This window comes from uncultured Acetobacterium sp., assembly GCF_927416815.1.
Taxonomy (GTDB): Bacteria; Bacillota; Clostridia; order Eubacteriales; family Eubacteriaceae; genus Acetobacterium.
The window spans coordinates 1-40,921 of sequence record NZ_CAKMJU010000029.1 but is presented as its reverse complement, the minus strand read 5'-3'; the positions used below and the strand labels follow the sequence as shown (position 1 = coordinate 40,921).

At 42.8% G+C, this 40,921-nt stretch carries 36 protein-coding genes and 1 pseudogene; 27 read left to right on the top strand and 10 right to left on the bottom strand.

Annotated features, from left to right (window positions below):
- Window positions 1-380 precede the first annotated feature (380 nt).
- The 9 genes from QZ998_RS05395 (at window position 381) to QZ998_RS05355 (ending at window position 5,581) form a co-directional block, all read left to right on the top strand.
- Complete coding sequence (locus QZ998_RS05395) at window positions 381-1,748, top strand: AMP-binding protein (RefSeq protein WP_296558678.1); 1,368 nt, start codon at window positions 381-383, stop codon at window positions 1,746-1,748.
- Between the two features lie 158 nt (window positions 1,749-1,906).
- Window positions 1,907-2,086, top strand: a complete 180-nt coding sequence (locus QZ998_RS05390; protein ID WP_296558677.1) for a hypothetical protein — start codon at window positions 1,907-1,909, stop codon at window positions 2,084-2,086.
- Window positions 2,087-2,089: 3 nt separating this feature from the next.
- Window positions 2,090-2,479: an FAD-dependent oxidoreductase gene (locus QZ998_RS05385; RefSeq protein WP_296558675.1), complete on the top strand. Its 390-nt coding sequence runs from the start codon at window positions 2,090-2,092 to the stop codon at window positions 2,477-2,479.
- Window positions 2,480-2,693: 214 nt separating this feature from the next.
- Window positions 2,694-2,951, top strand: a complete 258-nt coding sequence (locus QZ998_RS05380) for a hypothetical protein (protein ID WP_296558673.1) — start codon at window positions 2,694-2,696, stop codon at window positions 2,949-2,951.
- A gap of 35 nt (window positions 2,952-2,986) precedes the next feature.
- Entirely contained in the window at window positions 2,987-3,430 is a 444-nt protein-coding gene (locus QZ998_RS05375; RefSeq protein WP_296558671.1) for a hypothetical protein, read from the top strand.
- Entirely contained in the window at window positions 3,396-3,572 is a 177-nt protein-coding gene (locus tag QZ998_RS05370) for a hypothetical protein (protein WP_296558669.1), read from the top strand. Before QZ998_RS05375 ends, QZ998_RS05370 begins: the two co-directional genes overlap by 35 nt.
- The gene (locus tag QZ998_RS05365; protein WP_296558667.1) at window positions 3,565-3,759 is read left to right on the top strand and encodes a hypothetical protein; all 195 of its coding nucleotides are present in this window, start codon (window positions 3,565-3,567) and stop codon (window positions 3,757-3,759) included. The genes QZ998_RS05370 and QZ998_RS05365 overlap by 8 nt, the downstream gene beginning before the upstream one ends.
- A 112-nt stretch (window positions 3,760-3,871) precedes the next feature.
- On the top strand, window positions 3,872-4,507 hold the full coding sequence (locus tag QZ998_RS05360) for a TetR/AcrR family transcriptional regulator (protein WP_296558666.1): 636 nt from the start codon (window positions 3,872-3,874) through the stop codon (window positions 4,505-4,507).
- Window positions 4,508-5,581: a radical SAM/SPASM domain-containing protein gene (locus QZ998_RS05355; RefSeq protein ID WP_296558665.1), complete on the top strand. Its 1,074-nt coding sequence runs from the start codon at window positions 4,508-4,510 to the stop codon at window positions 5,579-5,581.
- A 125-nt stretch (window positions 5,582-5,706) separates the two neighbouring features.
- On the opposite strand, the gene QZ998_RS05350 is transcribed toward QZ998_RS05355, so the two are convergent.
- Window positions 5,707-6,387 (bottom strand): P-II family nitrogen regulator, encoded by a 681-nt coding sequence (locus QZ998_RS05350; protein ID WP_296558663.1) that lies wholly within the window; start codon window positions 6,385-6,387, stop codon window positions 5,707-5,709.
- Window positions 6,374-7,867 (bottom strand): DUF1538 domain-containing protein, encoded by a 1,494-nt coding sequence (locus QZ998_RS05345; protein ID WP_296558679.1) that lies wholly within the window; start codon window positions 7,865-7,867, stop codon window positions 6,374-6,376. The genes QZ998_RS05350 and QZ998_RS05345 overlap by 14 nt, the downstream gene beginning before the upstream one ends.
- Before the next feature lie 283 nt (window positions 7,868-8,150).
- Between QZ998_RS05345 and QZ998_RS05340 the strand changes: the two genes are divergently transcribed.
- From QZ998_RS05340 to QZ998_RS05330, 3 genes are all read left to right on the top strand, one after another.
- On the top strand, window positions 8,151-9,497 hold the full coding sequence (locus QZ998_RS05340) for a diguanylate cyclase (protein ID WP_296558661.1): 1,347 nt from the start codon (window positions 8,151-8,153) through the stop codon (window positions 9,495-9,497).
- 108 nt (window positions 9,498-9,605) lie between these two features.
- Window positions 9,606-9,947, top strand: a complete 342-nt coding sequence (locus QZ998_RS05335; RefSeq protein ID WP_296558659.1) for a zinc ribbon domain-containing protein YjdM — start codon at window positions 9,606-9,608, stop codon at window positions 9,945-9,947.
- 54 nt (window positions 9,948-10,001) lie between these two features.
- Entirely contained in the window at window positions 10,002-11,153 is a 1,152-nt protein-coding gene (locus QZ998_RS05330; protein ID WP_296558657.1) for an aldo/keto reductase, read from the top strand.
- Window positions 11,154-11,389: 236 nt separating this feature from the next.
- On the opposite strand, the gene QZ998_RS05325 is transcribed toward QZ998_RS05330, so the two are convergent.
- Window positions 11,390-11,815: a hypothetical protein gene (locus QZ998_RS05325; protein WP_296558655.1), complete on the bottom strand. Its 426-nt coding sequence runs from the start codon at window positions 11,813-11,815 to the stop codon at window positions 11,390-11,392.
- A gap of 484 nt (window positions 11,816-12,299) precedes the next feature.
- On the opposite strand from QZ998_RS05325, the gene QZ998_RS05320 reads away from it, so the two are divergent.
- The 11 genes and pseudogenes from QZ998_RS05320 (at window position 12,300) to QZ998_RS05270 (ending at window position 28,106) form a co-directional block, all read left to right on the top strand.
- Complete coding sequence (locus QZ998_RS05320) at window positions 12,300-13,202, top strand: AraC family transcriptional regulator (RefSeq protein ID WP_296558653.1); 903 nt, start codon at window positions 12,300-12,302, stop codon at window positions 13,200-13,202.
- Window positions 13,203-13,495: 293 nt separating this feature from the next.
- Window positions 13,496-15,223: an MATE family efflux transporter gene (locus QZ998_RS05315; RefSeq protein WP_296558651.1), complete on the top strand. Its 1,728-nt coding sequence runs from the start codon at window positions 13,496-13,498 to the stop codon at window positions 15,221-15,223.
- A gap of 14 nt (window positions 15,224-15,237) precedes the next feature.
- Window positions 15,238-16,860: a SpoIIE family protein phosphatase gene (locus QZ998_RS05310; protein WP_296558650.1), complete on the top strand. Its 1,623-nt coding sequence runs from the start codon at window positions 15,238-15,240 to the stop codon at window positions 16,858-16,860.
- Window positions 16,861-16,864: 4 nt separating this feature from the next.
- Window positions 16,865-17,419, top strand: a complete 555-nt coding sequence (locus QZ998_RS05305; RefSeq protein ID WP_296558648.1) for a GNAT family N-acetyltransferase — start codon at window positions 16,865-16,867, stop codon at window positions 17,417-17,419.
- The gene (locus QZ998_RS05300; RefSeq protein WP_296558647.1) at window positions 17,416-18,012 is read left to right on the top strand and encodes a GNAT family N-acetyltransferase; all 597 of its coding nucleotides are present in this window, start codon (window positions 17,416-17,418) and stop codon (window positions 18,010-18,012) included. The genes QZ998_RS05305 and QZ998_RS05300 overlap by 4 nt, the downstream gene beginning before the upstream one ends.
- A gap of 1 nt (window position 18,013) precedes the next feature.
- A complete protein-coding gene (locus tag QZ998_RS05295; protein ID WP_296558646.1) occupies window positions 18,014-18,424 on the top strand; it encodes an ATP-binding protein in 411 nt (136 codons plus the stop codon).
- A gap of 41 nt (window positions 18,425-18,465) precedes the next feature.
- Window positions 18,466-20,838, top strand: coding sequence for an ABC transporter permease subunit (locus QZ998_RS05290; RefSeq protein WP_296558645.1), 2,373 nt, complete (start codon window positions 18,466-18,468; stop codon window positions 20,836-20,838).
- Window positions 20,835-21,551: pseudogene (locus QZ998_RS05285) on the top strand (amino acid ABC transporter ATP-binding protein); the annotation flags it as partial. The gene QZ998_RS05290 and the pseudogene QZ998_RS05285, both read left to right, overlap by 4 nt.
- Before the next feature lie 394 nt (window positions 21,552-21,945).
- Complete coding sequence (locus tag QZ998_RS05280; RefSeq protein WP_296558643.1) at window positions 21,946-26,034, top strand: PEP/pyruvate-binding domain-containing protein; 4,089 nt, start codon at window positions 21,946-21,948, stop codon at window positions 26,032-26,034.
- A 110-nt stretch (window positions 26,035-26,144) separates the two neighbouring features.
- Window positions 26,145-26,969, top strand: coding sequence for an exodeoxyribonuclease III (locus QZ998_RS05275; RefSeq protein ID WP_296558642.1), 825 nt, complete (start codon window positions 26,145-26,147; stop codon window positions 26,967-26,969).
- A gap of 258 nt (window positions 26,970-27,227) precedes the next feature.
- Window positions 27,228-28,106, top strand: a complete 879-nt coding sequence (locus tag QZ998_RS05270) for a PmeII family type II restriction endonuclease (RefSeq protein WP_296558640.1) — start codon at window positions 27,228-27,230, stop codon at window positions 28,104-28,106.
- Here QZ998_RS05270 and dcm read toward each other — a convergent pair.
- Window positions 28,103-29,401, bottom strand: coding sequence for a DNA (cytosine-5-)-methyltransferase (gene dcm / locus QZ998_RS05265; RefSeq protein ID WP_296558638.1), 1,299 nt, complete (start codon window positions 29,399-29,401; stop codon window positions 28,103-28,105). The genes QZ998_RS05270 and dcm overlap by 4 nt on opposite strands.
- 258 nt (window positions 29,402-29,659) lie before the next feature.
- Here dcm and QZ998_RS05260 point away from each other — a divergent pair, with 258 nt between their 5' ends.
- On the top strand, window positions 29,660-30,262 hold the full coding sequence (locus QZ998_RS05260; RefSeq protein WP_296558636.1) for a helix-turn-helix domain-containing protein: 603 nt from the start codon (window positions 29,660-29,662) through the stop codon (window positions 30,260-30,262).
- Between the two features lie 105 nt (window positions 30,263-30,367).
- On the top strand, window positions 30,368-31,030 hold the full coding sequence (locus tag QZ998_RS05255) for a chloramphenicol acetyltransferase (RefSeq protein ID WP_296558635.1): 663 nt from the start codon (window positions 30,368-30,370) through the stop codon (window positions 31,028-31,030).
- Window positions 31,031-31,183: 153 nt separating this feature from the next.
- Here QZ998_RS05255 and QZ998_RS05250 read toward each other — a convergent pair whose 3' ends face one another.
- From QZ998_RS05250 to QZ998_RS05230, 5 genes are all read right to left on the bottom strand, one after another.
- Complete coding sequence (locus tag QZ998_RS05250; RefSeq protein WP_296558634.1) at window positions 31,184-31,561, bottom strand: hypothetical protein; 378 nt, start codon at window positions 31,559-31,561, stop codon at window positions 31,184-31,186.
- Between the two features lie 138 nt (window positions 31,562-31,699).
- A complete protein-coding gene (locus tag QZ998_RS05245) occupies window positions 31,700-32,413 on the bottom strand; it encodes a 4Fe-4S dicluster domain-containing protein (protein WP_296558633.1) in 714 nt (237 codons plus the stop codon).
- Window positions 32,410-33,678, bottom strand: a complete 1,269-nt coding sequence (locus QZ998_RS05240; protein ID WP_296558631.1) for a GGDEF domain-containing phosphodiesterase — start codon at window positions 33,676-33,678, stop codon at window positions 32,410-32,412. Before QZ998_RS05240 ends, QZ998_RS05245 begins: the two co-directional genes overlap by 4 nt.
- A 29-nt stretch (window positions 33,679-33,707) precedes the next feature.
- On the bottom strand, window positions 33,708-34,907 hold the full coding sequence (locus QZ998_RS05235; protein ID WP_296558629.1) for an alpha/beta hydrolase: 1,200 nt from the start codon (window positions 34,905-34,907) through the stop codon (window positions 33,708-33,710).
- A gap of 139 nt (window positions 34,908-35,046) precedes the next feature.
- Window positions 35,047-35,247, bottom strand: a complete 201-nt coding sequence (locus QZ998_RS05230) for a hypothetical protein (protein ID WP_296558627.1) — start codon at window positions 35,245-35,247, stop codon at window positions 35,047-35,049.
- 227 nt (window positions 35,248-35,474) lie between these two features.
- Between QZ998_RS05230 and QZ998_RS05225 the strand changes: the two genes are divergently transcribed.
- A complete protein-coding gene (locus QZ998_RS05225) occupies window positions 35,475-38,216 on the top strand; it encodes an HAD-IC family P-type ATPase (RefSeq protein ID WP_296558626.1) in 2,742 nt (913 codons plus the stop codon).
- A 112-nt stretch (window positions 38,217-38,328) separates the two neighbouring features.
- Here the strand turns inward: QZ998_RS05225 and QZ998_RS05220 are convergent, their stop codons facing one another.
- Window positions 38,329-38,913 (bottom strand): TIGR00730 family Rossman fold protein, encoded by a 585-nt coding sequence (locus QZ998_RS05220; RefSeq protein WP_296558624.1) that lies wholly within the window; start codon window positions 38,911-38,913, stop codon window positions 38,329-38,331.
- A gap of 337 nt (window positions 38,914-39,250) precedes the next feature.
- Here QZ998_RS05220 and QZ998_RS05215 point away from each other — a divergent pair, with 337 nt between their 5' ends.
- Window positions 39,251-40,546 carry an MFS transporter gene (locus tag QZ998_RS05215; protein WP_296558622.1) on the top strand — a complete coding sequence of 432 codons (1,296 nt, stop codon included), beginning with the start codon at window positions 39,251-39,253 and terminating at the stop codon, window positions 40,544-40,546.
- Window positions 40,547-40,921: the final 375 nt, after the last annotated feature.

The window sequence follows — 40,921 nt, the reverse complement described above, 5'->3', positions numbered from 1 at the left end:
TTGGAAAACGACAGAAAATAAGGATACCGCATCGGTGAAAACAGGCTGATGACCGGCAAGATTGCCAAAAGTGAAACAGCCAGGGTTATCCACTGCCTGGGTGATCTGTTGGCGCATGTGGCCGCCTGGTGGTATCGAGGTATGCAGTTAATCGCCGTCTATCAGCGAGAGCCGGGTTTCCAGCCTCCCTCCGTTGATGGTGAATGTGGATGTGCGGTTCGCTGGTGTTGCCGGAGTTGCCACAAGCACCGATCACTTGTCCTTCGCTAATCATTCTATAATGATATTTAGCCTTAGGATATCTCAATTAACAATAAAAAATAAATATGTTTAGACCCGTAAAGTAATGGTTCTAAACATATTATACGAGGAGTATCAGTATGAAAAAAATCAGCTTAATGAAGGCGATCTGGCTTTGTTATCGCGATAAAAAAATGAGCGATTCTGAAAAAACCAGAGTCAGAGCAGAGCGGCTTAACCGTCTGGTGGCACATGTCAAGCAGAACAGCCCTTACTATCGCGAGCACTATCAAAACATTGGCGAGAATTTTAATCTGAGCGATTTGCCGCCAACAAACAAAGTCGATCTGATGGCGCATTTTGATGACTGGATAACTACAAATGATATCACCTTAAATGAAATAGAAACTTTTATGATGGATTTGGACAACATCGGTCGAAAAATCAAGGGGAAGTATCTGGTGTTTACCACCAGCGGTTCTACGGGCAATCCCTTAGTAGCACTATGCGACCAATCCACCAATAATGTTATGGCTGGAATCAACATGATGCGAAGCTTTGCCAGAAAAGCAGATTTTATGTCCTTTCTGAAAGGGGGCGGAAAAGCCATGGGGGTTTTTGCAACCGGTGGTTTTTATTTGGGAAATAGTTCGGTCCGGGCCCGCTTATTATCGATGCCCTGGAAAAAAAGACAGTTCGGTGTGACCAGTGCCCTTTATCCAATTGCCCGGATCGTCGATGACCTAAATGCTTTTAAACCGACGATGCTGGGGGGCTATCCGACTATTCTCGAGCTGCTTATTGATGAACAGAAAAGTGGGCGGCTTAAGATTACTCCGGTAATCATTATGACCGGTGGCGAATACCTGAGCGATCAGCTTAGAGACGCCCTGGAAGCGGCCTTTGGGTGCCCGGTTCAAACATCTTATGCCTGTACTGAAGGCGGCACCATTGCCTGTGAATGTCCGGAAAAGCATTTTCATATCAATGATGATTGGATCATTGTTGAGCCGGTTGACCATCAGAATCAGCCAGTGCCGGATGGGGTGCAGTCGGATAAGATCCTGATTACCAACCTTTATAATTATACCCAGCCATTCATCCGCTACGAGGTCACTGACCGGGTGGTCATGCATCATGAACCTTGCCCCTGCAACAATCCGTCACCCTGGTTGACCCTTGAGGGACGGACGGATGATATTTTGACCTTTTATGAAAATGGAAAGATCATCAAAATTCCGCCGCTGGCGATTTACGCAACGCTCAAAGAAATCCATGGGATACTCCGGTTTCAACTGATTGCCCATGGACAGAATAGTCTTGAGTTGAGAATCGCCCCCAATATCGGCGACGATCCACAAAACTTATTTGAAGTGGCACAGAAAAACCTATCGGCCTTTCTGGCCAATCATGGGGTGACGACTGCCCATATCTTTTTTTCTGATTTGACACCGATGCAGCATCCGCAAAGTGGAAAATTTAAGCATATTATTAATAAAACTGAGTGATTTTGGAGACTCAATCCTTGCATGATTAGCTGATGCAGATATCCAGATCAAAATAAAGATCCTATAAAAAATTCAAATACAATTTGACAGGAAGTTTAAGGAAAAGTGATGACAAAACGCGATACCAGAGAAATAATATTAGAGGAAGCACTGAATCTGTGGGAACGATTCATTTGAATGCTGAAGTAACGGCAGAAATGCTGGATGCTGAGCAACTTGATGCCCTGATTTTGGCGGGGGGAGCCGATCCTCTGATTCCAAATCTTCCCGGGGCCGATTTACCCCATGTTCATTGGGCACCTGATGGTGAAATGGGATGTGTTACTGTGGGAGAATAGATAGTGATCATTGGTGGTGGTGCGATTGGGATTGAATCGGCCATTGAACTGACTGAAAAAGGAAAGCAGGTAACGGTACTTGAAATGGCGCCAGATCTGTCTAACTTCTTTATGACCGCCAGTGGTACGATGCAGGACCTATTGGAAAAGATAGAAACGCTAAAGATTTCAGTAATCACCAGCGCAAAACTCAAGTCCATTGATGAGCAGACTGTTTACTACGACGATTTAACCACCGGAGTTGAGCATACCCTGTCTGTGGACACGGTGTTACTGGCGGTTGGAATAGTTCCAAGACATCAGTTGGTTGATGAATTGCGTCAAAGTGCGCGCCAACTGAAGTTTTTGTGGTTGGAGATGCGATTGAAGTTGGTAATATTGCTGAAGCTGTAAATAGTGCGTTTAAAACAGCGGTTCATCTATAAATTGGCGCTGTCTATTCGAGAGCGTAAAAAACCTGAATCGCTTAGATACAGATGAGGTGTAAAAAACAAGTTTTTATAAGCATAGTCCAGATCGTAATGACAGGCAAAATTAAGTTTGAGGTTTTCGGTTTTTTGGAAATGCTCAATGAGAGACGCCGTGTTAACTTGTAGGAGGAACAATAATGAGTAAATTTATGGAAGTGGCAGCAAATCGGGATTATTCAAAGTCATGGCAGGCACCAGGGAGTTTCCCCTGGATTTTTCAACAGCCTAAACCACCCATTGAGAATCGGGTGATCGGTGTCAGGGAGAATTATATTGGCTGTGCCAAAGGTGAGCAGCCCTATTGGATGCCAGCTTATTTTTATGAATCCAATATTGTCTGGCCGGACGCGATGGAAGATCACCCGGTGCCTGAGGTCGATGGCTATGATTGGTGAGGTGTCAATTGGATAATGGTTGATTCAGCGGGTGAATGATTACTAAGCCAGATACCCGAGCCATTTTAGATTTTTCGTGTTGGAAGGAAGATCTGAACTGGCCGGATTTATCCCTGGTGGATTTTAAAACCGATGGGCAGAAGATCCAGAAAATGTTGGACTCAGAACGACCCCATGTCTATGAATGTGTGGAAGGCATTTTTGAGCGGCTCCACGAAATGCTTCCCTTTGAAGAAAGCCGGATGGCTTTTTATGAAGAACCGGAGTTACTGGAAGAATTTTTTCAGAAAATGGCTGATTACAAGATTGAATCGACACAAAAGATCATTGATTATTATGGTAGAATCGATGGGGTTCTTTATCATGACGACTGGGGTACCCAGCGATCTGTTTTTTTCCAACGAGATGTTTCGGGAACAGATCATGCCAGCCACCAAACGATTTATGGACTATCTAAAGAAAAAGGTTGCCTTTATTGAACTCCATTCCTGCGGCAAGAATATTCAATATGTGCCGATGATGCTGGAAATGGGAATTGATATGTGGACTCCCCAGCTATTTATTAATGAACCGGATTATCTTCATTCCGCCTATGGAAAAGTAATGACTTTTGATGATTGAGCCTCAATGGAAAGAAGATAAAATACGTCGAGCGGTTCGGGAATTTGTCGATCATTTTGGCGAAAATGGTCGGGTTATGTGCTGGATCATGACCGAAAATTTTAATCAGGATCAGGAAGACATTGCCAGAGATGAGCTATATCGTTATTCGCTAACCTATTACAATCAGCGCTTTGGCCGAAATTAATAGCGAAAAAAATAATTTTTAAAACCTGACTTAACAGGCTAGCGTTCATTAGCTATAATAAAGCTAATGAACGCTAGCTTTTATTTTTTCGGAAGAAGTTTAAGGAGAAGTGATGACAAAACGCAATACCAGAGAAATAATATTAGAGGAAGCACTGAATCTGTTTTCGGTAAAAGGTTATCAGAGTGTGACGGTTAAAGAAATCGCCCATGCAGTGGGAATCAAGGACAGCTCACTGTATAAGCATTTTGCCAGTAAGCAGGCAATTTATGACACCTTACTTACGTGGATGAATAAAAAATTTGAAGAAACCGTAACCTTTTACCGGTTACCCCAGGGAGATATGGAAAGTGTCGCCCGGGAATATGGCCGCAATGATCTGGTCTGGCTTAAAAAAGCCTGTGAGGCCGTTTTTCTTTTTTTTCTAAAAGATCCGCAGGCATCAAAGTTTCGCAGGATGTTGACCATTGAGCAATACAATAATAAGGATACCGCTAATACCTTGCGTAGTTGGTTTTTCAATGATGCCTTTCAGTTTCAGACCGATTTATTTTCTGAGATGATCAAGCAGGGAAGTTACAAAGAGGGGCCAGCGGAAATTATGGCATTGCAGTTTTACGCACCATTTTACACGCTTTTATGTCAATATGACAATATGCCAGAAAAGGAAGACGAAGCAATGGCTCTTTTAATGGCTCATATCGAACAATTTGCATCAATTTATCAGATAAGGAATGAGGAAAGCTAGATGAACTTAAATAGTATGATGGATCAGGGAATCGCCCAAATCATGAAAACCGCCGGACGATTCTATTTGGATAACGCCAAAGGCCGGACATTTTTAATGCGCGTTTTGCCGGAGATGGCAAAAAGTACGGTCAGAAGAAAAAAACAGGAAAAAGAAGGTCTGCACGTGCCGCCGTTCTTGATTGCCAGCATCGCCTCCCAATGTAATTTGCATTGTGCCGGATGTTATGCCCGGGCTGGCGGAGGCTGCGGCTCAACTACCGTCAAAGCGGATATGGCTGCCAGTCAGTGGGCAAATATTTTTGAGCAGGCGGGAAGTCTTGGGGTCGCCTTTATTCTGCTGGCCGGTGGAGAACCCTTTTTACGCCGAGATGTTCTGGAGCTGGCCGGGGAGTTCCCAAAGATAATCTTTCCAATTTTTACCAATGGCACGATGTTGGATGAGGAAACGATTGCTTTTCTCGATCGGCATCGCAATCTGATTCCGATTATCAGTATCGAAGGAAATGCTAAAGAAACCGATTCTCGCCGCGGAACCGGTACCCATGAACAGATTGAAGTCACCATGGCAGCCTTAAAGAAACGAAAAATCCTGTTCGGGGCATCGATTACAGTCACAAAAGAAAACATCGATCTGGTGACAAGAACTGATTTTCTGGGAAGTCTGGAAGACAAAGGCTGTGGCGTGACCCTCTATGTCGAATATGTACCGGTAGAAACAGGAACAGAAGATCTGATGCTAGAAAAGACGGACATTCAAAGACTCCAGGATATCTGTCTCGCACTCAAAAAAAACTTTCGAAAAATGGTCGTGCTCTCATTTCCCGGCGATGAGGAGGCCTTGGGTGGCTGTCTGGCTTCGGGACGGGGATTTTTTCATATTAATCCCTATGGCGATGCCGAACCCTGTCCCTTTTCACCCCATGCCATTCAGAACCTGACTAGTGATTCGGTGGAAGCTGTGCTTAGATCCCAGTATTTTGCGGATCTGCGGGAGATTGCCAAAAATGCCGGTAACCATGGCGGATGTACCTTGTTTGAGATGAAAGATCAGGTTGAAAAATTGTTGGCGTAATTTGGCGAGCGGTAATCAAGAACGTCAAAAAACAGGTCGCTGTGTTTTAGGTAAACACAGCGACCTGTTTTGGCGTCAGCAAAATCTAGTGAGCTTATTCTAAATTCCACTTGGACAGAGTCATATTAGTGATTATTTTGGTAGAGGCCATAGGTTTTGTTAACACCAATGGTAAAAATAATCCCATTCCCAGGCTTGCTCATTTCAGTAGCGTCCTGAATAGCATTGACAACCGTTTCCGTTTTCTCAGTTTCCAGGATTAGCATCACCACTTCTTTTTCCGGTTCAATATCCATGGCAAAGAGTCGTGAATACTCATGGATTCCCGAGCCTCTAGCATTCATGATGGTTCCGCCCTTTGCCCCGGCAGCTTCGGCCGCACTGACAACTGTTTCAGCATTGCCGCGATCGACAATCACAAATATAGCTTCATACATTGTTTTATAGACTCCTTCTTCATGCGTTTTATCATAGGAACAATTTCGAACCCCTAAAAAATTATTCAGCGCTGCCGTAAAGGCGATACCATGATTGGCTTTTGCGAATTTAAATTTCTGGCTAATCGTCTCAGCGGCTGACTCGATTTTTTCCGTTCGGGCGATCATTAGAACCACTTCCACCCGTTCATCACAGATATCAAAAAAATCGTTGAGCAGACAATGCTGGGTGCCCTTTCCCAAAAAAATCGTTCCCCCGGAAATTCCGCATTTTTTCCCCAAATGCAAAACCTTCGAACCAACGCCGAAATTGACAATGACAGCCAGCATTTCATAGGTTCTTTTTAGTGTGTTTTCAAGCATGTTCATCTTCGGAAATGCCTCCTTTTACAGTTTTTAATTTGAAGATCAGACCCAGAATTTCCAGGGCAATGATTGGCATCATTGCCACCATGGCAATCAGTCCAAAACCGTCAACCAGTACATCCGCCCCTTCGGTGGATGCAGCGGCACCCTGGGCAAAAGCAAGAATAAAGGTAGCCGTCATGGGACCGGAAGATACCCCGCCAGAATCAAAAGACATCCCCACAAAAAGCTTGGGGACAAGATAGCTTAGAACAATCGCAAGAAGATAACCCGGCAACAAATAGTGCCACAGTTTGATTTCTGGAACGATGATCCGCAACATTGATAAGCCGACCGCCAGGGAAACCCCCAGGGATAAGGCAACCAGAACGACCCGTCGTTTTAAATAGCCGCTGGTGACATCTTCAATTTGTTTGGTGAGGACATAAACCGCCGGTTCAGCCAAAATCACCACCAGTCCAAGCAGGCCGCCAATGCCAACTAAAATGGCTTTATTATCAAGGCTGGCAATGGTATAACCGACCAGGGTTCCGACTTCCATAAACCCGGCGTTAACGCCAGTTAAAAAAAGAACTAGCCCAATTAGGGTATAAACCAGGCCTTTGATGATTCGTTTTAGGGGTCGTTTTTTTAATTTAAAGGCAATGATCTGAAAAACGATAAAAACAATCACAATCGGCAAAAGAGCCAGGGCGACCTCGTAAAGCATGGTCGGCAGTTTTTGTAAAAAGGGCAGAATAATAGCGGTTGAATTGGACAATTCGCCGTCAAGACTGCCACTTATTTCTTTTGTCCCCTTTACCACGCTCATCAGCATCACTGCGAGAATGGCGCCGGTCGAGGCAATGCCAACCAGACCAAAGCTGTCATCTTCTGAGGCACGGCCTTTTTTAAGGGAAGAAATTCCTAGCGCTAATGCGAGGATGAAGGGAACCGTCATGGCACCGGTCGTCGCCCCAGAGGCATCAAAAGAAATCGCCAGAAATTCCTCGGTGGTAAAAAGGGAGACAATCAGAATCAGTCCGTACAGGATGGTCAGAAGAATACTTAAAGATTTGTTATAAATGATTCTTAAAAAACCAAGAGTCAAGAGTAGGGCGATTCCCACTGAAACATAAAGAATGATTTCAAACTTTGTAATGATGTTGTCAGAAACGATGGCCACCTGCCCGGCGATAATATGGAGATCGGGTTCGGCAACCGAGATAAAAAAACCAAGCAGTAAGCCGGAAACAATGACAATCCAGACCTTATTACTTTTGGTAATATGGGTTCCCATTAAATTTCCGATCGGTGCGATACCCAGATCTACACCGAAGAGAAAGATCGTCAGCCCAACAACAATCAGGAGCGCACCCAGCAGAAAGCGCAGCATAATCGGGAGTTCAAGGGGAACAAGGGTAAAGTTTAAAATAACAACAATCAGTGTGATTGGTAAAACCGAAACCAGAACCTCTCTGAATTTCTCAAAAAGAATGTTTATTATAACCAACTCCTTTCTAAAATTTTATTTTGCGAGGGAGAAAATAGTGAAAAATTATTAAATTATTATTATTTTACAGGACAAGCCGCAGATTACGAAAACATAAGCAGCAAAGATAATGATAGCTCCATTATACTAAAAAAAACAAATTAGGACAACCGCGGCGAGAAATTCGAAAATTATGGATTTTTTTGTAGCCGTGCGGTTATTACTAGTGGCCTTTATTCGTTTTTGATGATAAACTTAGAAGGTTAAAAATTAACGGTTTTATAGGAGACAAAAGATGGATCAGAACAAAGGTCTTTTTAAAAAGAAACTGGCGATTCTCATTTCAGTAGCGATAACTTTTTTTCTCTTAATGGTTTTTTTGCTGATTATTGGGATGCTGATGAATAGTATAAAACAGCAGGAGATGTTAAAAGCCACCGATAAATTTATCAATTTTAAAAGTCGGGTAGAACGTTTGATTTTTACCAATGAAACCCTGGTTCAGGGCTTTGAAGCCTATCTCTTAATGAATCCCGATTTGGATCAAGCAGAGGCCGAAATCTATATGGATAAGCTCTTGTCAAAAAATGAAAATCAAATTAGGAACATTGGCGTCATTCAAGATACGACTATCATCTGGAATTATCCTAAGGAAGGAAATGCTGCGGCAGTCGGAGTTGACTTGTCGATGGTTGAGGGTCAAAAGGAGCTGGTGCTTAAGGTTAAAAATGAACTGGAGCCAGTCTTACAGGGGCCGGTTGACTTGGTTCAGGGGGGAACTGGTTTTATTATCCGTCTTCCGATTATCAGACCGGAGACTGGTTATTGGGGACAGATCAGTATCGTCCTTAATGGCGATAAAATCATTGAAGAGATTAATGCCTATGCAGCTGATGCTGGATTAAAGGTCGCCATCTTCAACGATCAAAATAAAAGGGTGCCATTTTATGGAGCCATGAGTATCGTAGGAGAAGCGCCGTTAGGTTTTGACATCGATCCCGATTTTATCAACTGGCAGGTTGTTGTCTCACCCAAAGACGGTTGGCAAAACAATCAGCTGATTTTTGAAGGTGCCATTTTGTTTGCTTTTTTAATTGCCGCTGGGGCTGGGCAATTAACTTACAGAGTTCTTAAAACAAATGATCAATTACGGATTATGTCCAGTCATGATTCCCTAACCGGTCTTTTTAACCGACATTATTTAAATGAATACCGGGCGATGGTTTTGGCTGCTGCCAAAAGAAATAATCGGCATGTCGGGTTTATCAGCATGGACTTAAATCATTTCAAGAAAATTAATGACACCTATGGACACAACGTTGGTGATCTGGTTCTCGTTGAGACAGCGCGGGTTTTGAAAGGGTGTACTCGGACAAACGAGGCAGTTTTTCGATTGGGTGGCGATGAATTTCTTATTATTATGCCGGATATCGAGGACGGCACGGTATTGCAGCAGACTCGGGAACGACTGATAAAGAGCTTTAAAGATGACTTTCACTTGGTTGAGTATCCCTGTAAAATTGCGGTAAGTATTGGTACCTCGGTATTTCCCGAGGATGGCAATAATATCGATGCATTGCTTCAAATAGCCGATGAAGAAATGTATGCGGATAAAAAACAACAGCAGTTGACACAAGCCTAAAATCTATCGCAGCAACCATTGGGATAACTTGTTTAATAGAGTGATATTATGATAGGATGAATAACGCTTCGAGCGAAGAATAACAAACAATGAATGGAGAATAATACGATGAAACAATTGCCAAATTGTCCGCAATGCAACTCAGAATACACCTATCAAGATGGAGAATTACTAATTTGTCCAGAATGCGCCCATGAATGGATCTTAAGCGCAACAAACGAAAATAGCCGAGACGATAAGATAGTCAAAGATTCAAATGGAAATATCTTAAGCAATGGTGACACGGTTATTCTTATCAAAGATCTTAAGGTTAAAGGCAGTTCCCAGGATCTAAAAAAGGGAACTAAGGTAAAGAATATCCGTCTGGTTGATGGAGATCATAACATCGATTGTAAAATTGATGGCTTTGGCGCAATGTCTCTAAAATCCGAGTTTGTCAAAAGGGCATAAAGACCTGAAATCGATAGCGGAGAATACAGACCGATTCACAAGGGAGAAAGAAGAATGTTGTATCGAAAACTTGGAAAGACAAATGAAGAGGTTTCAGTTTTAGGATTTGGATGTATGCGTCTGCCTGTTGTCGACGGGGTTCAATCCCATATCGATGACGAGAAAGCAGTAAAAATGCTAAGGTATGCCATTGACAATGGGGTGAATTATATCGACACGGCCTATCCTTATCACGGAATCGGTTTTCATAAAGCGGGAGAGAGCGAACCTTTTGTGGCCAGGGCATTAAGAGATGGTTATCGGGAACGGGTTAAAATCGCGACAAAGCTGCCCTCATGGCTGATTCAGTCACGAGCAGACATGGATCGAATCTTGAATGAACAGCTAAACCGTTTAGAAACCGATACCATCGATTTTTACTTATTGCATGGCCTAAACAGAGGTTTCTGGCAAAACTTAAAAAACCTGGGAGCCCTTGAATTTTTGGATCAGGCAATCAAAGACGGTAAAATCAAACACGCTGGTTTTTCGTTTCATGATGACTATGATTTGTTTGTCGAAATTGTCGATGCTTATGATTGGTCATTTTGTCAAATTCAATACAATTATCTGGATGAAAACTATCAGGCTGGTAAAAAAGGTCTGGAATATGCGGCTAGTAAAGGATTGGGGATAATCATTATGGAACCAATCAGAGGCGGTGCGTTGGTCAATAAATTACCCCAAGAAGTTTTAGCCGCCTGGAATCAAGCACCAATCAAAAGAACCCCGGTTCAATGGGCGCTGCGGTGGGTCATGAATCATCCGGAGGTTTCCGTGGTACTCAGCGGCATGACAACGATGGAGCAGGTGATCGATAATTTAAGTACTGCAAACGAAGGTGCGGCCAACTCCTTATCCACAGAAGAACAAGCATTAGTGGATTTTGCCAGGATAACAATAATGGCAAAGATGAAGGTCAACTGTACAAATTGCCGGTATTGTATGCCGTGTCCATCCGGGGTCGATATCCCGGGACATTTTTCGCTTTATAACAATGCCTATTTGTTTGATACACTGGAAAAGGCCAAATCTCTCTATGCTACGATGTTTCCCAAAGATGCTAAAGCCTCTAATTGCGTTGAGTGTCGAAAATGTGAAGCGCATTGTCCCCAGAATATCGCCATTATCCAGGAATTGAAAAATGTCAGAGAAGCATTAGAATAAAGTTGAGGATATTAAAATTTCCGCACTTTTAAGGTGATGATGGATTTAAATTAATGATAATTCCCGACGAAGACTGCTTAAAAGCCTGCAGTGAGTCGGGCAAACGGCTTGCTTAGTCGTATCTGAAGTAAAGAGAAGACCCACAATCACGAAAAAAACCATGGCGCGCGTTTAGCGCCATGGTTTTTGTTTCGATTGCACATAAGGATTTTAAAATAGTCAGCAGAACTGAAAACTCAGGCTTTCTTTTTTTGCATTTCCAGTTTTTTTAGCTCAAACTTCTTTTTATAGTAGCAGGCATATACCTGGGCGTTCTGCTCCTGTTGTTCACTGACAGAAAGTAAGCGGCACTTGTTGATGACCATCATCTGCCCTTTAAAAATGAGATAGATATCTTCGACATCGCGCAGTACTTTGTTGGGGTCCGATAATTGATTGATTGTTTCTTCAGCTAAGATTAATAATTGCTTTTTAATTTCAGAATCCGATAACTTCGTGGTTAAATCGCCCTTGTTTTTGTTCTTTTTGGGAAGATTCGTAGAAGCGCTTAATGTCGATTCGGAAGGCGCCGGGGTTTCTGAAGGTTTTTCTGTACTGGTATCCGCGCTCTCTTTTTTTGATAATTTTATACGTCCGTGAAATTCGTCTCTGGTGATTCGCAAGATGGTTACCTCCACTAAGTTTAGGAATAGATTTATTCAATGAAAAATGATGCTAAAATGAGAATTCATAATTGTTATATTCTATCATTTTTTAAACGAATTGACTATTAATAAATTTAGCGAGTTATTACTGAGGGTGCAACTATTCAAAAAATAAAAACAACGCTCTTTGATGAGACCGTTGCTTTCATGAAAGGTTGGAATAGGTTAAGTGTTTGATGAGGCTTTGCTTAGTCATAATATATAGTCTAATGCTTAAAGCTATCTTGAAATGGTTCTGAGTTAAGAAATCATTAAGAAATTCTAATATAGATTTCAATCGTAAAAGAGGCTATCTGAAGTAAAAGCGACTGGTGAAAAAGATGTAAACAAAAATTATTTGGCTGGTTAAGACGTCTAAGGTGGTAAAATAGAAACAGAGCATTGGCGATCAAGCGAAGGGTATGTGAGCATGCTATTCTATGCTTAAAAGGAGGTGCTTATAATGCACGCATGGGAACAAATACAAAAAACGGTTGATTATATTGAGGATCATCTTGCTGATGAATTGCGCATTGAGGCTTTAGCTGAAATCGCAGCCCTGTCTCCATTTTACTATCAACGACTTTTTAGTCGATTGGTGAAAAAACCGGTGAATGAGTATATCAAACTCAGGAGGCTGGCAGGCGCATCAGAAAGGCTGATAAGCAGTCAGAAACGGATTCTGGACATTGCTCTCGATTTTGGTTTTTCATCGCACACCAGTTTTACCAGGGCTTTTAAACAGGCTTTTGGAATGACGCCGGAAGAATATCGGGGCAATCCAGTACGCTTAAATAATTTTGCAAAACCCCAGTTGCTACTTAATTATGTTCTGATTGATGAAAATATACCGCTTATTACAGAGGGTATTGTCATCGAAATCAGTCGTTTAAAGTTGACGAAACCAGAATATTTTATTGGTCTCACCACAGCGGAACGAATCGAAGAAATGCCGGGCGGCGGCAATACTGGTATTGACGTTCTGGGTATCCTGTGGGATAGGTTTCATCATCAAAAATCGAAAGTGATCGGGATTATGCCTGAGGGTGATGAGATCGGGGTCGCTTATGGAAGCGAAAAAGCAGGGCACTACAGCTATTTTGCTGGAGCAGCGGCAGATTCTGAGGAAACTCCGGATGGCTACGTTTCATGGAAACTATCAAAAGGGGAATATATTGTCTGCCAATTTGAAGCTGAGGACTTTGAACATCTTGTCATGGATGCCGTTTATAAGGCGCATAAATATTTATTTGAAACATGGTTACCCAAACATCAATTAAAGACCATGCCTTTTGCGATAGAACGGTATGCCAGTCATGACCCGAAGACAACGAAGATGGAAGTATGGGTGATGCTAATCGAATGATTAACGTGTTTATTTTTCAAATGAAGACGATTAGAAAAAGTCTGAGGTGATACTCAGGCTTTTTTGATGTCAAAATTAAAGCTGATCTATTAGAAATTTTTACAAAACTTCACAATTAATTAAGTAAATCTTGGACAAAGCATGAATAATATATGCTATAATAGCAACGTATAACTTTTTTCTGATGGGATGATTTTGTTAGCGACTCGATCATTTGATAATCGATCAATGAGCAGTTCCCTCAGATATAGTTTATTAAGAATGAAAAAAGTGGAGCGTGGAGAGAAGGCATCATGAATAATCAACATTTTGTTAACAAGGCTTTTCGTATATTTGTTATCAATAGCATCCTTTCCTCGGCTGGGGTGGTGCTGGGAACTTTTGTCGATGCGATCATTCTGGGTAATGCCTTTGGAACGATTGGCTTGTCGGTACTGGCAGTTTCAATGCCGGTATATGCGGTTTATAACCTGTTCGGCTACGCCTTTGGAGTCGGTGGATCGCTAAAAGTATCGGAGTCCATTGGAGCCGAGGATAAAGATGGAATTAGATCTTATTTTACCGTGGCAATGTTTTTTGCCGTGGCAGTGGGAGTCATTATTGCGGTCATGGGAAGCCTCTTTCTGCCGACCATTATTAGCCTCACCGGCGGGGCGGGAATTGCGACGGCCAGCGACTATATGTGGCCGATTGTGCTCGCAGCACCGATATTTATTGTGGCTCCGGTGATGTCGCTACTGATTCGCAGTGACGCTGATCCGTTTTTATCGACCCTGGGGATTACTGTCTCGGTGGTAGTGAATCTGGTGTTGGATCTCGTCTTCATCTTTGGCCTGAATATGGGCGTGTTTGGCGGGGCACTGGCTATGATTATCGGACAGTCGTGTGCGATTATCATCTATTCACAGCACTTTTTTAAAAAACATAACCACCTTAAATTATGTCAGACTTCCCTTAGCCCAAAAGCGGGCTATCAGCTTTTTCAGGGTGGTTTCGGGATTGCATCGGCCTTTATTTATCAGGGAATCACCCTGATCGTCATCAATAATTTACTCAGTGTGACAGCGGAGGTGGGGGGACTGGCTGTCTATAATATCCTTTTTAATGTATCGCTGTTTGCCTATGCCATCTTTGATGGTATTTCATTGGCGCTGGCACCGCTGGTGGCAACCTTTGCCGGCGAGAAGGATACCGAAGGGGTTTATAACACCATGAGATTGTCTTTAAAGACAGCGGTCTTACTCAGTGCCTTATGCGCCCTGTTTTTGCTTATCTTGGCAGAACCGATTGCGGCCATGTTTGGAGTAGCGGAAAATCTGCCACTGGTCGCTCAGACCATCCGAATCTTTGCCTTCGGGGTAGTGCAAACCTGTTTTAACTGTGTTATGGCACACTTTTATCAGACCATTAAGCGCCCGACCCTGGCGGGGTTGATTTACTTTATGCGGGGATTATTGCTACTGATCGTTTTTTCGGCCGGTTTTATTCCGGTTTTTGGAGTGCGCGGAACAGCATTAGCAATTGTGGCGGCGGAAACGGCTACCATGGTGATCCTGCTCTTTGCGGCTTTAGTTATCAAGAAACAGGGTGGTTACCGAAATCTGCTATTATTTAAGGAACCGATTATTGCTAAGGATAAACTATATGAAACCACCCTTTCTTCTGATATTAAAGAGCTGGAAAAATGTGTAATCGAAATTGAGGCCTTCTGCGAACGGTTGGATATTGACAGTAAGAACGCCTATTTCATTAACCTGACCATTGAAGAATTGGCAGCTAATATTATTAATTTCGGTTTTAATGATGGCAAACCGCATTATATTCATATAAAAATCGCGCTATTTGAAGAGGATATCTATATTCGGCTCAGGGATGACAGCACCAGCTACAATCCTTTTGAAGAATCCGAAAAACCGGATGAAGCGCTTGATTATCTGGGCGTATCGATCGTCCGTAAAAAGGCAAAATCCTTTGCCTATAACCGAACCCTGGTATTTAACAATTTGCTTATTATTCTATAAAAAAGGTGGCATATATGAAAGAACAAAAAAGTATTCGTCGAATCAGTTTAAAAACCAAGTTTGCCTCAGCCAGTATGATTCTGGCACTGGTGTTGTCGCTGGTGATTGTGCTGGTTTCTTATTTCAGTTATCGGGATTCGATGTTTAAGCGCTATGAAGAACATATCACCGCATTGGTGAATACGGCTTCAGTCCTTGTTCCGGTTGATAAGGTCAACCAGTATTTTGAAACCGGCCAGACCGATGCTGATTATGAATTGTTTATTAAAGAGTTGCAGATCATTCAGGAACAGAACCAGTTGGAATACCTCTATGCCTACGTACCCACTGAAAAGGGGTTTGAAGTTTTTGGTCAGGGAACTAAACCGGGGACGATCGGTCATTTTGTATTTGGTGATTTTTTGGGTGCGGACTATTTTCCGCAGGAAGACATTGATGCCGCTAATCAGTTTTTTTCCGGTTCTGAGAAAATTAAGACAATTATCACAAATGAAAGCGAGTTTGGATATCTGATTTCTGCAGTTAATGTGTTAAAAGACGCGCAAGGGAATGCGGTTTTGATTGTTGGGGCAGATATGTCTATGGATGATATCGATTCAACCCTTCTTAATTATATTATTCTGGTTTCTTTCATTGCTGCACTGATCTTAATTCTGTTTATCACCATTTATCTGTTATTTCTCAACAAATCGATTATTGATCCCTTGCAGGTGATTGTTGATAATGCTACCGATTTTGTCAATACCAATATCGATGATAACCTCAGTGAGATTGTCGCTTTGAATATCGAAGTAAGAACGGGTGATGAAATCGAAATTTTGGCCGAAGCCTTCAACAAGATGACCAGTGATATTATCCGTTATATCAAAGAACTGACCAGTGCCACTTCTGAGCGAGAGCGGATTGAAACCGAGCTGCGGATTGCCACCCTGATTCAGGAAGGGATGCTGCCCCGGAATTTTGAGTATCCCGACAGAAACGAGTTTACCCTTTATGCCTCGATGCGGTCGGCTAAAGATGTGGGCGGCGACTTTTATGACTTCTTTTTCGTCGATGATGATCACTTTTGCATCACCATTGGGGATGTTTCCGGAAAAGGGGTTCCAGCGGCTTTGTTTATGGCGATGACTAAAGCAACGGTAAAAGACCTGGTGCTCAGACGCTTGCCTGTCGATGAGGTCATGACTGAAGCCAATATCAACCTGTGCAACAACAACGAACAGGGCATGTTTGTGACCTTGCTGATTGCTGTTATTAACGTCAAAACAGGGGTCTTCCAGTGGTGTGATGCCGGACATGATCCAGCAATAATCTGGAAAAAAGATGGCACCGTTGAAATGCTTACCGGCAAGAAAGGATTTGTCTGCGCCGGCATGGAAACGGCAAAATACAAGATGAATGAATCGCAAATCGAAAAAGGCGATATCATCTATCTCTATACCGATGGAATCCCTGAGGCGAATAATACCAAAAATGAGTTTTATGGACTGGAACGTCTGAAAACTTTGGTTGCTTCAAAAGACGAGCATGATATTAAATCCCTGTGCGCTGATATCTTAGCAGATGTGGATGAATTTGCCGATACCGAACCACAGTTTGATGATATCACCATGCTGGGATTTAAGCTTGAGGAGTAGAAAAATGGATATTCTTATAAAGCAGGGTGAGCGTTTATCGATGCAGGACTTTGAAGCCATTATGGAGTTAGATCGTAAAAGCTTCGGAGATAACATCATATCAAATGAAGGGATGGCAGAAAAACGATTTTTAAAATTTAAAGACGGTTTTATTGCGGCATTCGCTGATAATGTGCTGATTGGTTTTACCTGTTTTTTCAGTGTCGATTCCGGCATTTATCAACGGGCTGTCGATAACCAGGAGTATATCGATGACAATCTGAACGACACAGAAGTGATTCCCTTAGAAAAGGGAAGGGATAACGATATTCTATTGTTTGATATAGTTGTTGAGCAGGCGTTTCAACAGCAGGGAGTTTCAAACTTATTAGTCAATTCAATCAGGGATTATCTGAAGAAAAAAAACATCGAAGGCTGTCCGATTGGAAAAATAATCGCTTTTGCAATCACCGCCGATGGTGTTAATAATATGCTATATCTTGGGGGAAAGCCGATTTGGTCCAAAGATAAGGTAACACTTTTTGAACTCAATAACGATATTTTCTTGAGGTACATATGATAACAATAGGGGACAAAAAGTTAGATAAAAGCAACTTAAAAAAGGCAGCTGATGTCTTGTGCAATGCCTTTAAGAACGATCCCCTCTATCTAGCCGTGTTTCAAAATGAGAAAGATCTTTGCCGATACATCAAATTGATGGTTGACTACTACAATCGCAATGGGGAGATTCATGTGGCAGTTGCTGAGGATGAAATAGTCGGGGTCTCTATTTGGAACCACAAGGGCAGACCCTTTTTTAGTATCCGCAGTGCCCTTGCCAGTGGAATGTTTAAAGAGTTAATCAAATTCCTGATGCTGGCGCAGATCAAAAGTTTGATCATGGTCAAGAATGAAGCGTTGATCACCGAGCGGTATCATTACAACAAAGAGCATCATTATCTATTTATGATCGCTTCGGTGAGAAAAGGTGCGGGTCGGGCACTGATGGAATATGATATTAAAAAGTTTAGTGACTGTCCCATTTATTTGGAAAATAGCAATATCAAGGACAATCAGAAATTTTACGAGAGGCTCGGATTTCATTCCATAAAAACGATTGACGTGATGGGTACTCCGGTAGATTTGTTAACCAACAGTAAAGGAGATCAATAATATGAAGAAATTAATCGTTGATGCGTCGACAAAAAATTTGCCTGAGATTCTCGAATTTATCGATGCCGAACTGGAGGCAGTTGGTGCCGGTATGAAAATGATCTTTCAGGTTGATTTGGCGGTAGAAGAGATATATACAAACATTGCCCACTATGCCTATGCTCCAGATGACGGCGAGGTAATCATTCAATTTGATGCCTATGGTAACCCGCCACTGGTAGAGATCCAGTTTATTGACTATGGTAAGTCATTCAATCCCCTTGATAACCCCGATCCGGACATCACATTGACGGCTGAAGAGCGTCAAATCGGGGGGCTAGGTGTGCTGATGGTTAAAAAAACCATGGATGAGGTGGACTATCGCTTTGAAGAAAGCAAAAATATTTTGTCGATAAAAAAATATGTAAGTTAAGTCATCCGACAGAATAACAGGCAAATTTTGGGATCGTGAACATGAAGTATTTACTGGTTAAACCAAGGGTTATGATCCCGATCACCGGGATTGGTTGTAAAAAAGACAGAATTGAGGAGGCGGCAATGCCCAGTAGACGAAAACTTTTGGCCTTAATGTTAGGGTTTGTAATCATATTGATCAGCGGTTGTTCAGCCGCAGATGAAGCGAAGATCAGTAGCAGCAGTGACTTAAACCAGGCCGGCTATATCATCGGTGTTCCTGAGGGAACACCGCCAGAAGAAGTGGCTAAAGCGTTTATGCCCAATGCCGAGATCTCTTATTTTACCCAGTTTATTGATGGGGTGGCGGCGCTTAAAAGTGGCAAGGCCACGGCGGTTATTTATGACAGCTCCGGGGTTGACCGAATTCTGCTTAGCAATCCTGATCTGGTTAAACTTCCAGAGGAACTCGGCAATATTGAAATTGCTACTGTGGTCAGGTTGAGTGATACGGGGCTTAATGACCAGGTCAATGCTTTTATTAAACAGCTTCATCAGGATGGCACCGCCGATGAAATGGTGACCCGCTGGATTGATAACATTGGTGGCGTGATGCCTGATATTCCCAAACCCCAGAATCCGGAGAAGAAGCTGACAATCATTACCAACGGCATGACCGAACCAATGAATTATTATGAAAATGGCGAGCTTACTGGTTATGACATTGAGTTTATCAAGCGCCTTGCTAACTATGCCAACTTCGATTATACAATCATTACCATGGATTATGCCGCGATGATCCCGGCGCTCCAAAGCGGCAAAGGGGATATTATCATCTCGGACTTCTTTAAAACCGATGAACGGGGACAGGAAGTGCTTTACAGTGATGCCTATGTGGTGCTTCATAACAGCGTGATGGTGCGAAAAAGCATGTATGCCGGAAATTTAGAAGCGGCCGACGATACCATCACCAGCAACGATGAACTTAACGGCAAACGGGTGGGCTTTATTACCGGGATGGTGCACATCGATAATTTCCGTCCCCTGTATGATGCAAAGGAATATGAATTCAACGATTTTTCAGCGATGACAGAAGCCCTGAAAGCCGATCGGATTGATGCGATGCTGACCAGTGAGTCCAAGGTAGCTGAGATCATCGAACAAAATCCCGACCTACTGGCCTTGGCGCCGTATGCGGATAACTCAGCTGCTATTGGAATGAGCAAAACCAGCACTGAGCTGGGGGACAAGCTCGATGCGGCAGTGAAAAGCATGATTGCTGATGGTTCATTGGATGCTTTAACAAAGAAATGGATGAGCAGTGATGAGGCCCAAAAGGTGCTGACGCCGGTTACCTTGACGGGTGAGAATGGCACCTTGGTAGCGGGTGTTCTCGGCGACGATTACCCTTATTCCTACTATAAAGATAATGCGCTGGTGGGACTGGAAGTCGATCTGGCCAGAATCCTGGCAGCCAAACTGGGAATGAATTTAGATCTTAAAACGATGGATTTTTCAGCCCTTATTCCCAGCCTTACCTCTGGCAAGATTGACCTGGCTTTCTACCTGGCCTATACACCGGAACGAGCAGAGTCGATCCGATTCCTGACACCGCTTAAATCAGATCGCGCCGTGGCGCTTGTTAAGAATAAAGCATATCCTGGTAGCGCTTCGGGAGAGGGCTTATTCCTGACCGGCTTTTTTAGCTCGCTTCAGGATAGTTTTAACAAAACCTTTATTGTCGAAGATCGCTATAAGTTGGTTCTGCAGGGGTTGTGGACGACCATCGTCATTTCGATGTTGTCACTATTATTTGGTAGCATTCTGGGGGCGGTAATCTGTGCCATGCGCAGATCCCGGTCAAAGATATTGTCCGGGCTGGCGATTGTTTATATCCGGCTGATTCAGGGGGTGCCGATTGTGCTAACCCTGATGATCCTTTATTATATTTTGTTTGCCTCAGTCGATATTGCCCCGATTCTCATCGCCGTGGTGGGTTTCTCGATTAATTTCGCCGCCTATTCAGCAGAGATATTTAGAACCGCCATCGATGCCACCGACAAGGGACAGCTAGAGGCTGCCTATGCCTTGGGATTTACTAGAGTATCCAGCTTTTTTAAGGTCACCTTGCCCCAGGCGCTGCGTCATATTCTGCCGATTTTCAAGGGTGAATTTATCAGCATGGTAAAAATGACCTCGGTGGTCGGTTATATTGCCATTCAGGATTTGACCAAGATGACAGATATCATTAGGAGCCGTACCTTTGATGCCTTTTTCCCGCTCTTTGTGACTGCTTTTATTTATTTTGTGATCACCTACCTGTTTATTATCGCGCTGGGAAAAATTGAAGTTTCGATTGATCCTAAACGCCGGAAACGGCTGGTCAAAGGGATTGTTGATCCAGAAGTAAGTGTAGCGGAGGTGGCAGAATGATAACAATTAATGGTTTGTCCAAAAGCTTTGGAGAATTAGAAGTGCTTAAGAACATCAGCACCGAGATAAAAGAAGGCGAAGTGATTTCGATCATCGGGCCATCGGGCTGCGGCAAGTCAACCTTTCTGCGCTGCATCAACCTGCTGGAAACCCCGACAAGTGGCGAGATTGTCATTGATGGCCAAAACATCCTGACTAAAAATGCCGATGTCTCGGGACTGCGCCAGAAAATGGGGATGGTGTTTCAGTCTTTTAACCTCTTTTCCCATCTGATGATCATTGAAAACCTGATGCTAGGGCCGGTTAATTTATTAAAAATGCCCCGGCAACAGGCTTATGATGAAGGGCTGGCTTATCTGGAAATGGTCGGGCTCCGGTCAAAAGCACTGGCCTTTCCCGACGAATTATCGGGTGGCCAGAAACAGCGGGCGGCGATTGCCAGAACCCTGGCGATGAAACCGGAGATTGTTTTGTTTGACGAACCCACCTCGGCCTTGGATCCCACCATGGTCAGTGAGGTTCTGGGGGTTATCCGCAAGCTGGCATCAAGCGGGATGACGATGATGATTGTGACCCATGAGATGAAGTTTGCCCGCGATGTTTCTAGCCGGGTCTTTTATATGGATGAAAAGGGGATCTACGAAGACGGAACACCGGCAGAAATATTTGACCATCCCAAGAAGGCCAGAACCCGGGCGTTTATAAGAAAAATTTCGTCCTTTGAATATATCGCGGCGGGCAGCGGCTTTGACCTCTATGAACTCAATGCCAAAATCGAAACCTTCCTTAAAAAGCAGATGTTTACCGATCGGCAGATTATGAATGTTCAATTGGTTTGTGAGGAACTGATCCTGGCGATCTTGCTGCGGGAGTTTCCCAAGACCAGGGTAACACTTTTGGTGGAGTATTCAGATTTAAGTGGTGAGATCACCATCGAGGCCAGCTTTGCAGGTGATGCCTATGAACTAGAAAAGGCAGAGGAGAATGAGCTATCATTGGCGATCATTAAAAATTACGCCAAATCCTTTAGCGTGACCAATGAAGCGGATCGAAATACGGTGAAAATAATTATTTAAGCGAATCGATTGTAATCAGGGGGATAGAAAAATGGCAAACGTGTTTTCTTCCAAGGCTTTAGAGGCCAATCTTAATCAGACCCGGGAAAGTGTCACCGAGATCCCGGAAATTCAGCGATGGTTCGGCGAATTATCAAAAGACTACTGGGGGATTCATAAGCGTACCCAGGAATTTTTAGTTGAGCTCAATCATAAGTATCGCAACAATCGTTATGTCATTGAGTCGCTGCAGACCATTTGTCTTGGCGATCTCTGGCTCTACCATCAGCTGGAAGAATCCGAGAAGGCCTTGGCGGTACTGGTGGAGATGATCCGGTCAGTGCTGGATTCTAAACTAAAAGACAGCCAACGAGTCTTGCTCAGTCAGGTATTGATCCGGTTTATGGATCGCCTGGCCAATCTTGACGAATATCCCAAAGCAATAATTTCTTTGTGCATTGATGTTCTCAAAGAAGACATGGCTCAGCACGAACTTCTTTATGTCAAAAATTCCGGCGTATTTAAAATTTATTTGAATAAGGTGGCGGCGGAACCAGAATTTAGCGCAACGCTGGTAGAGATCACCACAAACTTGCTCGATCAGTGCATTGATTACTGGGATCAAAGCTCCCTGGCTGATACGTGGTTTGATTCCCGGCAAAAACTTTTTCCCCATATGAAGGTAGAAGACATCCAGGCCATCGGACATGTCTTTTTTGGGGAGCTCAGAGCCCAGCGCCAACAGGCCAGCAATTGGAGTGAGCTTCAGAAGCTGCCTTTTTTTAATGACATTGCCGCTTATTTCCGTAGTTTCTCAGAAAAATTCCCTACCCATTTAGAAACCATCTACTATTTGTATTATCTGCTGCATTTACCCGGCATGGCAACTCTGAACGACCATCTGATTTATGATATCAACCGCAATCTGCGCAACATCTTTGATGAACTGGATGCTAACGATATCACCGAATTTATTAATACCATTATGGCCGAGTTTCAGGAACTTAATGTGGACCATGGCGGCACCGTACTGGATTGCATTCTCACCCTCGGCAAAGAAATTATTGCCACCGGGGATGCCACCAATATTGACTATTTCACCAAAGCGCTGATCAGTCTCGGCTTTAACTACCCGGGGAAATTAAGTCTCAACAGCGACTGGCAGATTCTGATTGATTCCAATCACGTCAAAAACATTCGGGTCTGGCTGGAGTTAATTGAAGAAAACCCCCGAGCCATGCGGGTCCTGTTGGCAGCCCTGATTGTCAACCTCAAGCTGGGCGGGATCTTTATTTCCGACACCGATCTTTTTCAGCGGGATATTACCCGGCTGTTAAATGGCCAGATCACGCCGGTTTATCGGGAAATCAAACAACTGGCGCGGATCTTTCCGGTCTATTTTCGGGAAATCGGCGCTGAGGGTGAGCTTCGGGATGTGACAACTGCCATTGATGAGGCTTCCCGCCGCAAAGACCGGCTGATCCATTTTATGCGCAAGCAGATTCATATCGAAAGCAACAATACCCATATCGATCTGGCCCGGAAAATCATCACCTACTGGTATGACGGCAATAAGGAACCGCTACAAGAGCTGATCCCCCAGGAAATTTATGAAGGTCTCGATCAGAACAGCCCATGGTTTATCCGACCTCATCAAACGATGATTCGACTTTGCCAGGAATTAAAAGCCCCCCCAACCGAGTTGCTCCGTTTGGATATTGATATAATCCAGGAGGTGTTGCAAGCTTTTGGATCAGACCAATCGCTCGACAGCAAACGGGTGCTTTATCTTTTCAGGGTTTACTTCCTGCTGCTGGAAAAATATTCCTTTGAATTTGACGATGTCCTGGTCATGCTCAGCGGTTACAGCCCCCATCTGACTGGGGATTTGACCGAATTAAAAGAAAGTCTTAAAAAAGGCGATAAGGAAGCATCGATTCGCCAGATTTATCAACACATGAACCATCTCAAATTGATTATTCAGGATCCCCGTCCCAGTGAAGCCTCAGAGAACATCTATTACAAGCGGCACATCGCGGCCGATATTCCCTCGATGTACGGCGAATATGTGGAGCCTAAATTTGATGCCCTGGGTCTGATGTACCGGCTCGAAAGAACGGTTGCAAAACTGATGACTCAGGTCACCCAGCCTTTTAATGCAGAATACATTACCGCCAAAACCTTTCGTCAGATTTATCAGATCCTGCTGCTATTTAAGGATGGGCTGGAGCTGGATGGTATTTACAATCAAGGCTTTAATTCCCATTTGGATATGCTTAAATTTGGGCTGGCCTCGCCCAGCTTTTCGATCCACCAGTACATCAATATTTTTCAGTTTATGGCCAATGATATTAAACAAATGATCAGTGAATATTTTTTTGATCTCTTTGAAATCCCGATGAAGGTTATTATTCCCCAGGTTCTCGCTTCAAAACAGGTGGAAATGGCTGGAGACAGCCGCAAGTTCTATCACATCGAATCAGAGAAATTTCTGCGCGACAACCTGTCGACCGCTTTTTTGGTTCAGGATCTGGATAACTTTATCACCGACACCATCAACGGGCTTCGAAGCATGATGAAAAACTATTCGAGCACCTTTATTGAAAGCATGATGACCTATGACCCGGACATCACCTTTAGTCTGCTGACCGAAAGCACCGCAGAAATTGACAATCCGGTTTTTTTGGGAGCCAAGGCCTATTTTCTAAAAAAACTGATTACCTATGGATTTCATGTGCCACCAGGATTTGTAATTACCACCGAAGTATTCAGGCATAAGGAAACCATTGAAGGTCACCCGGATATGATGCGTGATATGGATTTGCGTATTGAGAAGCATATTGCAGTCATCGAGAAAATTACGGGGCAATCGTTTGGTAATGCCGACAATCCCTTATTCTTCTCGATCCGCTCGGGCTCGTCGATTTCTTTGCCGGGAGCGATGAAAACATTTTTGAATGTCGGGATGAATGACGAAATCGCCCAAGCCTTTAGCCAAAGAGAGGGCTGTGGCTGGACGGCCTGGGATTGTTACCGCCGTTTTCTCCAGAGTTGGGGGATGGCTTACGGGATCGACCGCGATGTTTTTGACCGGGTGATGCAGAAACACAAGCAACAATGGGACGTCGATCTCAAAATCAATTTTAGTCCCGATCAGATGAAGGCCGTCGCTTACGGCTATAAAATGGTTCTAAATGACTATGACATCGAAATCGAAAGCAACCTGTTTCAGCAGCTAAAACAGGCGATTCGCTCAGTTTTAGACTCCTGGTTTTCCCAAAGTGCGGTTTACTATCGCGACCATCTGCAGATTGCAAAGGACTGGGGAACCGCCGTGGTAGTTCAGAAAATGGTGCTGGGGAACCGCTCGGCTCGCTCCGGCACTGGGGTGGTGTTTACCAGCAGTCCCTTTAACGGGTGTGCCGGGATTAATCTCTATGGCGATTTTGCCCTCTGCAGTCAAGGCGAAGATGTGGTTTCCGGACTGGTCAATACCCTGCCCATTAGCGAGTCGCAAAGAAACCGGGATTATCAGGACAGTAGTATGTCACTAGAGTCGGGATTCCCTAAAATCTATATGGCTCTGATCGGTTATGCCGGACGGCTGATCGAAGAGTATGGCTTTGTCCACCAGGAAATAGAATTTACCTTTGAATCCGAGCACCCTGATGATTTGTATATTCTGCAGACTAGGAATCAGAAGCTCAAAAAACAAACTTCCTTTTCCGGTTTTCTGCTGGCACCTCATGAAATGGAACTGGTCGGTCACGGCATCGGCATGAGCAGTGCCGTGTTGTCAGGACTTTTGGCCTTTGATATGGCCGATATGGAAAGCTTAAAACAAAACGCTCCTGAGTCAAAAATTATTCTGGTGCGGCCGGACACCGTGCCCGATGATATTCCGCTAATCTTTGTCTGTGACGGTCTGATTACGGCCAAGGGCGGGGTTACCTCCCATGCCGCGGTGGCCGCCGCCAGCGTCGGCAAGGTCTGTATTGTTAAATGCAAGGGTCTCGAAGTTAATGATTCAACCAAAGAATGTACCATCAATGGGCATCGCTTCAAATCAGGGGATCCCATCTCCATCGACGGCGGGCTGGGGAATATTTACAAGGGGAATTATCAGATTGGTGAGATCTAAAGAAAATTAATTGTTTCTGCATGGATTTTATGAGATGATAAATAATAAAAAAATAACATGTTTAAACAAGGAAACGCTGTTTTAAACATAGGCTATGAGGAGAAAATAGATTGAAGTTTATTTCATGGAACATTGACTCATTAAATGCGGCATTAACCGGTGAATCAGCACGGGCGCTATTATCACAGCGGGTATTGGAGAGCATTATTGAGCACCAGCCACAAGTGATTGCTATCCAAGAAACAAAGCTACCGAGTAAGGGACCGACAAAAAAACACTTTGAAATTCTGAGCGACCTATTTTCAGATTATGAAATTGTCTGGAACAGTTCAGTCGAACCGGCTCGCAAGGGTTATGCCGGAACCATGTTTTTATATCAGAAGGATCTGACCCCAACCGTTACCATGCCGGTGATTGACGCACCAGGCACCATGGATGCAGAAGGTCGCATCATCACCTTGGAATTTGATGATTTTTTCCTGACTCAGGTTTATACCCCGAATGCTGGGGACGGCTTGAATCGTCTGGCTGATCGACAAACTTGGGACAAAAAGTATGCCGATTATCTGGCCGCTTTAGATCAAAAAAAGCCGGTCATTGCAACTGGAGATTTTAACGTCGCCCATCAGGAAATTGATTTGGCTCACCCTGAGAATAACCGCCATTCGGCGGGCTTTACCGATGAGGAACGGCAGGGCTTTAGCGAGCTCCTGGCCAAAGGCTTTACCGATACCTTTCGCCGCCTTCATGGCGATGTGACCGGAGTTTATTCCTGGTGGGCTCAGCGGGTAAAAACAAGCAAAGTGAATAATTCGGGCTGGAGAATTGATTACTGGCTGGTCAGTGACCGCCTTGTCGATCGCGTCATTAAATCAGAAATGATTGATTCAGGACCACGCCAGGATCACACACCATTACTGTTTGAAATAAACTAAAATCGGTTAAGGTTGGAATTAAATTTGAGAATGGATGACGATAGGCAGAAGAAACCACCATTGTAAGAGTCAGCCCGCTTGAAGTGATTAACGATAATTTCCCCAAATATATGCTGACGATGGAAGTCTTTGATCGGAGCCGAAATGGGATTAACATCAGAATATTGTTGAATTTCTGGCGCGAGATTAAGCATAGTTTACTTTTATCGACGCTTAAAGTATAATAAAGTTCACAATTTTAGTCACCGGAGGTTTGCTGTGAAAAAAACTCTCTTTGAGCAATATATGAATAATGAAATAGCTTTTGATGAATTTAATAAACAGGTAGATTGTATCTGTGAAGGAAGTAGTCAATATAATGATTTTGGTTTAAGTGAATCGGAGTTTATTTTATATCAACAACTTGGGCAGGATGGCCTTGATAATATTATTGCAGCACGCAAACATAAATTGGAGATTATTCAGAACTGGAAAAAATTTTTCAGGGAAGAGATTGCCGAAAGTCATCGAAAAAACACCAAAAAACTTGAACATTTGAATGAATTTAACCTTAATCCATTTTTAGATAGTTACAAAGCTAACATTTTATTAGGTGATGGTTCTTCAAAAAGCAAAGCAACCGCTTTAGTTTACGCACGAGTTCTAGGCACCTCAATCAATACGACCTTCGGCACAAAGTTACAAAAGTTTTGTAGCAATATCTTATCGGGGTTTGCATCAACAACTTCAGGTATTGATATTGAATTCGAAGATTTTACTGATGGGAGAAAAAAATATTGCCAAATTAAAGCAGGCCCGAATACCATAAACAAGGACGATGTCAAAACTATTTCAGATCATTTTTCAGGAGTGAAAAATTTAGCGAGGACCAATAATCTCAACATTGGTTTTAACGATTTAATTGTGGGAGTTTTCTATGGAAAAGAGAAGGATCTGAGTAATCATTATAAAAAAATACAAGAAGTTTATCCTGTTTATATTGGTCAGGATTTCTGGTTTCGTTTGACCGGCGATGCTGACTTTTATAACGAGTTAACCGCTGCGATTGACGAAGTTGCTGCTGAATATGATGGTCGTGCATTGCTTAATTCCGTTATTGAAAAATTAGCAATTGAAATTGATAAAGCAGAGCTTTAAAGCTCTGCTTTGTTTAATACATCGATGATTGATAATCCAATCGCAGTTGCAAATTCTACAGGGACGGCATTGCCGATCTGTTTATACTGCTGTGCCATTGAACCTGAAAACTGCCATTCATCTGGGAAACTTTGAATTCGGGCATATTCTCGTACTGTAAATGGTCTGGTTTCTTCAGGATGACACCTTTCAGTTTGCTTTTGAGCGGGGCTGCAAGTTAAGGTCAAGCTTGGTTCATTCCAAGAAATTCTTCTTGCCATGCCCGTTCTTCCACCACCAGAATAGTAGCTTTTTCCCATATAGGCTTTAGCAATATCTTTCGGCAAGTCTCGCCAATAGCCTCCAGCTGGAACTAAGTCTAGTACCTTGCACTTATTTTCAGGATATTTTGCGCCGATCGAAAGCGGAACGTTTTTTAAGGCATCTTTCAAAACTGGTTTGTATTCATACTCTTTTGGGAGTCGATAAGGCACATCAATGTCTTTTGAAATTCCAATTATAACAACGCGCTCCCGCTTTTGTGCGACACCGTAATCCGTTGCTTTTAAAACATGCCAGGTCACATTATAGCCCATATTTTCATAGATACTGATCATGGTTTGCAGGGTTTTACCATTATCGTGTGTTGTTAAACCCTTGACATTTTCAGCTAAAAATATTTTCGGTTTCAAATCATTAATTATTTTTGCGAAATAAAAGAACATTGTTCCACGTACATCGTCGAGACCTAATTTATGACCGGCATAACTAAAGGCCTGACACGGGTATCCACCTGAAATAAAATCAATTTTGCAATCAGAACGCAAGTAATTTCTAATGCCTTTTTCAGATACCGAAACAATATCATCCTCAATCACGTTCCAATCTGGTCGATTTTCGCGCAAGGTTTGGGCGGCGTACTTATCAATTTCAACTAACCCTTTTACATCAAATCCCGCCTTTTCCAAACCCAGTGCTAAACCGCCTGCGCCTGCAAAAAGTTCAATTGAATGATAGCTTCGATTAGCTGAGATCGTGCTGACATCAACATAAGTTAATTCGCATTCGGAAATCATTTGCTGTTTCTCGATCCTTTTTTTAATACGATCTTTAGGAACGATGATATCCATCGGCCTCACTTCAAGAACTTCACATAACTTTTGATAATTACGCTTTAAAGGGTTGCTTTTGTCTGACAGAATTACAGATAATTGATTTTTTGATACACCTAATTTCTCCGCTAATTCTGATTGTGTCTTGATATTTTTCTGTTTCATAATAGCATGTACTTTATTTTTATCTACTACGAATTCCATATGTAACCCTCCTGGTAAGTTATGAAAATATAATAACATTTACGACCACTAAAGTCAAGCAAATTCGAACGTTTGTTTGACATTGGTGGTCGGCTTGTGGTTTCAGAAAGCTGTTGCTATCGCTAAAAATATCATGAATTATTTCATGATGTATTTTTTAGATGTCTCATGTACAATATAAAAAGCTACAAACTCTACGGAGCGTTGATTGAATAAATTTTTACGTTCAGCTATGATATTTGATATGGAGGTACGATTATGGATTGCACGAAGGTAGGCATACTACTGAAAGCGTTACGAAATGAAAAAGAAATGACCCAAAAACAGGTTGCCGATCGGATGCACATCAGTGATAAAACAATCTCGAAGTGGGAGCGCGGTCTGGGTTGTCCGGATGTATCGCTGCTTAGGGAGCTATCGGAACTATTTGGGGTGAATATTGAAAAAATACTAATAGGAGAATTGGAACTAAATGATATGGAAACAGGAAACTTGAAGAAGACGAAATTTTATGTTTGTCCAAACTGCGGAAATGTGATCAGTACGACTGGTGAAGCGCAACTTTCCTGTTGTGGACGCAAACTGGCTCCACTGGTGGCTAAGCCGGCCGACGAAAAGCATACTGCGATAGTAGAGGATGATGATGGAGAATACTATATCACCTTTGATCATGAAATGAGTAAATACCATTTTCTTTCATTTGTGGCTTATGTGTCGACTGATCGAACCATGTTTGTCAGGCTGTATCCGGAGCAAACAGCAGCGATACGACTGCCTATTATGAGTGGCGGAAAGCTGGGCAAGAAGTATGGCAGTAAACTGTACTATTATTGCAGCAATGATGGTCTTTGGGTACTGTGAGTAAATGCAAGCATTTGTGCAAAGGGCATTATAAGCGGGAGTTAAATGAAGACATCGCGAATTTACTTAAAATATGGATTGATAAACAAAAGGAAGAACTAAAAAATGAACACACAATTACATCCCATTGACTTTGAAACCTGGGATCGGAGACAATACTTTTATTATTTTACTGAAATGCTACCCACCGGGTTTAACTTAAATGTGGAGATCGATATTACTGAGACCTATCAAAAAGTTAAAACTTCAGGGAAAAAGTTTTTTCCTGCTTATCTTTATCTGGTGGCAAAACTGATAACTGAGCAGCCGGAATTTCGAGTAGCAAAAACAGATGATAAGCTGGGGTATTATGAGGTCTTACATCCCTCCTATGCCTGTTTTCACGAGGATGACAAAACAATGTCGAACATGTGGACAGAATATGTACCGGATTTTGAAAGCTTTTATCAAAACTACCTGAATGATCAGGAACAATATTCCGGGAACCACGGGATTCTGGCAAAACCGGAACTGCCACCGCCCAATAGCTTTATGGTTGGGATGTTGCCGTGGACACAGTTTACCAGTTATTCACCGATACCTTATGCCAAGGCTGATTATTATTTTCCTATTTTGCAGGCGGGCAGATATTTTGAAAAAAACGGCAGAAAAATGATGCCTTTTTCGATTACCGTTCACCACGCCGTTGCTGATGGCTATCATGTGGGCTTATTCCTGGAAAAATTTCAGGAGTCCATGAATCATCCCGAGCAATGGATCAGGCTATGACGAAAGTCATAGCCTTTTAGGTCTTTTTAAAGACCATTAGAATGATCTCTTAATCACGAACAATGATCGATCTGGCATAAACTGAAAGAACTGAAACTCATTGCTGGGTTAGTAGTGTTTGCATTACCGACTGATACTTTTGAGATCAGAAAACTACCGCGACAAATTTTCAATATCAATAGTGCCACTCGCATCTTTACCTTTCATCGTGATCAAATAATCCCCATCACTGGGTACTTTTACGCTGAATGAAGTTTTATCAAGGCCAGTACCGGTAAAGGCTCTGATACCTTTCTGATCGCATATTTCAAGCGACAAGCTACCACTTTGGCAGATGATTTCGATCTGTATCTCATCATTTTGCTTCAGTGGCATCACACAATCGGTTTCATTATTCCACTTTGAAAACTCAATCTCAAATTTTTTACTTCCAATTTCTTCATTGATTATAACGCCGCCTTTTGGAACTTCACAGCCAGTAAATGTTAGTAGTATGATAAAAACGATAGTAAGACAAGCAAGTCTTTTCATAATAATTTTGCTCCTTTATAAGGGGTGCAGCACATCGCTCACCCGTGTAGCTTGTTGGGAAAAATAATCCCAATACAAAACCCGGTACTAATATGATAGCCTCAGTATCCTGATATCCGAACGAAGGATAGCCATCGACTACAGACTTTTTCGTCTGGAGTGGTGTTTGGCAATTGCGATTAGTTCACGGGCACTATGACGAATCAGGATTGCCTGTTCCGGACATCCTCGCTGACATAGGCTGCAATGAATACATTCATGTACATTGATTATCTCGGCGCGATTATTTGTTATCGCAAAGACGTTCATCGGGCAGATCGCTTGACAGCTGCCGCAGCCAACACATTGTGAAGTGATGGCTACATTTCGTCCATTGGGAACAGCAGTAAGATCGCGGATATATTCTGGCAGGATCTCATTGATGAATTTGATCGCCTTAAGCTGATCCTTTTCATTTGGTCGGCCGATGTTGCCACCGCGGATTAGATTAAAGGGTCCGGTGCAGTCATAACCTTTGGTTGAAAATTCGCCGATTATTTCGACCCCTTTGTTTGCTAAGGCATCTCTAATGGCGGCATGATAATTACCTAAATACGGTCGGCCGCGAGTTGAGACGATGAAGGTCTGATGGTTGACATTTAGTTGATCGATGATCGCCATGATTTTGGGGTGATGCGAGGTAAAATATATACCTGAGGCAAGCCCAACAATCTGATACGCTTTAAGATCGATGAGCAGGGCTTCATCGGCCGTTATCAGGCGGCATTGCAGCCGGTTGGAAAAAGCCCGAGCCAACTTCATGGTGTTGCCATGGTAAATGGATTCGCAGATAATAATAACGTCTTTGTTCATTTTTTGCTCCTTAATTTGCATTTTCTTTCGATATCTTCAGCTCGAACCGACAGGGCTTCATTTAAAGGTAATGGTTTTGCAAAATAATAGCCCTGATAGGAATTAAAACAAAACTGATTCAAACATGCTTGTTGATGATGATTCATCACACCTTCAACGGTTGTTTTTAGGCTCATACTTTTGGCTAAAGAGGCAATCGAATGAAGGATCAGGAGATCATTTTCAGAATCAGGCAAATTTCTGATAAACACCTGATCAATTTTAATCCGATTAAAATTCAGATTTGCTAATTTTTCAAATGAAGAAAAGCCGGTTCCAAAATCATCAATTGATATTTTTATTCCCAGGCTTTGAAGCTGTTGAAATTTTTCTTTAAGGAGATCAAAATTTTTGAAGCAATAGGTTTCGGTAATTTCGAATTCCAACTTTGCTAGCAGCGCTTCATCCTCTTGGAACAGATCTGCCAAAAAAGGGATGAACCCATCACTGATCAAATCAATCACCGAAATATTGATTGCTAAATAACGCGATTCAAAATAGCATGGAGATGAGAGCAAGATCCGCTTGCACTCGCAAAGCAATTTTTTTGTTAAGGGGATGATCATGCCACTGTCTTCAGCAATGGGGATGAAAACATTTGGCGAGATGACCCCATAGATGGGGTCATTCCACCGCATCAGCACTTCATAGCCTTCTATTTTTTTCTCGGTCACTGAAATAATTGGCTGAAATAGAAGGTAGAACCAGTTTTCTTTCAAGAAGTGATGAATGTGCTTCTCTACATAGTCGTGGAGTTCATGCTTTTCTAAATTGATATCCTCGTACGTGAGTAACGAATTTCCTTTGGATGCTTTCGCTTTTTCTTTGGCGAATTCAGAATAAAGAATTAAGTCTTTCCATGTTGAAGCACTCTCAGGATACCTTGCTAAACCCGAACTAACCGTATAGTTATAGCCCTGACAATCAAAACAGTCGGGAAAATCAAGGAGAGTCTTTTTATGGGGTTCTTCGATAATCATAAAAAATTGGTCGCCATGGGAACGGAAGATTACCGAAGCTGGGCATAATGCACAGAGGTTTTGAAATAAATTAATCAGTAAGGCATCCCCCAATTGGAAACCCTTAAGTCGATTGGCCTTCCTAAAAGAATCCACATCAACACAGTAAAGATGGAACCATGATTTTTTGCCAATCAGTTCCTTTAATTTGTCAATCATATGATTACGACTATGCGCATTTGTTAAATAGTCTCTATTTTTTTCCAAGTCTGATCGCCTCGTCCTATTCGGATTTATCATTCATGTATAGTGTTTTTTATTTTCAATAATTCCTCAATAAACGCATTGCTTTCATTGATCCAAGGGTTGTGTCCAGAATGCTCAAACCAGACTATTTTTTTAACCGGAGCATTGAGGATGGTCACATATTCTTCCACCAATGCGGTCGGTGCATTAACATCATGCCGGCCGAGAAAAAAGTATGTTGGGACGTCTAAATTCTTATATGACTGCCGCAAATCGATGTCGTAGAGTTGCGGATAAACGTGGTTAAAGGTGGTGATAATCCCGCGAAAAAAATTTATCTTATCGATGATGCTGTATTCCGGCGAGAAAATATCACGAAGGGTATTATAACCATTGTTATGGATCTCAGAGTTTTCACCCATATATGAGGTCAGGTAGGTCAGGTAGGCGGCACTTTTTAAGGTAACGTCTTTTCCGTAATAGGGAGGGCTGCCGTTAGCCAGTAGCTGATCGATTTTAGCGGTATCGTTTTTTTTCTGGGCAATTTCCAGAGCCAGCTTATAATCGATGATTTCGGTTTCTAAAAAATCAATCATTTGTCCGGTACCAATAACCGCATGATAGCGGTTAGGGTATTGATCGGCCAGAAAAATACCAAGGGCACTGCCCCAGGATTCGCCCAGCAGATAGATTTTTTCCTGGGAAAAACGCTGACATAAGTATTCGGTAAGGGCGTAGCCGTCTTCGATATAAGTATCCATCGTCAATTGACTTCTTTTTGCTGCATAGTAAGATTTTCCAGAGCCGGGTTGATCCCAATTGACCACCACGAAGTCCTTTTCAAGAGCGGCCAGATCATGGCGCACGGCAGCCATTTGTGATCCTCCTGGACCGCCGGCTAAAAATAACAAAACTGGATTCTGGGCATTATCTCCGCGAATGCTGACCCATTCTTTGCGCCCGTTTAACTCAATCTGTGTCAGCTCCGAGATGCTTCCTGATTTGATCTGCCCCTGTTCATTGAGAATCGCAGGGGTGTGAGCGGTAGCTTGACTAAAGAGTGAAAATCTAAATATGCCAACAATCAAAACGCAGCAGAAAATACCCATTTTTTTTAGATGCACAACCGTTCTAGCGGTCGTGCTTCCCTTTCTTTTTTTGATAAACAGTTTGATGGTCAGGATCATCACGGTAAGTAAAACAAGCAACAGTGAGATCAACAGCAGACTAAAAATAATAAAGCTTGTCATTCTGACGCTACTCCTTTCGAGATCATTGATGATCTCCATTATTACAATCCATTCTGACAGGGGGCATAACGGCATCTTAAATTAATCTTAAATCATTTTTGCGAGCGATAACAATGATCACGTTTGATCATCAAAGTATTTAGAAATTTATCTGTAGTTCTTTCAAAATCGCAATTGATCGATCCGGTTCTTCAAAAATGGGGCTGTGGGCGGAATCTTCAAAAATGTAGCAGTGTTTTTCGGGAGCCTGGATTTTTTCAAGATAGGCTACGGAGAGATGAGTGCCTGCTTCAATCAGGCTGTTTCTTAAGTTGCCATGGTGATAGGGTTTTTCTGACATGATAATCCTCTTACAATCTTGACATCGTAAAGATTATAACGGATTATCTAGACAGTGTCAAGATGAAAGTTTAAGCGGTGTCGTCGAAAAACGAATTCAAGACGCTTGCCAAATGGTCGCGCCAACAAATCGCCATGGCATGGAATCGGACTCAAGGAGAAAGATGTTGGATTCTTGAGAATTAGGGTATCTAATAAGCAAGTACATTTTTATGTGGAGGGCAATTTATGCAAGAACAAAAGAAGAAACAGTCGCAAGAAGAAAATGCTAACCTTAAAAATTGGCACGCTCTTGAAGAAGCGGTTATTTTTGAAGAATTAAGGAGTGATCAAGCCGGACTTGAACCGGAAGAAGCGGTCAAGCGGAAGTCAATTTATGGTGCTAATGCCTTACCTTTAAAAAAATTGCCGCCAGTCTGGACAATTCTGCTTCATCAAATAAAGAACCCGCTAATCTTTATTCTGATTGCGGCGGCAATTTTATCGATGGCTTTAGGCGATGCCAAGGATGCTATTTTTATTCTAATCGTCATCATTCTAAACACTGGCCTGGGAGCCTATCAGGAGTATAATGCTGAAAAGAGTGCCGCCAGTTTGCAGGATCTACTAAAGATTAAGGCCAGCGTCAGGCGGGGTGATGAAGAGTTTGAAATTGATTCCGAGGAGCTTGTTCCTGGGGATATCGTTTTGTTGACATCGGGACATAAGGTTCCGGCGGACTTGCGTCTGCTGGAAGCCAAGAACCTTACTTCCGATGAAAGTTTTTTGACTGGCGAATCCGTTGAAGCAAGCAAAAAAACTGGTCGATTGCCGGAAAATATCAGCATCGCTGAAAGAACAAACATGGCTTATGCGGGGGCAGTGATTACTGCAGGCCGAGGAATTGGTATGGTGGTAGGGACAGGAACAAACACTGAAGTCGGTCAAATAGCCGAGCATCTGAATGAGTCTGAAAGCGCAAAGCCTCCGCTGGTCACGCGGATGGAGAAATTCACCAAGCAGATCAGTGTGGTGGTTTTGCTAATCAGTGTTTTTTTGGCAGTACTGCTAAGACTGCAGGGACTTGATTTTGCAGCAATCTTCTTTGTGGTGCTGGCACTGGCGGTTTCAGCGATTCCCGAAGGTCTTCCAGTAGCGCTGACGGTAGCGCTTTCGATTGCGGCATCGAAAATGGCAAAACGCAACGTTATCGTTAGAAAACTGCCAGCGGTCGAAAGTCTGGGCAGCTGTACCGTAATTGCCACCGACAAAACAGGGACATTGACGGTTAATCAACAAACAGCACGGCAGGTTTTTTTGCCAGATGGACAGGGCTTTCAAATCTCAGGACAGGGCTATAACGGCGAAGGAAGTTTTGAGACAGAACAGAAAAAGCAGATCTCCGATCAGCAGCAGACGCGCTTAAAAAAGCTGGCGGTTTCCTTTATCATGGCAAATGAAGGAACCCTAACCCAGGAAAATGGTACTTGGACGCATTATGGCGATGCTATGGATGTGGCTTTTTTAGGACTGGGCTATAAACTTGGTTTATCACCGGAAGCGGTAAAGTCAGAAAACAAGCTACTGGAGTTGATTCCTTACGAATCGGAACGCCAGTTTTCAGCGGCTTTTTATGAAAAAGATCAGACCACTTTTGTTGCGGTTAAAGGTGCTGTAGAAAAAATACTTGATTTTTGTGATCAAATGGAAAGTGAGGATAAAACGGTTGACCTTGATCGGATAAAGATTGAAAAACAGGCAGAAGCGCTGGCCGCTCAGGGCTACCGGGTATTAGGAGTTGCCGGGGTGAAACATCCGCGTTATGAAAAGAAAGATCAGTATCAAGATGAGGATCTGCCAGCAATGGTTTTTCAGGGCTTGGTTGCTTTCATTGATCCTTTACGACCGGAGGTTGTTGCTTCTGTCGAGGAATGTAAGCAGGCTGGAATAAAGGTAATCATGATCACCGGCGATCACCCTAAAACGGCAATGGCGATTGCCAACGAGGTCGGGATTGTTAACCAAGATGAGGGTGTGGTAACCGGCAAGAAATTAAGTAAAGCGGGGTCAGCTGCTGACAATGAATTTAAAAACCTGGTTAATTCAACCCATGTTTTTGCCAGGGTCTCACCCACCCAGAAACTACAAATCGTAGAAGCTCTGATTAACCAGGACGAATTTGTGGCCGTTACCGGTGACGGGGTCAACGATGCCCCAGCTTTAAGACGTGCAAATATTGGTGTTGCCATGGGTTCTGGAACGGATGTTGCTAAAGAAATCAGTTCGATGATTGTAACCGATGATAACTTCGCTTCGATTGTATCGGGCGTGGAAGAAGGGCGATTCGCTTATGATAATGTGCGCAAAGTAATTTATTTACTTATTTCAACTGGTGCGGCTGAAGTGGCTCTTTTTATGGCGGCAATATTTGCCGGGATGCCCTTACCCTTAATTGCGGTTCAGCTGCTTTGGCTTAATTTGGTTACAAATGGCATCCAGGGGGTGGCGCTGGCTTTTGAAGATGGCGAGCCAGGCGCCATGAAAAGGAAACCCAGAAAAACCGATGAGAAAATTTTTAATCCCCAGATGATTAGTCAAACGGTGCTTTCTGGTGTTACCATGGGAACCATCGCTTTTGGCTTCTGGTATTATCTGATCGTTGTTCAAGGTTGGAGCCAAATGGAGGCTCGAAATATCGTGCTCTTATCAATGGTATTGATGGAGAATGTTCATGTCTTTAATTGTCGGTCAGAATTTGTATCGGCATTTAAGGTTCCGATCAGTCGTAATTACATCTTGGTGATGGGCGTTTTGGCAGCTCAGGGGATTCATATTCTGAGTATGCATATTCCCTTTATGCAACAAATTCTTGAGATCGAACCCATTTCAATTTTTGAATGGTTGGTAATTTTTGCGTTTACCCTGCTGCTTTTACTGGTAATGGAAATCTATAAGTTAATTCGCAAAAAAATGAAAGTCCAGGTCAGTTAAATCAGCAAAACGTTAGAAAGAGTTGGAAATAAAAAACGCCATTGGAATTTGTATTCCAATGGCGTTTTCTGGACAAGGGTGATGTTTGATCTTTGCTTAAAGCTAATCTTGCTTAGGCGGGCTTTAGTTGCTGCCACTTGTTGCCCAAAACAGGCGGGGTATAGTGGGTCATTTGATTGACCAATTCTTCAGGATCGGATGCGACCAGAACCAGCTTTATATTAGACGGGCACATAAAGCCTTCGTTGACGATGGTTTGCATCATGCTAATAAAGGGATCAAAAAAATTGGAAATGTTGAGAATCCCAATCGGTTTTTTATGAATCCCCAGTTGCGCCCAACTAAAGGTTTCGAATAATTCTTCAAAGGTACCCACACCGCCAGGAATGGCAATGAAGCCATCGGATAAGTCGGCCATGGTTTGCTTGCGTTCATGCATGTTTTTTACTTCAATAAATCGGGTTAAACGATCGTTAACTACTTCGTTGGGAAAAAGTCCGCCGGGCATAACTCCGGTAACACAGCCATTGTTGTCGAGCATGTGGTTGGCAATTTCGCCCATCAGACCAAATTTTGACCCGCCGTAGACCAATTCAATATTATTCTTGACGAGCACCAGGCCCAATTCTTTTGCTTTTTCTTGGTATTCCGGACGAACACCCAGATTGGAGCCGGAATAAACACAAATTCTTTTCATTGTTGTTTCCTCCCAGGATTATACAAACTTTAATGAATGCATCAGGCTTGATGTATCCAAGATCATTATATGCTATTAAGATTCTACAGTATATCAAACTCAGATCTGCTTGACAAGGAGGTGATCGCAATTTAATGCATTGCTTAAGAAATTTCAGCGATCATTTTTATAATTTAAGAGCATATCAAACCGATCAACACAAAGATGGTCGGAATGGGCAAGCGGTTCAGAAAATGCGATAAATAATTATGAAGATTTGTTAAAGAATTGTTAAGTGCGTTGATTAAATCTAGTTGGAATGCTATACTTTTTCCATGATGAAAAAAGGAGCATATTGATGAAGCTGGATTACCGACTCACTGTATTAGTAGGCTTGGGTTTTATGACGGTTAGTGCATTTTGGAGCCTGTATGATTTTGTGATTCCAATGATTATGTTAAAAGCCTTTGGATTTGGTGATACCATGGCCGGTGTAGTGATGTCGCTTGACAATGTTCTGGCTTTGTTTATGCTACCCTTATTTGGGATGCTTTCGGATAACACCAATACCAGGATAGGGAGACGGATGCCCTATATTTTAGGCGGCACAGTAATGGCAGTCGTTTCGATGCTGATTATTCCTTATGCAGTTATCGCCAATAAGCAGGGGTTGTTTATTGGCGCCTTGGCTTTAGCGCTGTTGTCAATGTCCTTTTATCGGTCGCCGGCGGTAGCTCTGATGCCCGATGTGACACCAAAGCCACTTCGTTCTAAGGGCAATGCAGTGATTAATCTGATGGGTGCCGTCGGTGGGATTATGGTTTTGGGGATGGTGGCTCTGTTGGCACCAGACAAAGATAATATCAACTATTGGCCGCTTTTTCTTGGTACAGCCTTTGTGATGGTGGTGGGTGTCATTATCCTTAAATTGACCGTTGATGAGCCGGGAGAAGTCATCAGAATGCGTCACAACAGCGCGGCGCTAGGAATTGATGTTAAAGAAGCCGAGCATGACGATACCTTGGTGACCCATGAAAAACTGCCTAAGGAATATAAAAAAAGTTTGGGCTTTATCCTTTTATCGGTGGCCTTATGGTATATGGGATATAATGCCGTAACCACAGCTTTTTCTAAATACGCGATGGTTTCACTGGACATGAAAGAATCGCAGTCGGCATCGATTTTAATGGTGGCCAGTATTGCCGCAATCATTTCATTTATTCCGGTCGGGATCCTTTCTTCTCAGATTGGACGAAAGAAGATGATTATCGTCGGTGTGGTGGTGCTGGCAACGGTTTTTGCAACGTCCGCATTTTACACGGGATTTAATCCGATGTTGTTCGTCTCTTTTGCGCTGGCCGGGATTGCCTGGGCAGCGATCAATGTCAATTCCCTACCGATGGTATTGGAAATGTCCAAGGGCGCCAACATTGGCCGCTATACCGGTTATTATTATACGGCATCGATGGCGGCTCAGGTGATCACGCCGATTGTTTCCGGGGCGCTACTGGAACATTTGGGATATCATACCTTGATGCCTTATGGGGCTTTGTTTGTCGGACTGGCATTTTTAACGATGATGAGGGTTAGGCATGGGGATTCAAAGCCCATTATCGGGACCTCCAGGTTGGAGATATTTGATGTGGCAGACTAAGGCGGCTGATGATTATTTTGATGTGATAATCTTTGAATGCTTTAGAACTGCCGTTTTAAGAACAAGATTTAACAGAAAATAGTCTAAATACTAATCTGTTTTTAATGATAGACTGAGAAAATAGTAGGTATATAAAGGAAGAAGATGCTAAAAATAGACACAAATGGTAAAAAAGAAACGGTCAGGTTATTGCGAAACAGCTAAACAGCCTGGTATTTTACAATGGGCACTAAAATTTTAAAAGAAAGGAATTGATTTAGATTAATAGAAGTGGGTGAGGGTACATGACACTGTATATCGTGGCAGGAATAGCCATATTTATCATTTATATTTTGTTGCTTCTACCGGGCAGAATGCCAAAGGAGGTCGATGATC

Coding starts and splice junctions, on each gene's coding strand:
- QZ998_RS05395 (WP_296558678.1), top strand. CDS start 381: ATGAAAAAAATCAGCTTAATGAAGGCGATCTGGCTTTGTTATCGCGAT.
- QZ998_RS05380 (WP_296558673.1), top strand. CDS start 2,694: ATGAGTAAATTTATGGAAGTGGCAGCAAATCGGGATTATTCAAAGTCA.
- QZ998_RS05375 (WP_296558671.1), top strand. CDS start 2,987: ATGATTACTAAGCCAGATACCCGAGCCATTTTAGATTTTTCGTGTTGG.
- QZ998_RS05370 (WP_296558669.1), top strand. CDS start 3,396: ATGGACTATCTAAAGAAAAAGGTTGCCTTTATTGAACTCCATTCCTGC.
- QZ998_RS05365 (WP_296558667.1), top strand. CDS start 3,565: ATGATTGAGCCTCAATGGAAAGAAGATAAAATACGTCGAGCGGTTCGG.
- QZ998_RS05360 (WP_296558666.1), top strand. CDS start 3,872: ATGACAAAACGCAATACCAGAGAAATAATATTAGAGGAAGCACTGAAT.
- QZ998_RS05355 (WP_296558665.1), top strand. CDS start 4,508: ATGAACTTAAATAGTATGATGGATCAGGGAATCGCCCAAATCATGAAA.
- QZ998_RS05350 (WP_296558663.1), bottom strand. CDS start 6,387: ATGAACATGCTTGAAAACACACTAAAAAGAACCTATGAAATGCTGGCT.
- QZ998_RS05340 (WP_296558661.1), top strand. CDS start 8,151: ATGGATCAGAACAAAGGTCTTTTTAAAAAGAAACTGGCGATTCTCATT.
- QZ998_RS05335 (WP_296558659.1), top strand. CDS start 9,606: ATGAAACAATTGCCAAATTGTCCGCAATGCAACTCAGAATACACCTAT.
- QZ998_RS05330 (WP_296558657.1), top strand. CDS start 10,002: ATGTTGTATCGAAAACTTGGAAAGACAAATGAAGAGGTTTCAGTTTTA.
- QZ998_RS05320 (WP_296558653.1), top strand. CDS start 12,300: ATGCACGCATGGGAACAAATACAAAAAACGGTTGATTATATTGAGGAT.
- QZ998_RS05315 (WP_296558651.1), top strand. CDS start 13,496: ATGAATAATCAACATTTTGTTAACAAGGCTTTTCGTATATTTGTTATC.
- QZ998_RS05310 (WP_296558650.1), top strand. CDS start 15,238: ATGAAAGAACAAAAAAGTATTCGTCGAATCAGTTTAAAAACCAAGTTT.
- QZ998_RS05305 (WP_296558648.1), top strand. CDS start 16,865: ATGGATATTCTTATAAAGCAGGGTGAGCGTTTATCGATGCAGGACTTT.
- QZ998_RS05300 (WP_296558647.1), top strand. CDS start 17,416: ATGATAACAATAGGGGACAAAAAGTTAGATAAAAGCAACTTAAAAAAG.
- QZ998_RS05295 (WP_296558646.1), top strand. CDS start 18,014: ATGAAGAAATTAATCGTTGATGCGTCGACAAAAAATTTGCCTGAGATT.
- QZ998_RS05290 (WP_296558645.1), top strand. CDS start 18,466: ATGAAGTATTTACTGGTTAAACCAAGGGTTATGATCCCGATCACCGGG.
- QZ998_RS05280 (WP_296558643.1), top strand. CDS start 21,946: ATGGCAAACGTGTTTTCTTCCAAGGCTTTAGAGGCCAATCTTAATCAG.
- dcm (WP_296558638.1), bottom strand. CDS start 29,401: ATGGAATTCGTAGTAGATAAAAATAAAGTACATGCTATTATGAAACAG.
- QZ998_RS05260 (WP_296558636.1), top strand. CDS start 29,660: ATGGATTGCACGAAGGTAGGCATACTACTGAAAGCGTTACGAAATGAA.
- QZ998_RS05255 (WP_296558635.1), top strand. CDS start 30,368: ATGAACACACAATTACATCCCATTGACTTTGAAACCTGGGATCGGAGA.
- QZ998_RS05250 (WP_296558634.1), bottom strand. CDS start 31,561: ATGAAAAGACTTGCTTGTCTTACTATCGTTTTTATCATACTACTAACA.
- QZ998_RS05245 (WP_296558633.1), bottom strand. CDS start 32,413: ATGAACAAAGACGTTATTATTATCTGCGAATCCATTTACCATGGCAAC.
- QZ998_RS05235 (WP_296558629.1), bottom strand. CDS start 34,907: ATGACAAGCTTTATTATTTTTAGTCTGCTGTTGATCTCACTGTTGCTT.
- QZ998_RS05230 (WP_296558627.1), bottom strand. CDS start 35,247: ATGTCAGAAAAACCCTATCACCATGGCAACTTAAGAAACAGCCTGATT.
- QZ998_RS05225 (WP_296558626.1), top strand. CDS start 35,475: ATGCAAGAACAAAAGAAGAAACAGTCGCAAGAAGAAAATGCTAACCTT.
- QZ998_RS05220 (WP_296558624.1), bottom strand. CDS start 38,913: ATGAAAAGAATTTGTGTTTATTCCGGCTCCAATCTGGGTGTTCGTCCG.
- QZ998_RS05215 (WP_296558622.1), top strand. CDS start 39,251: ATGAAGCTGGATTACCGACTCACTGTATTAGTAGGCTTGGGTTTTATG.